This is a genomic window from Streptomyces sp. NPDC048297 (assembly GCF_043201585.1).
Lineage (GTDB): Bacteria > Actinomycetota > Actinomycetes > Streptomycetales > Streptomycetaceae > Streptomyces.
Genome location: NZ_JBICZA010000035.1, coordinates 53,867 through 99,422, shown reverse-complemented (window position 1 = coordinate 99,422; position 45,556 = coordinate 53,867). Strand labels below are relative to the sequence as shown.

46 protein-coding genes (1 of these 46 only partly in view) are annotated in these 45,556 nt (G+C 70.6%); 22 read left to right on the top strand and 24 right to left on the bottom strand.

Annotation, left to right across the window (positions count from 1 at the left end):
• Nucleotides 1-179 precede the first annotated feature (179 nt).
• The gene (locus tag ACGFYV_RS30900) at nucleotides 180-746 is read left to right on the top strand and encodes a GNAT family N-acetyltransferase (RefSeq protein ID WP_393881806.1); all 567 of its coding nucleotides are present in this window, start codon (nucleotides 180-182) and stop codon (nucleotides 744-746) included.
• On the opposite strand, the gene ACGFYV_RS30895 is transcribed toward ACGFYV_RS30900, so the two are convergent.
• From ACGFYV_RS30895 to ACGFYV_RS30865, 7 genes are all read right to left on the bottom strand, one after another.
• On the bottom strand, nucleotides 743-2,212 hold the full coding sequence (locus tag ACGFYV_RS30895; protein WP_393881812.1) for a type IV secretory system conjugative DNA transfer family protein: 1,470 nt from the start codon (nucleotides 2,210-2,212) through the stop codon (nucleotides 743-745). The genes ACGFYV_RS30900 and ACGFYV_RS30895 overlap by 4 nt on opposite strands.
• Nucleotides 2,213-2,327: 115 nt before the next feature.
• On the bottom strand, nucleotides 2,328-3,740 hold the full coding sequence (locus ACGFYV_RS30890; protein ID WP_393881805.1) for an ATP-binding protein: 1,413 nt from the start codon (nucleotides 3,738-3,740) through the stop codon (nucleotides 2,328-2,330).
• Nucleotides 3,741-3,754: 14 nt separating this feature from the next.
• Entirely contained in the window at nucleotides 3,755-5,314 is a 1,560-nt protein-coding gene (locus tag ACGFYV_RS30885) for an SCO6880 family protein (protein WP_393881804.1), read from the bottom strand.
• Nucleotides 5,311-6,651, bottom strand: coding sequence for a hypothetical protein (locus tag ACGFYV_RS30880; RefSeq protein WP_393881803.1), 1,341 nt, complete (start codon nucleotides 6,649-6,651; stop codon nucleotides 5,311-5,313). Before ACGFYV_RS30880 ends, ACGFYV_RS30885 begins: the two co-directional genes overlap by 4 nt.
• Nucleotides 6,641-7,459: a hypothetical protein gene (locus tag ACGFYV_RS30875; RefSeq protein WP_393881802.1), complete on the bottom strand. Its 819-nt coding sequence runs from the start codon at nucleotides 7,457-7,459 to the stop codon at nucleotides 6,641-6,643. The genes ACGFYV_RS30880 and ACGFYV_RS30875 overlap by 11 nt, the downstream gene beginning before the upstream one ends.
• 171 nt (nucleotides 7,460-7,630) lie before the next feature.
• Nucleotides 7,631-7,939 (bottom strand): hypothetical protein, encoded by a 309-nt coding sequence (locus ACGFYV_RS30870; RefSeq protein WP_014673544.1) that lies wholly within the window; start codon nucleotides 7,937-7,939, stop codon nucleotides 7,631-7,633.
• Between the two features lie 696 nt (nucleotides 7,940-8,635).
• A complete protein-coding gene (locus ACGFYV_RS30865; RefSeq protein WP_393881801.1) occupies nucleotides 8,636-9,277 on the bottom strand; it encodes a TetR/AcrR family transcriptional regulator in 642 nt (213 codons plus the stop codon).
• A gap of 62 nt (nucleotides 9,278-9,339) precedes the next feature.
• Between ACGFYV_RS30865 and ACGFYV_RS30860 the strand changes: the two genes are divergently transcribed.
• The 5 genes from ACGFYV_RS30860 (at nucleotide 9,340) to ACGFYV_RS30840 (ending at nucleotide 14,334) form a co-directional block, all read left to right on the top strand.
• Nucleotides 9,340-10,278 (top strand): oxidoreductase, encoded by a 939-nt coding sequence (locus ACGFYV_RS30860; protein WP_393881800.1) that lies wholly within the window; start codon nucleotides 9,340-9,342, stop codon nucleotides 10,276-10,278.
• Nucleotides 10,279-10,348: 70 nt separating this feature from the next.
• A complete protein-coding gene (locus tag ACGFYV_RS30855; RefSeq protein ID WP_393881799.1) occupies nucleotides 10,349-11,386 on the top strand; it encodes an SDR family oxidoreductase in 1,038 nt (345 codons plus the stop codon).
• Nucleotides 11,387-11,558: 172 nt separating this feature from the next.
• Nucleotides 11,559-12,329, top strand: a complete 771-nt coding sequence (locus ACGFYV_RS30850) for a trypsin-like peptidase domain-containing protein (protein ID WP_393881798.1) — start codon at nucleotides 11,559-11,561, stop codon at nucleotides 12,327-12,329.
• A 163-nt stretch (nucleotides 12,330-12,492) separates the two neighbouring features.
• Nucleotides 12,493-13,449: an NlpC/P60 family protein gene (locus tag ACGFYV_RS30845; RefSeq protein WP_393881811.1), complete on the top strand. Its 957-nt coding sequence runs from the start codon at nucleotides 12,493-12,495 to the stop codon at nucleotides 13,447-13,449.
• A gap of 177 nt (nucleotides 13,450-13,626) precedes the next feature.
• Complete coding sequence (locus ACGFYV_RS30840) at nucleotides 13,627-14,334, top strand: phosphatase PAP2 family protein (RefSeq protein WP_393881797.1); 708 nt, start codon at nucleotides 13,627-13,629, stop codon at nucleotides 14,332-14,334.
• Between the two features lie 327 nt (nucleotides 14,335-14,661).
• On the opposite strand, the gene ACGFYV_RS30835 is transcribed toward ACGFYV_RS30840, so the two are convergent.
• Nucleotides 14,662-16,092 carry an FAD-binding oxidoreductase gene (locus ACGFYV_RS30835; RefSeq protein WP_393881796.1) on the bottom strand — a complete coding sequence of 477 codons (1,431 nt, stop codon included), beginning with the start codon at nucleotides 16,090-16,092 and terminating at the stop codon, nucleotides 14,662-14,664.
• Between ACGFYV_RS30835 and ACGFYV_RS30830 the strand changes: the two genes are divergently transcribed.
• From ACGFYV_RS30830 to pstB, 5 genes are all read left to right on the top strand, one after another.
• A complete protein-coding gene (locus ACGFYV_RS30830; protein ID WP_393881795.1) occupies nucleotides 16,082-16,327 on the top strand; it encodes a hypothetical protein in 246 nt (81 codons plus the stop codon). The genes ACGFYV_RS30835 and ACGFYV_RS30830 overlap by 11 nt on opposite strands.
• Before the next feature lie 235 nt (nucleotides 16,328-16,562).
• Nucleotides 16,563-17,696, top strand: coding sequence for a phosphate ABC transporter substrate-binding protein PstS (gene pstS / locus ACGFYV_RS30825; protein WP_393881810.1), 1,134 nt, complete (start codon nucleotides 16,563-16,565; stop codon nucleotides 17,694-17,696).
• Between the two features lie 123 nt (nucleotides 17,697-17,819).
• Nucleotides 17,820-18,827 carry a phosphate ABC transporter permease subunit PstC gene (gene pstC, locus ACGFYV_RS30820; protein WP_393881794.1) on the top strand — a complete coding sequence of 336 codons (1,008 nt, stop codon included), beginning with the start codon at nucleotides 17,820-17,822 and terminating at the stop codon, nucleotides 18,825-18,827.
• On the top strand, nucleotides 18,824-19,885 hold the full coding sequence (gene pstA, locus ACGFYV_RS30815; RefSeq protein ID WP_393881793.1) for a phosphate ABC transporter permease PstA: 1,062 nt from the start codon (nucleotides 18,824-18,826) through the stop codon (nucleotides 19,883-19,885). Before pstC ends, pstA begins: the two co-directional genes overlap by 4 nt.
• Nucleotides 19,886-19,956: 71 nt before the next feature.
• Complete coding sequence (gene pstB, locus ACGFYV_RS30810; RefSeq protein ID WP_393881792.1) at nucleotides 19,957-20,733, top strand: phosphate ABC transporter ATP-binding protein PstB; 777 nt, start codon at nucleotides 19,957-19,959, stop codon at nucleotides 20,731-20,733.
• Between the two features lie 495 nt (nucleotides 20,734-21,228).
• On the opposite strand, the gene ACGFYV_RS30805 is transcribed toward pstB, so the two are convergent.
• Together ACGFYV_RS30805 and ACGFYV_RS30800 are read right to left on the bottom strand one after the other, a co-directional pair.
• Nucleotides 21,229-22,227, bottom strand: a complete 999-nt coding sequence (locus tag ACGFYV_RS30805; protein ID WP_393881791.1) for an anion permease — start codon at nucleotides 22,225-22,227, stop codon at nucleotides 21,229-21,231.
• A 7-nt stretch (nucleotides 22,228-22,234) separates the two neighbouring features.
• Nucleotides 22,235-22,855, bottom strand: coding sequence for a DUF47 domain-containing protein (locus tag ACGFYV_RS30800; RefSeq protein WP_393881790.1), 621 nt, complete (start codon nucleotides 22,853-22,855; stop codon nucleotides 22,235-22,237).
• 206 nt (nucleotides 22,856-23,061) lie between these two features.
• Here ACGFYV_RS30800 and ACGFYV_RS30795 point away from each other — a divergent pair, with 206 nt between their 5' ends.
• Nucleotides 23,062-23,370, top strand: a complete 309-nt coding sequence (locus ACGFYV_RS30795) for a metal-sensitive transcriptional regulator (RefSeq protein WP_365708750.1) — start codon at nucleotides 23,062-23,064, stop codon at nucleotides 23,368-23,370.
• 168 nt (nucleotides 23,371-23,538) lie between these two features.
• On the opposite strand, the gene ACGFYV_RS30790 is transcribed toward ACGFYV_RS30795, so the two are convergent.
• The 6 genes from ACGFYV_RS30790 to mshD form a co-directional block, all read right to left on the bottom strand.
• Nucleotides 23,539-23,706 (bottom strand): hypothetical protein, encoded by a 168-nt coding sequence (locus tag ACGFYV_RS30790; RefSeq protein WP_393881813.1) that lies wholly within the window; start codon nucleotides 23,704-23,706, stop codon nucleotides 23,539-23,541.
• A 101-nt stretch (nucleotides 23,707-23,807) separates the two neighbouring features.
• Nucleotides 23,808-24,764 (bottom strand): hypothetical protein, encoded by a 957-nt coding sequence (locus ACGFYV_RS30785; protein ID WP_393881789.1) that lies wholly within the window; start codon nucleotides 24,762-24,764, stop codon nucleotides 23,808-23,810.
• Nucleotides 24,765-25,169: 405 nt separating this feature from the next.
• Nucleotides 25,170-25,598, bottom strand: coding sequence for an NUDIX hydrolase (locus ACGFYV_RS30780; RefSeq protein ID WP_393881788.1), 429 nt, complete (start codon nucleotides 25,596-25,598; stop codon nucleotides 25,170-25,172).
• 19 nt (nucleotides 25,599-25,617) lie between these two features.
• Complete coding sequence (locus tag ACGFYV_RS30775) at nucleotides 25,618-26,757, bottom strand: CHAD domain-containing protein (RefSeq protein ID WP_393881787.1); 1,140 nt, start codon at nucleotides 26,755-26,757, stop codon at nucleotides 25,618-25,620.
• Nucleotides 26,738-29,092: an RNA degradosome polyphosphate kinase gene (locus tag ACGFYV_RS30770; protein ID WP_393881786.1), complete on the bottom strand. Its 2,355-nt coding sequence runs from the start codon at nucleotides 29,090-29,092 to the stop codon at nucleotides 26,738-26,740. The genes ACGFYV_RS30775 and ACGFYV_RS30770 overlap by 20 nt, the downstream gene beginning before the upstream one ends.
• A gap of 260 nt (nucleotides 29,093-29,352) precedes the next feature.
• Nucleotides 29,353-30,282 carry a mycothiol synthase gene (gene mshD / locus ACGFYV_RS30765; RefSeq protein ID WP_393881785.1) on the bottom strand — a complete coding sequence of 310 codons (930 nt, stop codon included), beginning with the start codon at nucleotides 30,280-30,282 and terminating at the stop codon, nucleotides 29,353-29,355.
• 267 nt (nucleotides 30,283-30,549) lie between these two features.
• Here mshD and ACGFYV_RS30760 point away from each other — a divergent pair, with 267 nt between their 5' ends.
• Complete coding sequence (locus ACGFYV_RS30760) at nucleotides 30,550-32,343, top strand: bifunctional metallophosphatase/5'-nucleotidase (RefSeq protein ID WP_393881784.1); 1,794 nt, start codon at nucleotides 30,550-30,552, stop codon at nucleotides 32,341-32,343.
• 145 nt (nucleotides 32,344-32,488) lie between these two features.
• Here ACGFYV_RS30760 and ACGFYV_RS30755 read toward each other — a convergent pair whose 3' ends face one another.
• The 6 genes from ACGFYV_RS30755 to ACGFYV_RS30730 all read right to left on the bottom strand — a co-directional run bounded on the left by ACGFYV_RS30755 (nucleotide 32,489) and on the right by ACGFYV_RS30730 (nucleotide 38,467).
• Nucleotides 32,489-33,934: a sensor histidine kinase gene (locus tag ACGFYV_RS30755; protein WP_393881783.1), complete on the bottom strand. Its 1,446-nt coding sequence runs from the start codon at nucleotides 33,932-33,934 to the stop codon at nucleotides 32,489-32,491.
• On the bottom strand, nucleotides 33,931-34,665 hold the full coding sequence (locus ACGFYV_RS30750) for a response regulator transcription factor (protein ID WP_393881782.1): 735 nt from the start codon (nucleotides 34,663-34,665) through the stop codon (nucleotides 33,931-33,933). Before ACGFYV_RS30750 ends, ACGFYV_RS30755 begins: the two co-directional genes overlap by 4 nt.
• Nucleotides 34,666-34,783: 118 nt before the next feature.
• Entirely contained in the window at nucleotides 34,784-35,017 is a 234-nt protein-coding gene (locus tag ACGFYV_RS30745; RefSeq protein WP_393881781.1) for a hypothetical protein, read from the bottom strand.
• 88 nt (nucleotides 35,018-35,105) lie between these two features.
• A complete protein-coding gene (locus tag ACGFYV_RS30740; protein WP_393881780.1) occupies nucleotides 35,106-36,080 on the bottom strand; it encodes a S1C family serine protease in 975 nt (324 codons plus the stop codon).
• Nucleotides 36,081-36,555: 475 nt separating this feature from the next.
• Complete coding sequence (locus ACGFYV_RS30735; protein ID WP_393881779.1) at nucleotides 36,556-37,581, bottom strand: LacI family DNA-binding transcriptional regulator; 1,026 nt, start codon at nucleotides 37,579-37,581, stop codon at nucleotides 36,556-36,558.
• A 106-nt stretch (nucleotides 37,582-37,687) separates the two neighbouring features.
• Nucleotides 37,688-38,467: a winged-helix domain-containing protein gene (locus ACGFYV_RS30730; protein WP_393881778.1), complete on the bottom strand. Its 780-nt coding sequence runs from the start codon at nucleotides 38,465-38,467 to the stop codon at nucleotides 37,688-37,690.
• A gap of 172 nt (nucleotides 38,468-38,639) precedes the next feature.
• Between ACGFYV_RS30730 and ACGFYV_RS30725 the strand changes: the two genes are divergently transcribed.
• The 3 genes from ACGFYV_RS30725 to ACGFYV_RS30715 all read left to right on the top strand — a co-directional run bounded on the left by ACGFYV_RS30725 (nucleotide 38,640) and on the right by ACGFYV_RS30715 (nucleotide 41,002).
• Nucleotides 38,640-39,500 (top strand): alpha/beta hydrolase, encoded by an 861-nt coding sequence (locus tag ACGFYV_RS30725; protein WP_393881777.1) that lies wholly within the window; start codon nucleotides 38,640-38,642, stop codon nucleotides 39,498-39,500.
• A gap of 61 nt (nucleotides 39,501-39,561) precedes the next feature.
• Nucleotides 39,562-39,816: a MoaD/ThiS family protein gene (locus ACGFYV_RS30720; protein WP_393881776.1), complete on the top strand. Its 255-nt coding sequence runs from the start codon at nucleotides 39,562-39,564 to the stop codon at nucleotides 39,814-39,816.
• A 4-nt stretch (nucleotides 39,817-39,820) separates the two neighbouring features.
• Entirely contained in the window at nucleotides 39,821-41,002 is a 1,182-nt protein-coding gene (locus ACGFYV_RS30715) for a hypothetical protein (RefSeq protein ID WP_393881775.1), read from the top strand.
• 290 nt (nucleotides 41,003-41,292) lie between these two features.
• On the opposite strand, the gene ACGFYV_RS30710 is transcribed toward ACGFYV_RS30715, so the two are convergent.
• On the bottom strand, nucleotides 41,293-41,499 hold the full coding sequence (locus ACGFYV_RS30710) for a DUF397 domain-containing protein (protein ID WP_393881774.1): 207 nt from the start codon (nucleotides 41,497-41,499) through the stop codon (nucleotides 41,293-41,295).
• The gene (locus ACGFYV_RS30705) at nucleotides 41,481-42,323 is read right to left on the bottom strand and encodes a helix-turn-helix domain-containing protein (protein ID WP_393881773.1); all 843 of its coding nucleotides are present in this window, start codon (nucleotides 42,321-42,323) and stop codon (nucleotides 41,481-41,483) included. Before ACGFYV_RS30705 ends, ACGFYV_RS30710 begins: the two co-directional genes overlap by 19 nt.
• 171 nt (nucleotides 42,324-42,494) lie before the next feature.
• Here ACGFYV_RS30705 and ACGFYV_RS30700 point away from each other — a divergent pair, with 171 nt between their 5' ends.
• From ACGFYV_RS30700 to ACGFYV_RS30675, 6 genes are all read left to right on the top strand, one after another.
• A complete protein-coding gene (locus tag ACGFYV_RS30700; protein ID WP_393881772.1) occupies nucleotides 42,495-42,896 on the top strand; it encodes a hypothetical protein in 402 nt (133 codons plus the stop codon).
• Nucleotides 42,893-43,201: a hypothetical protein gene (locus ACGFYV_RS30695; protein ID WP_393881771.1), complete on the top strand. Its 309-nt coding sequence runs from the start codon at nucleotides 42,893-42,895 to the stop codon at nucleotides 43,199-43,201. The genes ACGFYV_RS30700 and ACGFYV_RS30695 overlap by 4 nt, the downstream gene beginning before the upstream one ends.
• Nucleotides 43,202-43,340: 139 nt before the next feature.
• Entirely contained in the window at nucleotides 43,341-44,078 is a 738-nt protein-coding gene (locus ACGFYV_RS30690) for a DUF2993 domain-containing protein (RefSeq protein ID WP_393881770.1), read from the top strand.
• Between the two features lie 214 nt (nucleotides 44,079-44,292).
• Nucleotides 44,293-44,373, top strand: coding sequence for an Ms5788A family Cys-rich leader peptide (locus ACGFYV_RS30685; protein WP_350751515.1), 81 nt, complete (start codon nucleotides 44,293-44,295; stop codon nucleotides 44,371-44,373).
• A 166-nt stretch (nucleotides 44,374-44,539) separates the two neighbouring features.
• On the top strand, nucleotides 44,540-45,385 hold the full coding sequence (locus ACGFYV_RS30680) for a sulfurtransferase (RefSeq protein ID WP_393881769.1): 846 nt from the start codon (nucleotides 44,540-44,542) through the stop codon (nucleotides 45,383-45,385).
• 46 nt (nucleotides 45,386-45,431) lie between these two features.
• A protein-coding gene (locus ACGFYV_RS30675; protein ID WP_100569102.1) for a DUF1416 domain-containing protein crosses the window boundary here: on the top strand, nucleotides 45,432-45,556 show its 5' end (the start). It continues 163 nt past the right edge of the window; only the first 125 of its 288 coding nucleotides appear in the window; it begins with the start codon at nucleotides 45,432-45,434; the stop codon falls past the right edge of the window.

The window sequence follows — 45,556 nt, the reverse complement described above, 5'->3', positions numbered from 1 at the left end:
CCTGTGGGAGAGTAGGACGCCGCCGAACAATTTTTGGGGAAACCCCCGCATCTATGGATGCGGGGGTTTTCTGCGTTCAGGGCTCGTTTAGGGTCAGGGACCTTTAGGGTCAGGGTCTTTCGGGTTCGGGGCTCTATTTCGGATGAGCGACGTGGTGGGCAGGTACTACCGTGGCCCGCATGAACGCCTCGACCAGCGATGACTATGTGATCCGTGCGATACGCGCCGACGAGTGGATGGCCGCGAAGCGGTTGCGGCTCGACGCGCTGCGGGACCCGGTGGCGCACATCGCCTTCATGACGACGTACGAGGAGGCCGAGGCCATGCCGGACTCCTTCTTCCAGGAGCGTGCCCTGGCGTCCGGTGAAGGGGCCCCAGGGGCACGGCAGTTCATCGCCGAGGCGCCGGACGGGACCTGGGTCGGCTCCGCCACGGTGCTTCTTGAGAAGCCCGGCGCGGAGGACTGGGCGGGGTATCCGGTCGACCGGTTGCAGGGGCAGGTGGTCGGTGTGTTCGTGCGGCCGGAACACCGTGGACGTGGGCTGACCGAGGCGCTGCTCGGCGCCGGCGCGGCCTGGGCGTGGGAGCAGGAGGCCGAGCGGGTGCGGCTGTTCGTGCACGAGAACAACACCAGGGCGCAGGCGGCGTACCGCAAGGCCGGGTTCGTGCCCAGCGGGGTGGCCGTGAAGTTCGCCAAGTTCGAGGCGGAGATGGATCTGGAGTTCGTCCTGGAGCGCCGTTCCTAGACCGGAAGTTCCTGGTGTGGCCAGCGGGATCTGGCCTGTTCGCGGGAGCGGAGCAGGGCCAGGGTCGGCAGGCCCTGGCCGGTTCCTGCCGTCAGCAGGTCGGGGAGCTGGGGGATGGGGGCGACGGCCGCCACATCGTCCAGGATCAGGGTCAGTGGTGGGTCGAGCCGACCGGAGGATGACCGTTCGGCCATGCGCCGGCCGCGCTCGACCACGCTGGAGACGAGGGCCGTGAGCAGGGGCATCGCCCCTGGGCTGGTCCTGGGGTCCTCGATGGATTCGCCGACCACATAAAGCGTGCCCCCTTCCTGGACGAAGGAATCCAGGGAGAGCGCATCGTTTCGGTTGGGGGTGCAGGCCTCGCGGATGTTGACCGTGGACAGGGCCGACAGGGCCCGGCCGGTCAACTCCTGGGCGATGTCGCGGCGTTCGGGGTGTGCGGTGAGCGCGGCCTCGAGTTCGCCCGCGGCGCCGGGGGCGGCCTGGGGGTGGGTGCGCAGGGTGCGTACCGCGTCCTGGATCTGGTTGCCCTGGGACCAGCGGTGGACGTGGCGGACGGTGCGGCTGTCCAGGGCGGCGGCGTGGAGGTAGCTCCGCAGGAGCGTTATCGCCGTGTCGGCGACCGCTTGGTCGATCCTGGCCGTGGGCTGGACGGGGAAGAGGAGGGCGGTGGCCCGCTGGAGGGCCGTCTGCTTGTCCTCGCAGCCGGCGGTGGGGGACCAGTGGAGGCGGGCGGGGGTGTCGCAGAGGTGGGTGGGGTCGTAGAGGAGGGTGGGGCCCAGTTTGGCCCGAGCGTCCTTGGTCTCCGCCCAGAGAGCGGGGTTCGAGGTGAGGACGAGGGTGGGGCCGGGGGCGTCCTGGATGGCCTGGGTCGCGGTGTGCTGGCGGACTGAGGGTGCGGCGTAGTGCACCGCGTGGTGCACCGCGCCTGCGGCGGGGCTGGTTTCCCACCCGCCCGCCTGTTTGTCGTCGGCCGGAAGGTGCTCCAACGCCTCCTGCGGTGCCGTCTCCTCGATCGCCTCCGGCGTCTGCGGCCCCCTGCGAGGCGCGGGGACCTCGTGGCTCGGTGCTGGTGCTGGTGCTGGTGCTGGTGCTGGTGCCGGTGACGGGCTCGGTGCGGGAGCTGTCCGTACCTGTTCCCTGTGCCGCGCCCGGCCCGCCCGCCACCGTGTCACCACGCCGATGGTGAACACGGTGAGCACGAACAGGATCATCAGCTGGCCGATGAACAGGCCCCAGAACAGGCCCCAGCCGGAGAGCTGGTGGGCGGGGGTGTCGGGCCAGGCGCCGGCCAGGTCGTGGGGTTGGCCGATGAGGTGGCGCATGGCCGGTGGGGTGCGGGTGAAGGTGAGGGCGTCGGGCCAGGCGCCCTTGGCGAACCAGGCGGCCAGGCCCGTGGCCGTCCAGACCAGCACGGTCATGCCGATGAGGAAGGCGAGTAGGCCGATCAGCAGGCCGTCGGGGATGCCACCTTGGCTCTGCCGGCCGCTCTGCCGACCGCTCTCCCGGACGCTGTCACGGCGGTCGTCCCAGCGGCCGTCCCGGTCGTCCCGGTCGTCCCGTCTCACTCCGGCTTCCCCCCTACGCCACCGTCGACTCGGAGTCGCCCAGGTGCTGCTCGACGAAGGCCGCCGCCCGTTGCTCGGCCTCCAGCTCGGCCGCGCGCAGGGCGTCGTCGGCCGTCAGGTCGCTGGAGGACTCGGTCATCGCGCGGTCGGTGAAGACCAGCGGGCGTTCGGTCTCGGTGATCAGGTGTTTGACCACCTGGACGTTGCCGTTGACATCCCAGACGGCGATGCCGGGGGTGAGGGTGGGGATGATCTCGACGGCCCAGCGCGGCAGCCCGAGAACCCGGCCGGTGGCACGGGCCTCGTCCGCTTTCTGGGCGTAGATCGTCCTGGTCGACGCCATCTTCAGGATCGCGGCAGCCTCTTTCGCGGCTGCCCCGTCCACGACGTCGGACAGGTGGTGGACGACCGCCACGAAGGACAGGCCGAGCCGGCGGCCGAACTTCAGCAGCCGCTGGAACAGCTGGGCCACGAACGGGCTGTTGATGATGTGCCAGGCCTCTTCCACGAGGAAGATGCGCTTCTTGCGGTCGGGCCGGATCCAGGTGTGCTCCAGCCACACACCGACGATCGCCATGAGGATGGGCATGGCGATGGAGTTGCGGTCGATGTGGGAGAGGTCGAACACGATCAGCGGGGCGTCGAGGTCGATGCCGACCGTGGTCGGGCCGTCGAACATGCCGCGCAGGTCACCGTCGACCAGGCGGTCGATGACCAGGGCGACGTCGAGTCCCCACGCCCGTACGTCGTCTATGGCGACGTTCATCGCCTCGGCCGACTCCGGTTCGGGGTGCCGTAGTTGCTCGACGATGTCGCTCAGGACCGGCTGGCGGTCCACGATCGTCTCGTTGACGTAGGAGTGGGCGACCTTGAGGGCGAAGCCGGAGCGTTCGTCCAGGCCGTGGCCCATCGCGACCTCGATGATCGTGCGGAGCAGCGCGAGCTGGCCCGTGGTGGTGATCGAGGGGTCGAGCGGGTTGAGGCGGATGCCGTGGTTCAGGGCGGCCGTCGGGTCCAGCCGGATCGGAGTTATTCCCAACTCCTCCGCGATCAGGTTCCATTCGCCGACGCCGTCCTCGCCCTGGGCGTCCAGGACGACGACCTGGCGGTCCTTGAAGCGCAGTTGGCGCAGGACGTACGTCTTCTCCAGTGCCGACTTGCCGTTGCCGGACTCGCCGAGGACGAGCCAGTGCGGGGCCGGGAGTTGCTGGCCGTACAGCTGGAAGGGGTCGTAGATGTAGCCCTTCCCGGAGTACACCTCGCGGCCGATGATGACGCCGGAGTCGCCGAGTCCGGGCGCGGCGGTGGGCAGGTAGACCGCCTGGGCCTGGCCCGTGGAGGTGCGTACCGGAAGCCGGGTCGTCTCGACCTTCCCGAACAGGAAGGACGTGAAGGCGTCGGTGAGGACGGACAGCGGATCCCGCATCGGCGAATCAGCCCCTACCTTCGGATGCCGGTGGCGAAGGGAAGTGTGTTCACGAAGGCCCGGTGGTGCTCGCGGTCGCACCACTCCAGCTTCAGGTACGACTTGCCCGCGGAGGCTCTTATCGTGCGCTTGTCGCGGTTCAGGGCCTCCGGGGTGCGGGCGGAGACGGTGATGTAGCCGACCAGGTTGACGCCGGCGGCGCCGCTGGCGAGGTCCTCGCCGCGCTGGTCGAGGCGGGTGTGGGCGGCCACGTCCCGGGGGTCGACCGTGCGGTTCATCTTGGCGGCGCGGGAGGCCTCGGCCTCGTCGTTGGTCTTCTCGGTGAGCATGCGCTCGATGGCGATCTCGGTGGGTTCGAGGTCCATCGTCACGGCGACCGTGCGGATGACGTCCGGGGTGTGGACGAGCAGCGGGGCGAGGAAGTTGACGCCGACGGGGGTCATCGGCCACTCCTTCACCCAGGCCGTGGCGTGGCACCAGGGGGCGCGGGTGGCCGACTCGCGGGTCTTGGCCTGGAGGTAGTCGGGCTCCATGGCGTTCAGCTCGGCCGGCCAGGCGTTGCGCTTGGTCATCGCCTGGATGTGGTCGATCGGGTGGTCGGGGTCGTACATGGAGTGGACGAGGGAGGCGAGCCTGCCCTGCCCGAGGGGCTGGCGGAGCCGGATGTCGGCCTCCTGGAGGCGCGAGCAGATGTCCGTCAGTTCGCGGGCCATGACGACGGCGAGTCCCGCGTCCCGGTCGAGCCGGCGCCCGGCCTGGGGCCGTGCGGCACGGGCCATCGCCTGGGCCTCGGCGGCCAGTTCGCGGGTGTAGTGCATGCAGGCGACGAGGTAGGCGCGGTGCTGCTCGCTGCTGGTGGACACCATCGACTGGAGCTGGTCGTAGGACTGCTGCAGCCACGAGGGCGAGCGTTCGTCGCCGCGCTGGACGACGTCCTTGGCGTGGGCGTCGGGGTCGGCGGGCAGCGTGCGGGCGAGCATCTGGAGCCGGGTGACGAACCCGTCGCCGTTGGCGACGTGCTTGAGGAGCGTGCCGAACCGGTCGACCAGGGCCTCCTGGTCCTCGGAGTCGCGCAGGCCGACGCCCGGTCCCTCGATCTCGATCGCCGCCGTGACGGTCCTGCGGTCGGCGTGCAGCAGTACGGCGATCTCGTCCGGCCCGAAGGGCGCGGCGAGCCAGCTGATCCGGCCGATGCCCGGCGGCGGTCCGATCTCGACCTCGCGTCCGTCCAGCCGGGTGCCGGCCTCCATGGCGGAGGAACGGTAGACGGCGGCGCGCTTGACGGTGCGCTTGTAGGAGCGGTTGATCTCGAACCACTTGTAGAAGGTGCGGCGCTTGTACGGCACGTACACGGCGGCGAGCGCGAGCATCGGGAAGCCGGTCAGCAGCACGATCCGCAGGGGCAGGACCGGGACGAGGAGGCCGCACATCATGCCGAGGAACGCGCCGACGACGATCAGCGCGATCTCGCCGGACTCGCGGTTCCGGCCGATGATCGCGTTCGGCCGGGCGCGGCCGATGAGATACGTACGGCGGGGCGTGACCGGATGGGACAGGTGGGACTCGGTCGTCAACGCCCTTCACCTCCCGTGCGGTTGCTGTTGCGGGCGTTGCTTGCGTGCGGGGTGTTGACCGGGCTGGGGGAGCGCGGCGCCGGGGTGACGGAGGGGGCCGCCGCGCCGCCGCCCTGGGGGGTGCGGCTGCTGTGGGCGGCGACGCCGCCGGAGGCCGGGTTGGCGGGGCGCGGGGCGCTGCCGCCCTGGGCTCCCGCGGCGCCCGCGCCGTTGTTGTCGGCGCGGGCGCTGTGTGTCTTGATGCCCTGGGCGACCATCGTGGCCGGGGAGCTGATGACCGCGGCGGCCTTGGCCTCGGCGCCCTGCATGATGCGGTTGTTGCGGGAGCCGGCGATCTCGTCGCCGAAGCCGGGGACGAAGCGGTAGATCGCGCCGCTGGCGAAGATGGCGAGCAGGATGATGGAGAGGCCGGAGACGACGGCGGAGAAGGCGTCCGGGCCGTTGTCGCCGGAGAGGGCGCCGGCCAGGCCCAGCACGATGACGATCACCGGTTTCACCAGGATCACTGCGATCATGATTCCGGCCCAGCGGCGGACGTGACCCCACAGGTTCTTGTCCACCAGGCCCGCGTAGACGACGGTGCCGAGGAGGGCGCCGACGTAGAGCAGGGCGGCGCGGATGACCAGCTCCAGCCAGAGGATGCCGGCGGCGAGGATGCTGACCAGCGAGACGACGATCAGCATGATGGGGCCGCCGCCGATGTCGTTGCCCTTGCCGAGCGCGCCCGAGAACGTGCCGAAGAACGTGTCCGCCTGGTCGCCGGTCGCCTTCGCGAGGACGTCGGTCACGCCGTCGGTGGCCGATACGACGGTGTAGAGGATCAGTGGTGTGAAGGCGGAGGCGAGCACGGTGAGCCAGAGGAAGCCGACGGCTTCCGAGATGGCGGTCGTCAGCGGCACGCCGCGCACCGCGCGCTTGGCGACGGCGAGGAGCCACAGCAGGAGGGTCAGGATCGACGAGGCGGCGAACACGACGGCGTACTGCTGCAGGAACTTCTCGTTCGTGAAGTCGACGGTCGCCGTCTCCTTCACCGCGTCACTGAGCTTCCCGATCGTCCAGGAGGCGGCGTCGGCGCAGCCCTTGGCGAGGGAGGAGAGGGGGTCGAGGGTGTCGGTGAGGGGGTTGCTGGGCGTACCGGAGAGACCGTTCTTGGAGCCGCCGCTGTTGTCTTTTTCGCAGAACTGTTTGGCGGGGCCGCGGATGAGGTCACAAGGGTCGTTGCTCTTTGTAGGGGTCGGGGAAGGTGCGGCGAAGGCGTGAGTGGCCAGCAGCATCGTGACCGTCTGCACGGCGCCGAGAGCTGCTGTGACCTTGAGGACGCGGTGGTTAGCGCGCATACGTGAACCCTCCGTACTCCTCGACGGCCTTGGTCATGTCCTCCGAGGTGGAAGCCGTCTGGTCACGGCCTACGGGGACGGGCCCGTCCTTCTGCTGGAAGTCGGTGATCTTCCAGTCGTTGTCGACCCACTTCAGTTCGAACGTCGTGGTGTACCAGCTCTCGGTCACCGGGTTCTTCGACGCATCACCAGAGAGGCCGAACAGCGAGGTGTACCAGACCTCCACGGTGGTGGCGTCCGTCCCTGGCGAGGTGACTTTGGTGCCGACGGGAATGGTCCGGGAAACGAAGGTCTGGCCGCTCGGCGCGCTGCCGTTCTTGGTCAGACCGATGTTGGAGAGGAACGACTCGCTGGAGTAGGCGTGGTCCATGTCCGCCTGCTTGGCAGCAGCGACGTCCCTGGCATAGACCGCGTTGACGATCTGGTGCCGCCACGTGGTGTTGAACATCTCGGCCGACCCCAACGCCACCGCATAGTTCGCGGCAGCGCTCTGCGCGCCCTCCTCCGTGTGCGCGAACCCCGAAGGAATCGCCCCGTTCTTCGTCTCCACGGGACGTGTCCCGCTGGCCGCCGTCGAGGAGCTTTTCGGTTGGTGGCCCTTGTCGGCGGAGCCGTTCGTGGAGGAGTCTCCTCTGTTCGCGAAGGCGATTGCCGCGATGAGGAGGACGACGACGCCGACGACGGTGATGAGGCTTCGGGAGGAGGAGCGGCCGGTGCGGCGGGGTGCGCCGCCGTAGGGGTCGCCGCCGGGCAGGTGGGTCCGGGTCTGTCCGGTTTCGGTGTAGCCCTGCTCGTCTGCGGGATTCATGCCGCGTGCGCCCCCTCCACCTCGTAGACGTACGACGGTAGCCGTGCTGGTTCCCGCGCGGGCGCGGTGTGGTGACTCGACATCAGGGAAACGCAACCTCAGCCGGTGGGCACGACGGGTGGGTGGGGTGGAGGGGACGGGGGCAGGGCGTGCCCGGACAGGAGGCGAGGGCTAGACCGCCATGCCGTACACGATCGTGAACAGTGTGCCGAGGGATCCGATGATGAAGACCCCGGTGAGGCCGGCGATGATGAGGCCCTTGCCCTGCTCCGCGCTGAAGGTGTCGCGCAGTGCGGTCGCGCCGATGCGCTGTTTGGCCGCGCCCCAGACCGCGATGCCGAGACAGAGCAGGATGGCGACGGCCATCACCACCTCGATCATCACCTTGGCTTCGTTGCCCAGGCTGCCGAAGGGGCCCCAGTCCGGAGCGATCCCGCCGATGATGGTGTTGATGTCTCCCTTGTCGGCCGCAAAGAGCATGTAAGTCACCGCCCCTGGTGGGTAGTTCCGCATGGCCCCTGCGGTGTGCAGAGGTCAGCCCTCATTCTCGCCGACAACGTCGCCGTCGTATGTCGACTTGACGTCATTGACTGGCGGGTTTCGTACGAATCCGTGGCACGGTCACTCTGTGTATCACGGCAGGTCACGCCGGGCAACGAGGCCGGTGCGAAACCTGTCACGTGGTTCCGTCGTTGACCTCTCTTACGGCCTGGTACGGGTTCTGACGGCCGGTCGGGTGAGGCGTCGAGACGATGTTCTCACGGGGCTCTCACGGGCAGGAAAAACGGGCCGCGGCCGGCTGCCGTGGCCCGTCTTCCTTTCCGCGCCGCCTCGCGGGGACCCCACGTCCCCCTGCGGTGGCGGCTCCCCGTGACCCGACGGGGTGGTGTGGTGGTTGCCCTGTGGTGGGCGCCCTGTGGTGGTTGCCCTGTGATGGTTGCCCCCGCCCCCATGGTGCTCGTCGAATACGCGACGACCAGGGGGCTTTCGGAGTTCTGACTCCCGCGTTACCGAAGGGGGTTGCGGGATTGCCGCGCGATGGCGAGGCGATGGCGCCGCGCTGGGCGGAGCTTGACCGAAAAACACCGGGTTCGGACAGGCGGCCCCGGCAACGCGCCCCGGCGAGGTGCTCCCGACAGCACGCCCCGGCAACGCGTCCCGACAAGGCGCTGGGCCTCAGCGCGGTTTGAGGCCATGCAGGATCAGGTGGACGTGTTCGTCGAGGCCGGCCAGTGCCTCCCGCGCGTCCAGCGCGCAGCTGGTGATGAGGGCGGCGAGTCCGTGCAGGCTCGCGATGGCGACCATGGCGATGCGCTCGGGGTCGCCCTGGATGATCTCGCCCCGTTCCTGTGCCTCGGCGAACATCCGGGTGAGGCCGGTGAGGGACTGGTCGACGGCGGCGGTGAGCTGGGCGGAGCTGTCGGAGCTGTCGGAGCTGGCGGAGTTGTCGGAGTTGTCGGGGGAGTGCTTGCGCGCGAACATCAGCTCCAGCAGTTCCGGGTTCTCGACGGCGAAACCGAGGTAGGCGCGCGCGAGTGCGGTCATGCGTTCTTCGAAGGCCGGGTCCGCGAGGGCGGCGGCTGCGGCCAGGCCCTGGTTGAGGCGCTCGTAGCCGTCCAGGGCGAGGGCGTCCAGCAGTGCCTGCTTGTCCTTGAAGTGCCGGCCCGGGGCCGCGTGGCTCACGCCGATGTCCCGGGCCAGCTCGCGCAGCGACAGCGCGCCGGCCCCCTTCGTGCGCAGGGTGTGCTCGGCGCTCTTGAGGAGGGCGGCGCGCAGGTCTCCGTGGTGGTAGGGGCGGCTCGTGGGGATGCGCGGCATGGGTCCCATCGTAACGGGATGTTGTCGTTGACAGCATTGTTGTCGATGCCTACATTGAGGTCATGGCTGATACGAGCGGTGCGCGCCGTGCGCGCAAGTGGAACGCGACCGACCTTCCCGATCTGACCGGCCGTACGGCCGTGGTCACCGGCGCCAACAGCGGCCTCGGCCTCGTCACCGCCGGGGCGCTGGCGCGGGCCGGGGCGCATGTGGTGTTCGCCGTGCGGGACGTCGGGCGCGGCGATGCGGCGGCGGCACGGGCGGGCGGCAGCACGGAGGTGCGCCGCCTGGACCTGGCGGACCTGGACTCGGTGCGGGAGTTCGCCGCCTCCTGGGACCGCCCGCTGGACCTGCTGGTCAACAACGCGGGCGTGATGATGCTGCCCGAGCAGCGCACCGCGCAGGGCTTCGAGATGCAGTTCGGCACGAACCACCTCGGGCACTTCGCCCTCACCAACCTTCTGCTGCCGTACGTCACGGACCGGGTGGTGACGGTGTCCTCCGGTCTTCACCGCGGGGGTGACGGGGCGATCCACTTCGACGACGTGAACCTGCGCGGCCGTTACTCCCCGACCCGCGCCTACGCCCAGTCCAAGCTGGCCAACCTCCTGTTCACGCTGGAACTCCAGCGGCGCCTGACCGAGGCCGGCTCGCCCGTGCGCGCCCTCGCGGCCCACCCCGGCTACGCGGCCACCAACCTGCAGAGCCACCACGCGAACCCCCTCGCGCGGGCGTTCATGTCCGTCGGCAACAAGCTCCTCGCCCAGGAGGACAAGGCCGGCGCCCTTCCCACCCTCTACGCCGCCACCCAGGACCTCCCCGGCGCGGCCTACGTCGGCCCGGACGGTCTCGGCGAGATGCGCGGCGCCCCGACCCTGGTCGGCCGCAGCGCGGCGGCGAGCGACCCGGAGGCGGCCCGGCGCCTGTGGACGCTGTCGGAGGAGATGACCGGGGTGGAGTGGGGACTCGCGGCGGGGAACCGATCTGTGAATAACCCCTGACCTCCGCGCTCCCGCCGGATACGGTGACCCCTCGACGGACGGTGAAGGCGGACGGTGAGAGGGGGCGGGGATGAGCGGCGGCACCGACTTCGCGCAGCAACCCGGCCCTCCTGCCCACCCATACGCCGATACCCGGCCGTCCGTCGATGCTCTGCCGTACACCGATACCCGGCCGTACGCCGACGCCCTGCCGGGCATGCCCGCCCAGCCGGGCTCGTACGCCGACCGTCTCCGCGTCGCTCCCACGAAGGCGCCGGTGAGCTTCCGTCTCACCGGCCGTACGGCGCTGGTGACCTGCTCGGTGCGCGGGATCGGGCTGGAGATGGCGCGGGGGCTGGCCGGGGCCGGGGCGCGGGTCGTGCTCAACGGCCGTGATCAGGCGGCCCTCGACGCGGTGGCGGCGCGCCTGCGGGGCGAGGGGTACGACGTCCTCGCCGCCGCCTTCGACGTCACCGACCGGGAGGCCGCCGAGGCGGCGGTGAAGGCGCTCGGCACCGTCGACGTCCTGGTGAACAACGTGGGCGACGACGACCTGACCGGTGAGGGCGGGGCGACCCCGGACGAGCTGTCCGGGATGCTCGGCGTCCAATTGGCCGCGGCGTACGCCCTGAGCCAGAGCGTGGCCCGGGGGCTGGCCGCCCGGGGCACGCCGGGCCGGATCATCAACGTCTCCTCGGTCGTCGGCCGGCTGGGCCGCACCGGGGGCGGCGCCTACGCGACCGCGAGGGCGGGCCTTGACGGTCTGACCCGGGCCCTGGCCGCCGACCTCGGCCCGAGCGGTACGACGGTCAACTCGGTGGCGCCGGGCACCTTCGCGCCGTACACCGAAGCCGAAACCAGAGCCGAAGCAGAAGCCGCAGCCGGAACCAAAGCCGGAACCAAAGCCGGAACCAAAGCCGGAACCGAGGCCGAAACCGCCGCCGCCGCCGGAGGCGACGCCGTCGCGGACCCCGAGCGCGCGCACTGGCTCCGCACCCGTACCGCGCTGGGCCGCTGGGGCCGGCCGGGTGAGGTCGCCGGGGTCGTCGTGTTCCTGGCGAGCGGGGCGGCGTCGTTCATCACGGGGCAGACGATCGCGGTGGACGGCGGGATGACCACGACGTTCTGAGCGGTGGTGCGTCCGGACGGGCCGCGTGGAGAGGCGGCGGCACGGGCCGCACAGTAGCGTGGACCCGCTCCCGGCCGTACGGGCGAAGCCGGGGGACGACGGAGCGGTTCACAGGAAAAAATCAGTGAAGTCGGGACGGGTTTCTCACCTTTGTGCGACAGAGTGAGGACTGATGAAGCGCATCTCACGCATCTCGGTCACCTCGCGTCCCGCGTTGCTCTGCGCGGTGATCATGCTCGCCGTCACGTCGGCGTCCGTGGCCTCCGCCGATGACGGCCCCGGGCCCTTCGGTGTCACCGCCCCGGCCGCCAGGACCGCGCGGAGCGTGCGGGTCGGCGCGCTGTTCGGCGTGGACCGGGCGGGCCGGATGGCCGGCGGACACTTCTGCACCGCCTCGGTCGTGCACAGTCCGGGCCGCGACCTCGTCGTCACCGCCGCGCACTGTGTCGACGGCGTCGACGGCGATCTGGTGTTCGCACCGGGCTACCGGGACGGCAGGGCGCCGTACGGGGAGTGGAAGGTCGGGCAGCGGTTCCTGCCCGACGGGTGGGCGCGGGACCAGGACGAGGACAGCGACATCGCGTTCGCCGTCGTCGCCGCGCGGGGCGGCCGGCGGATCGAGGACGTCGTCGGGGCGCATCGCTTCGTCCCCGGGGTGGCCACCGGTGCCACCGCCGTCACCGTCATCGGCTACCCCGACAGCCGCGAGACCCCCATCAGCTGCACCAACAAGCCGTCCCTGCACAGCGCCACCCAACAGCGCATCGACTGCCCGGAGTTCACCAGCGGGACCAGCGGCAGCCCCTGGATCAACGGCGACGGCCAGGTGGTCGGCGTCCTCGGCGGCCACGAGCAGGGCGGCTCGACCGACGACGTGTCCTACAGCGTCGTGTTGGGGCGGGAAGCGGCCGAACTGTACCGGGTTGCGACGGCCGGTTCCTGACGCCGTGTGAGCCCGCCGGGGGGCTGGAGACGAGGATCACGGCGTCGGCACCGATGACATGCCGCCACTTCGTACCGAGATGGCATTGAACCGGGCCCGCATGGGGGAAAGTTGACCCGTGCGGAAAGTATGGGTGGCGGGTGGGGCGGCGGTCGGGCTCGGGATGGGGTTCGTCCTGCTGCTCGTCGTCGGCGTGTACGTCGTCGCCGGGAACCTCGTCAACGGCGTGACCTCGGGCGCCCGGGGCCTCGCCAAGGGGGCGGTGCCCGCGGTCTACAAGCCGTTGGTGCAGCAGTGGGGGAATCTGTGTCCGGCGCTGACCCCGGCGCTGCTCGCGGCCCAGCTGTACCAGGAAAGTGGCTGGAATCCGACCGTCGTCAGCCCGGCGGACGCGCGCGGTATCGCGCAGTTCATCCCCGGTACCTGGGCCACGCACGGCATCGACGGCAACGGTGACGGCAAGCGGGACATCTGGGATCCGCAGGACGCGATCCCGTCGGCGGCGTCGTACGACTGCGAACTGGCCAAGTACGTCAAGGACGTTCCCGGGAACGTCAGCGACAACATGCTCGCCGCCTACAACGCGGGCGCCTACCGGGTGATAAAGGCGGGCGGGGTTCCGGCCATCAGCGAGACGCAGAACTACGTGAAGCGGATCCGCTCCCTGGAGCAGAGCTTCGCCGCGCCGGTCAGCCGGCTCGACCCCACCCGACAGGCCGCCGGTGCCATCGAGTTCGCGCAGAAGAAGCTCGGCACTCCCTATCTGTGGGGCGGCAACGGCACCGCCGACCAGGGTGGGCGCTTCGACTGCTCGGGGCTGACCAAGGCGGCGTACGAGAGCGTGGGGATCCAGCTGCCCCGGGTGGCCAACGACCAGTACAACGCCGGCCCGCACCCCTCCCGTGACCAGCTGCTCCCCGGCGATCTCGTGTTCTTCTCCCACGACCTGACCGACTCCCGGGCCATCCACCACGTCGGGATCTACGTGGGCGGCGGCTACATGATCGACGCGCCGCGCACGGGTGCCGTGATCCGGTTCGACCCCGTGGACACCGGCGAGTACTTCGGGGCCACCCGGGTCACCGCGGATGGCGCGAAAGCGCTCCCCACCAAGGTGTGAACCGAGCGTGAACCTACCCCCTGAGCTGCGATGATTCGTCTCTCTTCGATAACGTCTGAGTGATCATTCAGTGGATTGTGGAACGTATGCATGAGTGCTGTGCGTTCCTGGACCACGGGGGGCAGGTGCGACGCACACGAGGTGCGTCCGGAACGACGACGAAGGGGCCGCAGCACGATGGCTGTACTCGCCGAATCCGGATCGAACCCCGACGTCGACCTGCTGTACGACATCAACGGCCTGGCCAAGGACGCGCCGCACTGGCTCGGCCGGGTCATGGAGTTCGTCGGTGAGTACGGTCTGCCGCTCGCCATGGTGCTGCTCGTGCTGTGGTGCTGGTGGACCGTGCGGCGCCGGGGCGGGCCGGACGCCGCGTCCTCGGTCGCCGCGCTGATCTGGGCGCCGCTCGCGGCCGGCCTCGCCGTCCTGGTGAACGTACCGATCCGCGGCTTCGTCGAACGCCCCCGCCCCTTCGTCGACCACCAGGGCCTCGCGGTCCTCGTCACCGGCAAGAACGACTTCTCCTTCGTCAGCGACCACGCCACGATCACCATGGCCCTCGGCGTCGGCCTCTTCGTCGCCGACCGCCGCTTCGGCATCGTGGGCATCGGCCTCGCCCTGCTGGAGGGCTTCTGCCGCGTCTACATGGGCGTCCACTACCCGACCGACGTCGTCGGCGGCTTCGCCCTCGGCACCGCGGTCGCCCTCCTCCTCTCCCCCCTGGCGAGCGCCCTCCTCACCCCGGTGCTGAAGGCGGTGGAACGCTCGCCGCGCGCGGGCCGGCTCGTACGCAGCCGCTCCGCGGCGTCGCCGGGACAACAGGACACGCTGGTCCCCGGCCCCCGCGCGCACATGGAACCCGACGAGAAGGACCTGGCCGCCTGACGGCAGCCGACGACGATCCGCAGCCCCCTACGAGCCCCTGCCGAGCGCCGCCCTCCCGAGCCCCCGCCGAGCGCCGCCCTCCCGAGCCCCTGCCGAGCGCCGCCCTGTCGAGTCCCTGCCGCGCGCCGCCCTGTCGAGTCCCTGCCGCGCGCCGCCCTGTCGAGTCCCTGCCGCGCGCCGCCCTGTCGAGTCCCTGCCGAGCGCCGCCCTGTCGAGTCCCTGCCGCGCGCCGCCCTGTCGAGTCCCTGCCGCGCGCCGCCCTGTCGAGTCCCTGCCGCGCGCCCTACGGGCGTCCCCCTGCAACCGCTGCCCGTAAGAGGTGTCCCCCTACAACCCCTGCCCGTAAGAGAAGAACCTCTCCGGGTCGTACGTCTTCTTCACCGTCGCCAGCCGCCCCGCCGCGTCCCCGTAATACGCCTTCCGCCAGTCCTTCAGCGTGGGATCCGTGTAGTTCTGATACGCCCCACCGGACGCGTACGGCCTCATCGCGTCGTGCGCCGACGTCAGCCAGGCTTGCGCCGGAGCGCCGGACGCCCCCGCCGGCCAGGACGCGATGTACTGCGCCAGCATCCGCGAGCGGCGGTGGACGAAGGCCGTCGCCGTGGGGGAGACCCGGTTGACCGCGCCGCCGAGCGCGGTGAGCGCGATGCTGCCGGCGCCGCCGCGGACCGCGCCGATCTGCCGGAGCAGGGTCTGGATGCCCGCCGCGGACAGGGAGCGGTCGAAGAAGTCGGAGCGGGCCGCGTAGGTCTCCCTGCCCAGCTGCCCCTGTGGGGAGCGGCCGGGGGTGGAGCCGGGCAGATGGCACTGGGCGTCGGTGGAGAAGGAGGAGCAGCCGGCGTAGATCTCCATCGCGTCCTCGTAGCCCCGGCGGTGCAGGGAGACGGAGCGGGCGTCGGCGCCGGCCCGGTGCGCGAGCTGGTCGACCGCGTTCTGGAGTTCGCCGTAGGTGCCGAGCGAGAAGCAGGACACGGAGATCCTCGGGGTGCCGCCCGGGGTGTTGTCGAGGTGGAGGGAGGACCAGATCTCGTCGGGCTGGGAGGGGCCCCACTCCTGCCAGGCCTTGATCAGCGCGGCGGCCCTGGACCAGGACCACGTCATGTACGCGGTCACGGCCTGCGGTGCGGGGTGGGTTTTGAACCGCAGCTCGGTGACGACGCCGAAGTTTCCGTTGCCGGCGCCGCGCAGGGCCCAGAAGAGGTCGGTGTGGGAGGTGGCGTTCGCGGTGACCTGGGTGCCGTCGGCGGTGATGACGGTCGCCTGGGTGAGGCTGTCGCAGGTCAGGCCGTAGGCGCGGGAGACGACGCCGTGGCCGCCGCCGAGGACCAGGCCGGAGACGCCGACGGTGGGGCAGGAGCCGGCGGGTATGGTCACGCCCTTCGCGGCGAGCGCCCGGTAGACGTCGATCAGCTTGGAGCCGGCGCCGACCACCGCCTGCCCGCCACCGGCCCGGATCCGGTTCAGCCTGGACACGTCGAGGATCAGCCGGCCGTCACCGGAGGAGTAGCCTGCGTAGGAGTGGCCGCCGTTGCGTATCGCCACCTTGATCCGGTGGGCGCGGGCGTACGCCAGGGTCGTACGGATGTCGTCCGTGTGGGCCGGGTAGGCGACCGCGGCGGGCTTCAGTCCGTCGAAGCGGGTGTTGTACAGCCGGCGGGCCGTCGTCCAGGCGGCGTCGCCGGGGCGGACCAGGGTGCCGTCCAGGTCACGGGCGAGGCCCGCCCAGTTCGAGGCGGCGGCCTGACTGGTGGTCTTCATCGGTGTACCGGAGGATGAAAGCGTCGTCGCAGACGACCCGGCGGGCGTTCCCGATCCCGAGCTGCACGCGGTCAACGCGGTCGCGGCCAGTGCGGCCACGCCGCCCGACATGAACGTTCGCCGTTCCATATTCGTCGCCCTTCCTCGGCTTTCGTGGAACGAGACGACGCCGCGCGCACAGGAGTTCCACCGACAGGAGAGCGATCGTCGAACACGTTTCTACGAGTACCGGTAAGTGTCCGCGATGCCCCGCGGCCGGGATCTGGGCGTGCCCTTCCCGTGAGCGTTCCGTGACCTCACCGGGTTGACGGCAGGGGTTCACCCTTCGTTCATTTTCGGCCATCGACGGCTTCATCTGTCCTGCCTAATTTCGGCCGTACCGGTGCTGAGTGCGGCCTTTGAATGCGCTCTGTGCCCAGACGACCTCGCACGCCGCCGACAGCGGCGGCTCCTGGAAGGAACTCCTGAAAGTGATGCTTCAGCGCAAGAACCGGCTGCGCGCCCTCTCTCTCGGTGCTGTCGCCGTCACCGGCGCCCTTGCCCTGACGGCGTGCGGCTCCGACGACAACGGTGGCGGCAGCAAGGCGTCGGGCAACCCGTCGTCCGCCACCCAGGCGAGCTCCATCAAGTGCGACGACGCCAAGGGCCAGCTGCTCGCTGACGGCTCCTCCGCGCAGAAGAACGCCATCGACGCCTGGGTCAAGGAGTTCTCCCAGGCCTGTGGCGTGCAGATCAACTACAAGGGTGGCGGCTCCGGCGCCGGTGTCACCGCCTTCACGCAGGGCCAGGTCGCCTTCGCGGGCTCCGACTCGGCTCTGAAGCCGGAAGAGGTCGCGGCCTCCAAGAAGATCTGCTCCGGCGGCCAGGGCATCGACCTCCCGATGGTCGGCGGCCCGATCGCCCTCGGCTACAACGTCCCGGGTGTCGACAACCTGGTCCTGGACGCGCCGACCCTCGCCAAGATCTTCGACAGCAAGATCAGCAAGTGGAACGACCCGGCGATCGCCAAGCTGAACCCGGGCGTGAAGCTCCCCGACCTGAAGATCCAGGCGTTCCACCGCTCGGACGAGTCCGGCACCACGGACAACTTCACCAAGTACCTGATCGCCACCACGCCGGACAACTGGAAGTACTCCGGCGGCAAGGCCTGGCAGGCCAAGGGCGGCCAGTCCGCTCCGCAGTCCGCGGGTGTGGCCCAGCAGGTCAAGCAGACCGCCGGTGCCATCGGTTACTTCGAGCTGTCCTACGTCAAGGACGGCATCAAGGCCGTCTCCATCAACACGGGTGCCAGCAAGCCGGTCGTGCCCAGCACCGACAGCGCCACCGCCGACATCGCGGCCGCCAAGGTCATCGGCACCGGCAAGGACCTCGCGCTCCAGCTGGACTACAAGACCAAGGCCGAGGGCGCGTACCCGATCACCCTGGTCACGTACGAGATCGTCTGCGACAAGGGCAACAAGGCGGACACCCTGCCCGCCACGAAGGCTTTCCTGCGCTACATCGCCAGCGAGGACGGTCAGAAGGTGCTCTCGGGCATCGACTACGCCCCCGTCCCCGCCGAGATCATCGCCAAGGTCCGCACCACCATCGAGGGCCTGAGCTGACCTGATCCGTGAAGTGCGGTCCGGTCCGAGGGCTTCCCGAGGACCGGGCCGCACCGTCCGGTGCACCGCCGCCAGGAATCGCCGCCCCCCGTGGGCGCGCGGTTCAGCAGACCGGAGAACCCGATGGACATATCGACACAGAAAACCGACACCCCACCTCCCACCCCCCAGCATTCCGCGGCCGTCGCCAAGAACGCGGCCCGCGGTGCCACCCGAGCCGGTGACCGGATCTTCCTCGGTTTCTCCCGCGGTTCGGGCATTCTGCTGTTGGTGATCATGGCCGCCATCGCGGCCTTCCTCACCTACCGTGCCATCCTCGCCATCAGCAAGGACCACGGGAACTTCCTCACCACCTTCGAGTGGAACACCAACCTCACGCCGCCGGTCTTCGGCATCGCGGTGCTGGCCTTCGGCACGATCGTCTCCTCGGTCATCGCCATGCTGCTCGCGGTCCCCGTCGCGGTCGCCATCGCGCTGTTCATCACGCACTACGCGCCGCGCCGCATGGCCGGCCCCGTCGCGTACGTGATCGACCTGCTGGCCGCCGTGCCGTCCATCGTGTACGGCCTGTGGGGCGCGCTCGTGCTCGTGCCGCACATGAACGGCCTCTTCGGCTGGCTCAACAGCTACTTCGGCTGGACCGGCCTGTTCTCCTGGGACGAGGGCGCGCCGCGCTCGATGCTCACCGTCGGCATCCTGCTCGCGATCATGATCCTGCCGATCATCACCAACGTGAGCCGCGAGGTCTTCCGCCAGGTTCCGCAGATGCACGAGGAGGCGGCCCTGGCTCTCGGCGCCACGCGCTGGGAGGTCATCCGCATGTCGGTGCTGCCCTTCGGCCGCTCCGGCGTGATCTCCGCGTCGATGCTCGGCCTCGGCCGTGCGCTCGGTGAGACGATGGCCGTCGCCACCGTGCTCTCCCCGTCCTTCGACATCCAGGCCAGCCTGCTCAACCCGGGCGGCGGCACCTTCGCACAGAACATCGCCAGCAAGTTCAGCGAGGCGACGGAGTTCGGCCGGGACGCGCTGATCGCGTCCGGTCTGATCCTGTTCGTCATCACCCTGCTGGTCAACGGCGCGGCCCGGCTGATCATCGCCCGCCGTGCGGAGTACTCGGGGGCCAACGCATGAGCACCGCAGCCGTGACCGACAAGCGCGCCGGCAGCCTGCAGGGTGCCAGCCTGCCCAAGTGGTCGCCGTGGGCGATCGCCCTGGGCTCCCTCGTCCTGGGCGTCGGCATCTCGCTGGCCGCGGGCCTCGACAGCAAGGTCCAGTGGGGCCTGATCGCCGCGATCCTGTACGTCCTCGGGACGTACGCCATCGCCGCGCGCGTCGAGGGTCACCGCCAGGCCAGGGACCGGCTCGCCACCAGCTTCGTCTGGGTCGCCTTCCTGGTCGCCGTCGTCCCGCTGGTCTCCCTGATCTGGGTGACCGTCGCACGCGGTGTGAAGGTCCTGGACCTCTACTTCCTGACCCACTCGATGGGCATCGTCGCCGACACCGAGCCCGGCGGTGGCATCTACCACGCCATCATCGGCAGCCTTGAGCAGGTCGGCCTCGCCACCGTGATCGGTGCCCCGATCGGCGTGCTCACCGCGATCTACCTCGTGGAGTACGGGCGGGGCAAGCTCGCCAAGGCGGTCACCTTCTTCGTCGACGTCATGACGGGCATCCCGTCGATCGTCGCGGGTCTGTTCATCCTCAGCCTGATGCTCATCTTCAAGCTGCAGCCGTTCGGCTTCGCCGGCTCGATGGCCCTGGCCATCCTGATGATGCCGGTCGTCGTCCGCTCCACCGAGGAGATGCTCAAGCTCGTCCCGAACGAGCTGCGGGAGGCGTCCCTGGCGCTCGGTGTGCCGAAGTGGCGCACCATCCTGAAGGTGGTCCTGCCGACCTCGATCGGCGGCATCACCACCGGCATCATGCTGGCGGTCGCCCGTATCGCGGGTGAGACCGCGCCGGTCCTGCTGCTGGTCTTCGGCAACCCGTTCATCAACAACAACCCCTTCGAGGGTGCGCAGTCGTCGCTGCCGCTGTACATCTACCAGCAGTTCGCGAACAGCGCGGGTTCCGGAGCGGCGTACGACAGGGCCTGGGCGGCCTCGCTCACGCTGATCGCGTTCGTGATGATCCTCAACCTGGTGGCCCGCGGCATCGCCCGCTGGAAGGCCCCGAAGACCGGTCGCTGAAGCAACACATCGCGGCTACCGCCGCGCGGGGCCAGACGGCGACCCCCAGACTTGGAAGTAGTGAAGCAGACATGGCCAAGCGAATCGACGTAAGCGGACTCACCGCGTACTACGGCTCCCACAAGGCGATCGAGGACATCTCGATGTCCATCGAGCCGCGCTCGGTGACGGCGTTCATCGGCCCCTCCGGCTGCGGCAAGTCGACGTTCCTGCGCACGCTGAACCGTATGCACGAGGTCACCCCCGGCGGCCGTGTCGACGGCAAGGTGCTGCTGGACGACGAGGACCTCTACGGCGCGGGCGTCGACCCGGTGATGGTGCGGCGCGAGGTGGGCATGGTCTTCCAGCGCCCGAACCCGTTCCCGACGATGTCGATCTACGACAACGTGGCGGCGGGCCTGCGCCTGAACGGCAGCTACAAGAAGAGCGAGCTGAACGACATCGTCGAGCGGTCGCTCAAGGGCGCGAACCTCTGGAACGAGGTCAAGGACCGGCTGAACAAGCCGGGCTCGGGCCTGTCCGGTGGTCAGCAGCAGCGTCTGTGCATCGCGCGGGCGATCGCGGTGGAGCCGCGCGTCCTGCTCATGGACGAGCCCTGCTCCGCGCTGGACCCGATCTCCACGCTCGCGATCGAGGACCTGATCGGTGAGCTGAAGGAGCGGTTCACGATCGTCATCGTGACGCACAACATGCAGCAGGCGGCGCGTGTGTCCGACCGTACGGCGTTCTTCAACCTCTCCGCCGTCGGCCAGCCCGGCCGGCTGATCGAGATCGACGACACCGAGCGGATCTTCTCCAACCCCTCGGTGCAGGCGACTGAGGACTACATCTCCGGCCGCTTCGGCTGAGCCGGCCCACAGAACCCCTCGCGGTGCTGCATGGCGGTGCCACCGCGAGGAAACAGAAGGGCCCGCCCCTGCTCCCAGGGGCGGGCCCCGCTGTATTCCGGCCCCGGCCTCCGGCCACCCCACCTTCCCCACCCGCCCACTCGTGCGAGTCTCGTCCTCGATTGCGGGTGGCCCCTTCGCCGCGAACCCGCCGCCGGCGGCTGCGGGAGGGTCACACCCCAGGGGCCCGAGCAACTGCGCACCCAGCCACGGCGAACCCGCAGCCGACGAACGTGCGGACCTGCTGTGTAAGGGGCCTCGCCCTCAAGCGCGGATCAGTCCCACTCCCCAGGGGCGCGGGGAACTGCGCGACCAGCCACCACACACCCGCGGACGACAACCGGGCTGACCTGCCGTGTGAGGACCTCGCCCTCAAGCGGGCGGCAAGTGCACCCCCCCAGGGGCGCGGGGAACTGCGCGACCAGCCGCAGCGAACCCGCAGACGAAGAACCCGCCCTAGAGAATCGTCACCTTGAGCAGGCCGAAGGTCAGCGCAGCGACCAACGCCGCCGCCGGCATCGTGATGAACCAGCCGAGAACGATGTTCTTGGCCACACCCCAGCGCACCGCATTGACCCGCTTGGTCGCGCCGACACCCATGATCGCCGAGGTGATGACATGGGTCGTGGAGATCGGTGCCTTGAAGAGGAACGCCGTGGTGAACATGATCGACGCCCCGGTCGTCTCCGCCGCGAACCCCTGCGGCGGATCAAGTTCGATGATCTTGCGCCCCAACGTGCGCATGATGCGCCAGCCACCCGCATACGTGCCCAGAGACAACATCACCGCACAGACGATCTTCACCCACACCGGAATCGGGTCGCCGTACGTCTCATGGCCGGAAATCACCAGTGCCATCACCACGACACCCATGGTTTTCTGAGCGTCCTGGAGACCGTGACCGAGGGCCATACCGGCCGCCGAGACGGTCTGCGCGATACGGAAGCCCCGCTTGGCCTTGTGCGGGTTGGCCCCGCGGAAGATCCACATGATCGCCGTCATGACCAGGTAACCGACGACCAGACCCACGATCGGTGACAGGAACATCGGAAGGATGATCTTGTCGATCACGCCGTTCCACAGCACGCCCGTGCCGCCCGCCAGCGCCGCGCCGACCAGACCGCCGAACAGGGCGTGCGAGGACGACGAGGGCAGGCCGAAGTACCAGGTGACCAGGTTCCAGACGATCGCACCGAGGAGGGCCGCGAAGAGGATGCCCATCCCCGCGGACCCCTTAGGGGTCTCGATCAGCCCCTCGCTGACCGTCTTGGCCACCCCGGAGCCCAGAAAGGCACCGGCGAGGTTCATCACGGCCGCCATCGCCAACGCCGCCCGCGGCGTCAGCGCACGGGTCGACACCGAGGTCGCGATCGCGTTCGCGGAGTCGTGGAAGCCGTTGGTGTACGTGAAGAAGAGCGCGACCGCGACGGTCACGATGAGAGCGAAGGTGTCCATCGACGCCTCAGGACTCCTTGACGGCGATGGTCTCCACCGTGTTCGCCACGTGCTCGAACGCGTCCGCGGCCTCTTCCAGGACGTCCACGATCTGCTTGAGCTTGAGCACCTCGATCGCGTCGTACTTGCCGTTGAAGAGGTGGGCCAGCAGCTTGCGGTGGATCTGGTCGGCCTGGTTCTCCAGCCGGTTGACCTCGATCCAGTACTCGGTGAGGTGGTCCAGGGTGCGCAGGTGCGGCATGGCCTCGGCCGTCAGCTCGGCCGCCCGCGCCAGTACCTCGATCTGCTGCTCGACGCCCTTCGGCAGTTCCTCGACGTTGTAGAGGACGACGAGGTCGACGGCCTCCTCCATGAAGTCCATGATGTCGTCGAGGGACGACGCGAGGGCGTAGATGTCCTCGCGGTCGAACGGCGTGATGAACGAGGAGTTCAGCTGGTGGAAGATCGCGTGCGTGGCGTCGTCACCCGCGTGTTCGGCTGCCCGCATACGCTCCGCGATCTCGGCTCGGGCGGAGGAGTCCGCCCCGAGCAGTTCCATCAGGAGTTTCGAGCCCGTGACGATGTTGTCCGCGGATGCGGCGAACATGTCATAGAAGCTCGTCTCCCTGGGGGTCAGACGAAAGCGCACGTGGGGTCCTCGGGGTGCTTCGGTTTCGGTCAGGCTGATGCTAGGCGCATCATCCGGCCACGGCTATCGGGCCGCATCCCAGTGTCGCCCATGAGACAACGTGATCAGCACGGGGGCGGGCCAAGGGCCCCATACCCAGCAAAATTCGGTATCATATACCCACCAGGGGTATGTATTCAGGGCTTGTCCCGAGATGGAGGCCAGCGATGACGACGACGACCGAGGCCGGCGCCACGCACGGCTACCACAAGCAGAAGGACGAGCACCTCAAGCGGCTGCGCCGGATCGAGGGGCAGATCCGCGGTCTGCAGCGCATGGTCGAGGAGGACACGTACTGCATCGACATACTCACGCAGGTCTCCGCCTCCACCAAGGCCCTGCAGTCCTTCGCCCTCCAGTTGCTGGAGGAGCACCTGCGGCACTGTGTGGCGGACGCGGCCCTCAAGGGCGGCGACGAGATCGACGCGAAGGTGGACGAGGCGACGAAGGCGATCGGCCGGCTGCTCCGCAGCTGACCCGCCCCGTGCCCTGAAGTCTCTCCGGACCCCCGGGACCCTCCGGACCCCCGGGACCCTCCGGACCCCCGGGACCCTCCGGACCCCCGGGACCCTCCGGACCCCCGGGACCCTCCGGCCCTCCGGACCCCCGGGACCCTCCGGCCCCTCCAGATCCGCGCGCCGGGCTCAGACCTCGGCGGACCGCCGCTCCTCGGCGACCCGCAGCACCTCGTCGATGCTCTCCAGGCTGAGCCGGTCCTCGGCGGCGGAGGCGGCGATGATCAGCTCTCCGCACAGCTCGATCTCGGCGAGGGCCACGTGGTCCTGTACCGCGGTACCGCCGAGCGGAGCCACGCGCGTCACCTCTTCTCTGCCGTCACCGACTTCCTAGAGTAGGGAGCCCCCTACACGCCGCGCATGGCACGGACGGGCTAGTTCGGGGAGGGCGTCCCGGACTAGTGCGCCCCCTCGCCCCCACCCGTACCGCCGCCGTCGCCGCCACCCGTACCGCCGCCCCCGCCCTCGCCCCCGCCGTCTCCCCCGCCCTCGCCCCCGCCGTCGTCCTCCGCGATCCGCCCCGCGTAGATGTCCCGCGGGCTCGGCAGCCGTACGTCGACGGGGGCGCCGAAGTCGTACAGCAGGGTGGTCGAGGCGACCGCGACGGCGGCGGACTGGCGGCCGTTGACGAAGCTGAAGTGCTGTCTGAGCTTGCGGATCCGGCCCTCGTCGTCCAGGTACGCGTCGAACGGCACCTCGGCCGTGGCGAACCCTTTCGCCGCCGCGGCGAGCGGTGCCCGGTTGCCGGCCGAGGCGCTGTGTGCCGCGCGGCCCAGGTCGGCCGTGCCCCGGTAGTGCCGCACCGCGGTTCCCGCGACCTCCGTGCGGCCCACGTACGTCGCCCTGCGCGTCCCGCGCAGTACCTCGGCGGCGGCGTACGGGTCCGTCGCGCCGCCGGTGACGAGGTTGCCGTCGGACACGCTCGCGGTCTCCACCCGCACCCACTTGTCGGCGGGCACCCCGGCGCCCCGGTTCTTCATGAACAGGGCGCCTGGGGCGAGCAGTTCGGTGATGGGCCGGTGCTCGGAGGTGCCCGCCGGGTCCTCCGGGAGCACGACGGTCAGCCGGCCGAGCCGGCGCCGGTAGTCGTAGACGCCCTTGCCGCGGATGGTGACGCGGGTGCCGCCGGTGGCCATCTCCATGGACGTGCTGGCCTTGGAGCTGCCGGCGGCGCGCAGGGTGTCGGCGGCCCGCCGCAGCGCGGCGACCGGGTCGGCGCCCGCGCCGTTCACGCCCTCCGCGGCGGCGCCGCTGCCGGAACACCCCGTGGTCCCCACCCCGAGCCCGGCCGTGAGTCCCATGATCCCCACCGCGACGACGGTTCTGCCCGCGCGCGTGTGCTGCCGCCGATCCATGGCCTGCCTTACCCCCAGCCGGTCCGTCCGTCGGGCCCCCTGTCGTTCCGGTTAACGACGGGTAGGGGGTGCCGTCACGCGCGGCGGGAGGCGGGCCGGGAAGCGGGGAAGGCCGTACGACACCTTTCGCCGCGGTTCGGTACTGTTGACGGTGTGGCAGAGCAGTGCGGGCCGAAGCAGGCCCGGCAAGGGCAGCAACATCTCACGACGACGACCGAGCAGGGACGTTTCTGCGTAGCCCGCTGCACCTGCGGCTGGCGCGGCCCGGCCCGCCGAGCCCGCAGCCAAGCCAGAACCGACGCCTCCGGCCACACAGCCGTGCCGTGACCCCCCTCAGCCGCCGCACGTTCGGCAGCCCAGCAACCGAAAAAGGCCGTCCGCTCGAAGGTGTCCGCGCCGGCGTTGTCAGCGTTCCCAGTCCTGGTCGACGCCGATGGCCATGAGGGTGGGAGGGATCAGGTCGCGGTCGCGTTCGTAGGTGAGGCGTTCGCGGGCGCGGGACGGTGGCAGCCAGAGAAGTTCGCTCACTTCGCTGTTGGGTGTGAAGGTGCCGCCGGTCGACTCGGCCGCCCAGTACCTGACTTCCTTGTCCCGGCCGGAGTTGTCGACGTAGCGGGCGGTGGGCAGGCTCGTGCCGAGGCGGCAGGTGTGGCCCGTCTCTTCGCGTACTTCGCGCAGGGCCGTCGTGCGGGCCGTCTCCCCCTTCTTGCTCTTCCCCTTGGGCCAGGACCAGTCGGACCATCGGGGCCTGTAGACCAGGCACAGTTCGACGGTTCCGGTGGCGGAGCGGCGCCACAGGACGCAACCCGCCGCCTGGACCTTGGTGTCGTTCACTCCGCCTCCTCGGCAGGGGTCAGGGGGTGCCGGCCGCTGTCGACTGCCAGGCCTGCTGGAAGGCGAAGCGGGCCGCCTCCACCTCGTGGCGCTGGTCGGCGTGGAGCACGCCGAGGGCGTAGGCCGTGGCCGGTGCGATGCGGGGGGTGCGGGCGGCGGCGGCTGCCGCGGCGGCGGCTTCGGAGGCGTCCCGGTGCCGGTCCAGGGCCTGGCCGGCGGTGAGCAGGTGTACGTCGACGGGGGAGGTGCCGCCGTGCAGCACCTCCTGGGCGTACCGGTGCAGGCGCAGCAGCAGGCGGACCTGGTGCCAGGGGCCGTCCTGGGGGTGCGGGGAGGGGTCCGGGGACAGGCCGTGGACCAGGGCCTCCGCGTTGTAGGGGTGGCCGGCGACGACCAGGGGGAGCGCGGCGACGGCGTCGGTGAGCCGCTCCTCGGCCGCGAACGCCAGGGGCCGCAGGTCGGTGGCGGGGGCGGTGAGGGTGAGCGGGACCTCGCTGGCGAGGACGGCGACCTTGTCGGCGACCGCGTGGAAGCGGGAGGAGCCGAGGGCCTGGAGCGCCGTGGAGTGGGCCCGGGTCCGGGCGAGGGTGAGCTGACGTTCCAGCAGCGCGCCCGCCTTCGCCGCGCCGACGGTGAGGCTGCCGCGCTCCGGGGCGCTCACGGGGTGGCCGGGTCCGCCGCTGTGCGGTGCGCCCGCGGTGACCCTGGCCGCGCCCGCGGCCACCGGCTGCGCGGGCAGTGCCGTGGAGCCGGACAGCCGGTACAGCGCCACGAGCAGCCGTTCCAGGCGGGCCCCGTAGGAGTGCTCAAGTCCCAACGTGCCGGAGACCCAGGCCAGTTCGGGCCGCATCTCGTCGGACCAGTCGGGGTCCAGGATGCCCCGGAAGGTGTGCAGGCTGGCGCTGATCCGGCGGGCCGAGCGGCGCAGGGCGCGGGCCGCGTCGGCGGACTCCTGCGCGCCGGCCGCCGCTCCCGCCGCCGCCCCTCCGCTCCCGGTCTCCCGGTGCAGGCGCAGGGCGCGCAGGAACTCCGTGGCCTGGGCGCGCAGGTACACCGCGAGGGCGTCCCCGGTGGGTGTGCCTCCCTGCTCGACGGTCGTCGAGGGCCTGGGGGACGCCCCGGACGTCGGGTCCGTCGGGTCAAGGTGTTGCTGTGCCACGCCGGCGCCTCCGGGCGTCTATGAGCATCTCCTGGACGTTGCGCAGGGGTTGTCCGTCGGCGTCGGTCGCGTGCCGCGTCCATTCGCCGTCGGGACCGAGGTGCCAGGAGGCGGTGGTGTCGGACATTCCGGTGTCGAGCAGCCGGTTCAGGGCCGCCCGGTGGCCGGGGTCGGTGACCCGGACCAGGGCCTCGATCCGGCGGTCGAGGTTGCGGTGCATCATGTCGGCGCTGCCGATCCACACCTCGGGTTCGCCGCCGTTGCCGAAGGCGAACACGCGGGAGTGTTCGAGGAAGCGGCCGAGTATGGAGCGGACCCGGATGTTCTCGGACATGCCCGCGACGCCGGGCCGGATCGCGCAGATGCCGCGCACCCAGATGTCGATGGGGACGCCCGCCTGGGAGGCCCGGTAGAGCGCGTCGATGATCGCCTCGTCGACCATCGAGTTGACCTTGATGCGGACGAACGCGGGGCGGCCCGCGTGATGGTGCTGGACCTCCTTGTTGATCCGGGCTATCAGGCCGTCGCGCAGCGACTTGGGGGCGACCAGCAGCCGGCGGTAGGTCTCGCGGCGGGAGTAGCCGGACAGGCGGTTGAAGAGGTCCGAGAGGTCGGCGCCGACCTGCGGGTCGGCGGTGAGCAGGCCGAGGTCCTCGTAGAGGCGGGCCGTCTTCGGGTGGTAGTTGCCGGTGCCGACGTGGCTGTAGCGGCGCAGGGTGTCGCCCTCCTGGCGGACCACCAGGGACAGCTTGCAGTGCGTCTTGAGGCCGACGAGGCCGTAGACGACGTGGCAGCCGGCCTCCTCCAGCTTCTTCGCCCACTTGATGTTGGCGTGCTCGTCGAAGCGGGCCTTGATCTCGACCAGGACGAGGACCTGCTTGCCGGCCTCGGCGGCGTCGATGAGCGCGTTGACGATCGGGGAGTCGCCGGAGGTCCGGTACAGGGTCTGCTTGATCGCGAGGACGTCCGGGTCGTCGGCGGCCTGCTCGATGAACGCCTGCACGGACGTCGAGAAGGAGTCGTACGGGTGGTGCAGGAGCACGTCGCGCTGGCGCAGGGCGCCGAAGATGTCCGGGGCCGACGCCGACTCGACCTCGGCCAGGTCGCGGTGGGTGCCCGCGATGAACTTCGGGTACTTCAGCTCGGGCCGGTCCAGGCCGTGGATGCGGAAGAGGCCGGTGAGGTCCAGGGGGCCGGGCAGCGGGTAGACCTCGGCCTCGGAGATCTTCAGCTCGCGCACCAGCAGGTCGAGCACCTCGCGGTCGATGGACTCCTCGACCTCCAGGCGCACGGGCGGGCCGAAGCGGCGCCGCATGAGTTCCTTCTCCAGGGCCTGGAGGAGGTTCTCGGCGTCGTCCTCCTCGACCTCCAGGTCCTCGTTGCGGGTGAGCCGGAAGGCGTGGTGCTCCAGCACCTCCATGCCCGGGAACAGCTCTTCCAGGTGCGCGGCGATGACGTCCTCCAGCGGGACGTACCGGCCGGGCGTGGCCTCCAGGAAGCGGGACAGCAGGGGCGGCACCTTCACGCGGGCGAAGTGCTTGTGGCCGCTGACCGGGTTGCGTACGACGACGGCCAGGTTCAGGGACAGGCCGGAGATGTACGGGAACGGGTGGGCGGGGTCGACCGCCAGCGGGGTGAGGACCGGGAAGATCTGGTGCCGGAAGAGCGTGAAGAGGCGGGCCTGCTCCTTCTCGGTCAGCTCGCTCCAGCGGACGAGGTGTATGCCCTCCTCCCCGAGTGCGGGGGCGACGTCCTCGTGGTAGCAGGCGGCGTGCCGGGCCATGAGTTCGCGGGAGCGGGCCCAGATCATCTCCAGCACCTCGCGGGGCTGGAGGCCGGAGGCCGAGCGGGTGGCGACGCCGGTCGCGATACGGCGCTTCAGACCGGCCACCCGGACCATGAAGAACTCGTCCAGGTTGCTGGCGAAGATCGCCAGGAAGTTGGCGCGCTCCAGCAGGGGGGTGTTCGGGTCCTCCGCCAGTTCGAGGACCCGCTCGTTGAACGCGAGCCAGCTGCGCTCCCTGTCGAGGAAGCGCCCGTGCGGCAGCGGTGCGCCCTCGCCCGGAGTCTCCTCGTACGCGTCGAGATCCGCGTCGAGGTCGGGTTCCAGGTCGGAGACGGTCGCCGCCACGGTGTGGGGGCGGTGGGCCGCGATGGAGCCCACGGGGGGCTGGGTGTGCTGGACCGATGCCTGGGCTTCTTGCTGACTCATGAACCCATTCTTCCGCGCGGAGGGCGTGACGGGCGCGTCGGAACGAGCGGGCGGGAGCGTCAGGGCCCCGTTCTCCGCGGGCCCCTCGGGGGGCGGTGAAGGCTCTGGCACGGCGGGCGTCATTGGCCGAGCGTCGCAAGCCCGGCTGAATCAATGGTTACGGAGACATGACGTGCGGGATAGCGCAGGGCGGCTCCCGGGGGGCCTTGACCGGAAAATTCCCTGCCCGGCGGCGCCGGGGGGCGGCGTACGGAGAGTGCGCCGCCCCTTACGCACACATGAACGGACATATGCGGGCGTACGCGGACATGCGCGAACGGGTGCATACGTATGCGAGCCCATGCTGGCGCATGCACTTTTACAGAATGATGTGTACGGATATGTCAGGTCTCGGTGCGGTACATCAGGTCGGTCTCGTGCACCGTGAATCCCAGCCGCTCGTACACCGACACCGCCGCCTTGTTGTCCGCGTCGACGTACAGCATCGCCGTCGGCAGCGCCTGCCCGGCCAGGTGGCGCAGCCCGATCGTGGTCAGGGCCTTGCCGAGGCCGCCGCCCTGCTCGCCGGGCCGTACCCCGAGCACGTACACCTCGCCGATCCCCTCCTCGGCGTGCACCTTCGTCCAGTGGAAGCCCACCAGCTCCCCGCCGCGCTCGGCGAGGAAGAACCCGGCCGGGTCGAACCACGGCTGGGCCTTGCGGTCGTCCAGGTCGCGCTGGGTCAGCGAGCCCTGTTCGGGGTGGTGGGCGAAGGCGGCGGCGTTGACGAAGAGCCAGGCCGCGTCGTCCTTGCCGGACACGAAGGTGCGTACCGTCACGCCCGGCGGCAGCACCGGGTCGACCAGGTCCAGGTCGGTCAACGACCGCCGCATCTGGCGCAGTTCACGGAACAGGGTCAGCCCCAGCACCTGGGCGAGGTGCCGGGCCGCGGGGTGTCCGCCGTGCGCCCAGACCCGCAGCCGCTTGCCGGAGGCGGCGAGCAGTGCCGCGCCCAGCGCCCGCCCGTGTCCGTGCCCGCGGTGCGAGGGGTGGACGACCAGTTCGGCGGCCGGCGCCTCCACCGGGTCGGTGTCCTCCAGCTGGGCGTAGCCGACGAGTTCGTCCCCGACGTGCAGCAGCAGATGGGAGACGCCCTCGCGGGTTCCCCCGCGCAGCTGGAGCCGTCCCTGTTCGGACACCGGTTGCTGCCCGTCGACCCGGGCCGCCTCGGCGAGCAGCTCCAGGACGGCCTCGGCGCGGTCCGGGGCGAGTTCGGAGTGCGTGTCGATGGAGCGGGAGGGGAACGGCCGCAGGGTGTCGTCGTCGCTGCTCATGCGTACGAGGGTACGGGGCGGTGCGGGCGAAGTGCCGACATCTCAGCGGGCGAAGGGACCGGTCAGGGACCGGTCAGGGACCAGCCAGGGACCGCAGGGGAGCGGTAAGGCGGCGGCAAGCGGCCGGCAAGGGAGCGGCAACGGTTCGGCAAGGGAGGGGCAAAGGGAAACCAGGATGTAACCATGAAACTCCTGTCGCGCTACGCGCGTTGACCCTAGGCTGCGGCGGAACGGTAAGCCATCCCAGCCGACCTACAGGGGGGTCCCATGCCCGTTGCGCCCCGACGCACCGGACGCCGTACCCGAGCCGTACTCGGGGCAGCCGCCGCGCTCGCCACCGCCGCCGCACTGGCCGCCGCGCTGCCCGCGCAGGCCCACACCGGCCACGCGGGGCACGGGCGTCCGGACCGCTACCAGGACGTCCAGCTGCTCTCCTTCAACGACCTGCACGGCAACCTCGAACCGCCGTCCGGCTCCTCCGGCCGGATCGGTGAACTCCAGCCGGACGGTACGACGAAGACGATCGACGCGGGCGGTGTCGAGTACCTCGCCACCCACCTGCGCACGGCTCGCGAGGGCCACCCGTACTCGGTCACCGCGGCCGGCGGCGACATGGTCGGCGCCTCCCCGCTGCTGTCGGGCCTGTTCCACGACGAGCCCACCATCGAGGCGCTCAACAAGCTGAAGCTGGACGTCACCTCGGTCGGCAACCACGAGTTCGACGAGGGCGCGAAGGAACTGGCCCGGCTGCAGAACGGCGGCTGCCATCCCACCGGCGGCTGCTACGGCGGCCAGAAGTTCAAGGGCGCGAACTTCCCGTACCTGGCGGCGAACGTCCAGGACGAGAAGACCGGCAAGCCGCTCCTGAAGCCGTACTGGGTCTGGAAGAAGAAGGACGTCAAGATCGGCTTCATCGGCGTCACCCTGGAGGGCACGCCGGACATCGTCTCCGCCGCCGGCATCAAGGGCCTCGCCTTCAAGGACGAGGTCGAGACGATCAACAAGTACGCCAAGGAGCTCCAGCGCCAGGGCGTCCAGTCGATCGTGGCGCTCCTCCACGAGGGCGGCTACCCGCAGAGCGGCGCCTACAACGGGGACTGCGACTCCGCGGGTCCGGGCAGCGGCATCTCCGGCCCGATCGTCGACATCGCGAAGAACGTCACGCCCGCCGTCGACGCCCTGGTCACCGGTCACACCCACATGGCGTACGTGTGCACGATCCCGGACCCGGCGGGCCGCCCGCGCATGGTCACCTCGGCCGCGTCCTTCGGCCGCCTGTACACGGACACCACGCTGACGTACGACCGCCGCACCGGCGACATCGCGCGTACGGCCGTGAAGTCCGCGAACCGCGTGGTCACCCGGGACGTCCCCAAGGCCGCGGACATGACGGAGCTGATCTCCCGCTGGAACACCCTGGCCGCCCCCATCGGCAACCAGGCCATCGGCTACATCTCCGGCGACATGGAGAACACCGGCACCGAGTCCCCGATGGGCGACCTGATCGCCGACGCGCAGCTCGCGCACGGCCGTGAGCTGGACCCGAAGACCAGCCTCGCGCTGATGAACCCGGGCGGTGTGCGGACCGGGCTGACCTACGCGGCCAAGGGCGCGGAGGGCGACGGGGTCGTCACCTACGCCGAGGGCTTCACGGTCCAGCCGTTCGCCAACACCGTGAACCTCCAGGACTTCACCGGTGCCCAGCTGGTCCAGGTGCTCAAGGAGCAGGTGAGCGGGCCCAACGGAGCCGCCCCGCGGATCCTCCTGCCTTCGGCCGGCCTCACCTACACGCTGGACCTCACCAGGTCGGGCGCGGACCGGATCGTCACCGACTCGATCCGTCTGAACGGCAGCCCCCTCGACCTCACGGCCACCTACCGTGTCGCCACCAACAGCTTCCTGGCGGGCGGCGGCGACGGCTTCCCGACGTTGGGGCAGGGCACGAACGACCTGGTGGGCGGCGACGACCTGGCCGCGCTGCAGACGTACATGACGGCCAACTCCTCGCCGACGGCGCCGCTGGCGCCCCTGCCGGCGAACCGGATCACCGTCGTGCAGTAAGCAGTAAGCAGTAAGCAGTAAGCAGTAAGCAGTAAGCAGCCAGCAGTAAGCAGCCAGCAGGCGGCAGAACACGGGCGGGCGCCCCTGAGCACTCCTCAGGGGCGCCCGCCCGTGTCTCGCGCGCCCGACCCCCGGCCGACCCCGTCTACCCCGCCTCCGGCGGCGGCGTAGGCGCGCCCGGCAGTCGTACCGTCGCCACCGTGCCGCCGCCCGCCGCGCGGGTCAGGGTCACCTCGCCGCCCGCCTGCTGGACCGTGCGGGCCACGATGGACAGGCCGAGGCCCGAGCCGGGCAGGGCGCGGGCGCTGGGGGAGCGCCAGAAGCGGTCGAAGACGTAGGGGAGTTCGTCGGCGGGGATGCCGGGCCCGTGGTCGCGGACGGCCAGCGCGCCGTCGGCCAGCCGCACGTCGACCGTGCCGCCCTCGGGGCTGAACTTCACCGCGTTGTCCAGGATGTTGACGATCGCCCGCTCCAGGGCGGCGGGCTCCGCCCGGACGTACCAGGGCTTCAGGTCCGCCGTGATCGTCAGCTCCGGGCCGCGCAGCCGGGCCCGGCGCAGGGCCTCCTCGACGGTGTCCTGGAAGGACACCACCTGGACCCGCTCCCCGCGCTGCCCCTCGGAACGGGACAGCTCCTGCAGATCGCCGATGAGCGCCGCCAGCTCCGTCATCTGCGCCTTCACCGAGTCGAGCAGGGCCTTGCGGTCCTCCGGCGGCAGCGGACGTCCCGTCTCCTCGCTGCGGGTGAGGAGTTCGATGTTCGTGCGCAGCGAGGTGAGCGGGGTGCGCAGTTCGTGGCCGGCGTCCGCGATCAGCTGCTGCTGGAGGTCGCGGGAGCTGGCCAGGGCGGTCGTCATGGAGTTGAACGAGCGGGACAGGCGGGCCACCTCGTCCTCGCTGTCGTCCGCCACGGGGATGCGGACGGTCAGGTCCTCGGTGCGGGCGACGTGCTCCACCGCCTCGGTGAGCTTGTCGACCGGGCGCAGCCCCGCGCGGGCCACGGCGAGGCCGGCCGCGCCCGCCCCCACGACACCGATGCCGGAGACGAGGAGCAGGACGAGGGCGAGGTCGTTCAGGGTCCGCTCGGTGTCCTCAAGGGACAGCGACACCATGACCGCGACCTCGGGGTACGGCTCGACCGTGATCCCGCCGCCCACCGGGACGGCCACGGTGGCCACCCGGACGTCGTGGCCCTGGGTGTCGGTGCCGTTGTGGAAGGTACGCGTGCGCAGCGTGGGATTCTGCGCCATCGCCTGGTCCGTGTCCGTCACCTTCACGACGCCCTGGGAGTACGGCGCCACGCACGCCTTGCCGCTGGCGGTGACGACCTGGAGGTACAGGAAGGCGGGACGGTCGTCCTCGGGGCTCGGGGTGTGCGGGCAGGTGACCAGCAGCGTGGTGACCTGGTCGCTGTCCAGTTGCCGGCCCATGCCGGCCAGCCGGTCGTCGACCTCGCCGTACAGCTTCCCCTGCACGAGGAACCAGCAGGTGACGGAGACGGCGGCCACGGCGAAGGCGACCGCCGCGGCCACCAGCATGGCCAGCCGCGCCCGGATCGGCAGTGCCCGGTACCGGCGGGTCAGCTGGTTCACTCCGCGCCGTCCTGCCGCAGGACGTACCCGACGCCGCGGACCGTGTGCACGAGGCGTGGCTCGCCCCCGCTCTCGGTCTTGCGGCGCAGGTACATGACGTAGACGTCGAGCGAGTTGGACGACGGCTCGAAGTCGAAGCCCCACACGGCCTTGAGGATCTGCTCGCGGGTGAGGACCTGGCGCGGGTGCGCCATGAACATCTCCAGGAGCGTGAACTCCGTACGGGTCAGTTCCACCGGCCGCCCGCCCCGGGTGACCTCCCGTGTCGCGAGGTCCATGCGCAGGTCGCCGAAGGTCAGCGCCTCGTCCTCCTGGGCCTCGGTGGACACGGCCGCCGCGTACGAGCTGCGCCGCAGCAGGGCCCGGATGCGGGCGAACAGCTCGTCCAGCTCGAAGGGCTTGACCAGGTAGTCGTCCGCGCCCGCGTCCAGCCCGGTGACCCGGTCGCCGACCGTGTCGCGGGCGGTCAGCATCAGTATCGGTGTGGTGTCCCCGGAGCCGCGGATGCGGCGGGCCGCCGTCAGACCGTCCATGCGGGGCATCTGGATGTCCAGGACGACCAGGTCGGGCGCGTAGGCCGTGGCCTTCTCCAGGGCGTCCGCGCCGTCGACCGCGACCTGTGTGTCGTAGCCCTCGAAGGCGAGGCTGCGCTGGAGCGCCTCGCGTACGGCGGGCTCGTCGTCCACGATCAGGATGCGCTGGGTGTCACGGTCGCCTTCGGCGGGGCTCATCGCTGGCGGTGTCCTCGGGGATGCGGTGGGGGTGTGGTGGGGTGCGGGTGGGGCGGTGGGACGCTTCTCAGCGTCGCACGTTTCGGGGCCGGCGAGTGCGAACACCGGGGCGGACGCCTCAGACTCCGACGGTGGCCAGCCGGTTGAGCGCGGTGAGCCGGTTCAGGGGCACCTTGCGGCGGTTCGGCCGGGTGGCCGTGCGGCGCAGGCCCATCAGCTGGGGAGGCGGGGTCGTCAGCTCGGGGGCGCGGAGGACCGGGGCCGGGGCGTGCAGCTCGTAGGCCACTTCCAGGGCCAGGGTGATGCCGGCCGGGCGGATCGCGGAGTCCTGGTGCACAACCTTCTTGATCATGACGTTCTCCCTGCTGTTCGGTGATTCCCTGCTGCTCGGTGGTTTCCCCGAAGTCTGTGGGTCCCCGTTGGTCCGGGGGTCCCCGTTCTCAGCTCGTGGAGCCCGCTCGCAGCTTGGCGAGGTCGGACGTGACGGTGTTGACGGGGATCGCGAAGCCGAGGCCGACGCTGCCCGCGTCCGAGGACGAGGATGCCTGCGAACTCGACGAGTACATCGCGGAGTTGATGCCTATGACCCGCCCGTTCGCGTCGATCAGGGCGCCCCCGGAGTTACCGGGGTTGAGCGAGGCGTCGGTCTGGATCGCCTTGTACGTCGTGGTGGACGAGCCGGTGTCGCCGTTGAACTGGCGCCCGCCGAACTGGAACGGCCACTGTCCGACGCCGCCCTGGTCCTGCTGCTGGTTCTCGTCCGTGGAGACGGTCACGTCCCGGGCGAGCGCGGAGACGATGCCGCTGGTGACGGTGCCGGTCAGCCCCTCGGGGGAGCCGATCGCGACGACCGAGTCGCCGACCTGGACGCCGGAGGAGTCGCCGAGCGAGGCGGGCTTCAGGCCCGAGGCGCCGCTCAGCTTGATCAGCGCGAGGTCCTTGGAGCTGTCGGTGCCGACGACCTGGGCGGTGTAGCTGTGCCCGTCGCTGGTGCGCACCTTGACCGAGTCGGCGCCCGCGACGACGTGGTTGTTGGTGACGATCTCGCCGCCGCTCGTGATGATCACGCCGGAGCCGGTGGAGGTGCCGTCCGGGAGGGTCGCGTTGATCTCGACCACGCTCGGGCTGACCGCGGCGGCGATCGCGGCCACGTCGCCCTTCTTGCTCGACGGCACCGCGGGGGCGCCGGTCGAGGCGGCGGCGGCGACCGTGCTCTCGCCGGTCAGCTCCTGGAAGGCGAAGGCGGTGCCCCCGCCGACCGCCGCCGCGACGATCGCGACCGCCGCGAGGAGTGCGAGGGGACCCCGGTCGCGCCGGTGCTTCGGCGCGGTGGCCACCGGCGGGTACGGCGGAGGGGGCGGCCACTCGGGATTGGCGTGCTCGTACTCGCCGCTGCGGTGCATGCTCTCGGTCATGACGAGAGCCTCCCCCGCCACCATGAGAGCTTCCTGAGTCCCGTCTGAGAAGCCCGGCAGAACCTCGTTTGCCCGATATAAAGACCCCTCTGGCGGCCCCGGGTACCTCTCTCATCCGCCCTTCATCATCCCAGGCGAGCCCCCCAAAACAGCCGGCCGAGCCAGTCTCAGCGCGCGCCGCCGACGGGGTCGGCTCGTGCGGCAGGCGGGGCCAGGCCGTGCGGCCGGCAGCCTCAGCTCTGCCGCCGGCAAGGCCGGGCCGTGGCGCCGGCGGGATCGGCTCGTGCGGCCGGGAGGGGCGGGCCGTGTGAGTGGCGGGGTCGGCTCGTGCGACCGGCAGGGTCGCTCGTGCCGCCGGCAGACTCAGCCCGCGCATCCGACTGGGTCAGGCCGTGCGGCCGGCAGGCTCGCCCGCGCAGCTAGCAAGGTCAGCCCGTGCGAGCCGACGGAGTCAGTTCGTGCCAAGCCGACGGAGTCAGCCCGTGCAGCCGCAGCTTGGGCGGATTACCAGGCGGGAGGGGAAGGTTTTCAGGCGTTCGCGGCGGGAGCCGGCTACGCGCAGGCTGTCGTCCAGGACCAGGTCGACGGCGGCGCGGGCCATCGCCGAGCGGTCGGAGGCGACCGTGGTCAGCGGCGGGTCGGCGAACGCCGCTTCCTTGATGTCGTCGAACCCGGCCACCGCCAGCTCGCCCGGTACGTCGATGCGCAGCTCGCGGGCGGCCCGCAGCACGCCGATCGCCTGGTCGTCGGTGGAGCAGAAGATCGCCGGCGGCCGGTGCGGTCCCGCCAGGAGTTCCAGGGCGACCTGGTAGGCGTCGTAGCGGTTGTACGGCGCCTCGAACAGGCGGCCCTCGGTGGACAGGCCGGCCTCAGCCATGGCCCGCTTCCAGCCCTCGACGTGGTCGGAGACCGGGTCGCCGACGGCCGGCGTGTCCGCCGTACCGCCCATGCAGGCCACGTACTCGTACCCGTGCTCCAGCAGGTGGCGCACGGCGAGCTGGGCGCCGCCCAGGTCGTCGGTGACGACGGCGACGTCGTCGATGGCCTCCGGGCGCTCGTGCAGCAGCACCACCCGGGCGTCCCAGGCGTCGATCTCGGCGGCGGCCAGGTCGTTCAGGGCGTGGGAGACGAGGATGAGACCGGAGACCCGCATGCCGAGGAACGCGCGCAGATAGTGGACCTCGCGTTCACTGATGTAATCGGTGTTGCCGACCAGGACCATTTTCCCGCGCTCGGAGGCGGCCTGCTCGACCGCGTGCGCCATCTCCCCGAAGAAGGGCTGGCGGGCGTCGGGGATGATCAGGCCTATGAGGTCGGTGCGCCGCGAGGCCATCGCCTGGGCGACTCGGTCCGGCCGGTACCCCAGTTCCTTGATCGCCGCGAGGACACGCTCGCGCGTGGCCGGTGCGACCGGCCGGGGTCCGTTGTTGATGACATAACTCACGACGGCGGTGGAGGTCCCAGCGCGCCGTGCCACGTCATCCCTAGTCACCTTGGCCACGCGCGGAGTCTACGCGGATGGATCCGCCGTGGGCAGGGCGTATCGAGGCCCGGATTGCGGTGGCAACGCCCGGACCGGACGCCGGCCGGACGCCGATCGGTCGCGGCTACGCGTCCGCGCGGACCTCGGTGGTGTCCAACACGGCGGTTGCGCCCGCATCTTCCGCCTTTGACCGGCCCGCCTTGGCCTTGGCGTCGTCCCCTGACCGGTCACCCTTCTCAGGCGTAACGAATCGATAACCCACGTTCCGGACGGTCCCGATCAGCGACTCGTTCTCCGGGCCGAGCTTCGCGCGCAGCCGCCGCACGTGCACGTCCACGGTCCGGGTGCCGCCGAAGTAGTCGTACCCCCACACCTCCTGCAGCAGCTGGGCGCGCGTGAAGACGCGGCCCGGGTGCTGGGCGAGGTACTTGAGCAGCTCGAACTCCTTGAAGGTCAGGTCCAGGACCCGGCCCTTGAGCTTGGCGGAGTACGTCGCCTCGTCCACGGAGAGGTCGCCGTTGCGGATCTCCATGGGGGAGTCGTCGTTGACGATCTGCTGGCGTCCCATGGCGAGCCGGAGCCGGGCCTCGACCTCCGCGGGGCCGGCCGTGTCGAGCAGGACGTCGTCGATGCCCCAGTCGGCGCTGACGGCGGCCAGGCCGCCCTCGGTGACCACGAGCATGAGGGGACAGCCGGGGCCGGTCGAGCGCAGCAGCTGGCACAGGCTGCGCACCTGCGGCAGGTCACGCCGGCCGTCGACGAGGATGACGTCCGCGCCCGGGGTGTCGACGAGGGCGGGCCCCTCCGCCGGGGCGATCCGCACGTTGTGCAGCAGAAGGCCGAGCGCGGGCAGCACCTCCGCCGACGGCTGGAGGGCGTTGGTCAGGAGCAGCAGCGAACTCATACGTCTGGTTCCTCCTCGGTCCCTGCGAGCCCTGGGTCGTGCGGAACTGCTCTGCGCTCCCCGGGTGCCCCGTACACCGGAGGTTTCCCCGCTGTGTACACCAGGCTCACGAAAGCACAAAAGGACCCGGGGGCTTCGCTGCCCGAGTCCTCTGCCCAGCAGAATAGCCCACATGAGCAATCGCCCGGCAGGTCATGTGGCACGTTCCACCGTCCGTCCGGCCTCCGAGAGGGGCGGACGTGCAGCTATGCGGACGTTTCTGCACACCGCCGACGGTATTCCGGTCGATTCCGTATACAACCCGGGCGCCGTCGTATACGAAACAGCGCCGGACACCTCCCGGACGCCCGCAGGCGATCTGGTGTTCGTGATCGCCCACGGCTTCACCGGGGATGTGGATCGGCCACATGTTCGAAGGGTGGCGGATGTGCTGGCCCGTTACGGCGCCGCCGTCACCTTCTCCTTCCGCGGCCACGGCGCCTCCGGCGGCCGTTCCACGGTCGGCGACAGGGAGGTGCTGGACCTGACCGCCGCCGTGGAGTGGGCGCGCGGCCTCGGGCACGCGCGCGTCGTCACCGTCGGCTTCTCCATGGGCGGCTCGGTGGTGCTGCGGCACGCGGCCCTGCACCCGGGCGCGGTCGACGCCGTCGTCTCGGTCAGCTCCCCGGCCCGCTGGTACTACCGGGGCACCGCCCCCATGCGCCGCCTGCACTGGCTGGTCACCCGCCCCGAGGGCCGCCTCGTCGGCCGCTACGGCTTCCGCACCCGGATCCACCACCGCGACTGGGACCCCGTACCGCTCTCCCCGGTCGAGGCCGTCCCGCGCATCGCGCCGACCCCGCTCCTCGTGGTCCACGGCGACAGCGACGCCTACTTCCCGCTCGACCATCCCCGGATGCTCGCCGACGCCGCCGGTGAGCACGGCGAACTCTGGCTGGAGCGCGGGATGGGCCACGCCGAGCACGCGGCGGACGAGGCGCTGCTGGACCGGATCGGCGCCTGGGCGGTCGAACGGGCGGGCCAGCTAGCCTGACACCATCCAGCTTCGCTGTTCTCGTTTCACGTTTCACGTCCGCCGTCGATTGAGGAACCAGATGCCCAAGGTCACGGTCCGCTACTGGGCCGCCGCCAAGGCCGCGGCCCAGGTCGCCGAGGAGCCGTACGACGCGGCCACGCTCGCCGACGCGCTCGCCGCCGTGCGCGAGCGGCACCCCGGTGAACTGACGCGTGTCCTGCGCCGGTGTTCCTTCCTGATCGACGGCGATCCCGTCGGGACCCGCGCGCATGAGACGGTACGGCTGGCCGAGGGCGGCACGGTCGAGGTGCTCCCGCCGTTCGCAGGAGGGTGAGGCGTTGAGCGACCAGCCGTACGAGGGTTACGACCCCTATCAGCAGCAGCATCAGCAACACCAGCAGCAGGCACACCAGCAGCAGCAGCCGCATCAGCAGCAGGAGTGGTCCGGGCACGGGCAGGCCGGTTACGGGCAGCACGCCGGGCCGTACCCGCACACGGGGTACGAGGCGCAGCCGACCACCCAGCAGTGGCAGGGCCAGACGTGGGAGTCGCAGACCCACACGTCGATGCCGACGGCCGGGCCCCAGCCGTACCACCAGCCCCAGCCGCACCCGCAGCCGTACCACCAGCCGCAACCGCAGCCCGCGCCTGTGCCCGCCGCCGTGCCCGTCGCGGAACCCGGTCCCGCTCGCGGTCCCGAGCCCGATCCCGAGCCCGAGGGCACGGCCGCGTACGGCCCCGCCACCCTCGCCGGGAACTCCCGCGTCACCGACGCCCAGCGGGCGCGCCTTGAGGGGCGCTCGCCGATCATCGAGCCCGGGATGCAGCCGGCGCTGCTCACCGCGCTGCTCGGTCTGCTGCTGGCCGGGGCCGCCGCCGTCGGCACCTACGCCCTGCTCGTCCCGCTGGTGCTGCTCCAGGCCGTCACGGCGGCGGGCTGGTTCCGGCTGAACGGCATGTGGCCGGCCCGGCAGGGCATCGCGCTCGCCTTCCTGGGCGCGCTGGCCGCCGACGCGGCCGTCCTCGGCGCCGGACGCGAGCACGCGCCGGGCGCGATCCTCGGCACGCTCGGCGTCTGGGTCCTGCTCTGCCTGGTCCTCCAGCTGCGCTCGCACGCGGACCCGGACGAGCGCATGTACGGCCTGATGGCGTCGGTCACCTCGGCGGCCCTCGCGATCGTGGCCACGGGTTACCTGGGCGCCGACGCGCACGCGGTCTCGGTCGGCGCGGCGGCGGTGGCGGTCGCGGTCGTGGCCCGCGCGCTGCCCCTGCCGACCCCGGCCTCCGTCACCGTGGCCGTGCTCGCGGCGGCGGGCGCGGGCATCGCCGTGGGCGGCATGACCGGCATGGGCACGAAGGGCGCGCTGCTCGGCGCGGCGGCGGCGGTCTGCGCGCTGATCGGGCACCGGGTAGCCGCGTACGACTACCCGTCCCGCTTCGTCCACTTCACCGCCGGCGTCGCCCTGCCGCTCGCGGCGGCCGCCCCGGTGGTGTGGGTCCTCGGCCGCGCGTTCGGCTAGCCCACGGTCCCGGCGGTGTCGTTGCCACGGTGGGCTTCCGCCCGGCCGTGCCCGTCCCGCCGGTCTCCGCGGCGGCGGGCCTTGGCGCGCCTTGGCGACTGGAACTCATTTGGCGTCCTCCCCCTCGTGAACGAGGGGGATTCCCTCCCTGGCGTCCGCTCGTGCGGCTCGCCGTCATCTCCGTGGAGTTGCGGGGGGCCGGTCGACCCCCAGATGTTCGCAAGGCCACGGGACGGCCGGTGCAGCTCACGCGCACAGTCTTTGCCCCACCCTGAACACGCCAGGGTTAGCTATACAACACCTTCACATTTGACCCCTTCCACGAAGGCTTCCCAGCTCCGGGCAGGGAAAACGAGGGCTCCACGGGAGGGGTCTTTGCTGTCGCGGACAGGTACGAGGGGGAGGGGGCCGCGACCGACTTCGACGCACTCGCCGCCGCTTGTGTTGCTGTAACTGCTCTTGCGCCACGAAACGTTGCTCAAGTCGATGACTCGCACGGTTCTTCCTCCAACACCCGCAGGATGAATTTCCGCGACTCGGCTGGTGGCAGCGCCAGGTCACGCATCGCATCGTACCTACGCTGCAGAAGCTCAACCGAGGCGTTTTCTTCGATGAGTTCGCCGCGCAGGTCGTTTTCGGAGTAGGCGACCGTACGGCCGTCCGTCTGCCGCAGAAACATCACGGCGGTGTTCATCAAGCCGTGGGGGCCTGCGCTGAAGGGCAGCACCTGGAGTGTGATGTTCGGGCGCTCGGAGATCTCGACCAGGTAGGCCAACTGCTCCCGCCAGGCGCCGACGTTCCGCAAGGACGTGCGCAGTACCGCCTCGGAGAGGATGACGCGGAAGGGCGGTGGATCGTCCCCCTCCAGCAACTGCCGCCGACCCAGCCGTGCTTCGACCTGCTGGTCCAGTTCGGCACCGTTGAGCCAGCCCACCGCGAGTGTCTCGCGGGCGTACCCGGCCGTCTGGACGAGCCCCGGCGGCGCGCTCACGGCGTAGTGCCACAGGCTCATCGCCTCCGACTCAAGAATCATGTAGCGCCGGTACTGCTCCTTGAACTGGGTCGGGTCGGCGACTGCCAGTTCCCACAGGGTCACCAGTAACCCGGGGGTGCCGTAGTACTGGTCCAGTGCCTGCACGATCTCCGGGCCGCCCAGCGTCCGCCCGCTCTCCATCTTGCTGAACTGGGACGCGTCCCAGCCCACCTCCTTGGCGAGGTCCCGCAGGCTCAGGCCGCGTTCGGTCCGCAGGCGCCGCAGCTCCTCGGTGAACCGCTCCCTGGGGTCCTGGCTCCGTCCCGTGATCACCAGCCTCTGTGGCATCGCCGCTCCTGTTGAATTTGTTGAATTTGGCAGGCCCAGCGTTGAATTTGGGCCGCTCAACAGCCTTTTCGCGTCCGCGCTGCGTCATGCTCGTAGCAACGCAGCCCGAACACGCAGCGTAGTCCTTGGTTTGCGCTGCGTTCATGCGTTCACGGAAAGGAACTGGGTGAGATGACGTCGAAGTTGGAGCCCGGCGAGGGCGGGTCGCTCTTCTACGACCCCGCCACCGGCAAGGTGGGGGAGTACCGGGACAAGGCGGGCCCGTACGTGATGCTGCGGCCGGTCGGCGGCGGGCGGGAGTGGGAGGCCGACCCCGAGGCGCTGCGGCCGGCGACGGACCGGGAGCGGCTCGGCGCGAGCGTGCGGGCGGCGAACCGGCGGACGCTGACGCAGCCTGTGCCGCCGTCGCCGCTGGACGACGTCAGCCGCCCGCCGCGTCCTGTGCCGGGCTGCGATGCCTGCGGGGAACTGGCGGAGCTGCGGGAGAGGGCGATCGGGGTGCACGACCGCAGTGCCGAGACCGATGCCAACGTCCTGCTGCGGCAGCACCAGCGGCGGGAGCACCAGGCGTGACGGGCGGACGGGGCGGACCGGGGCTGCCGTACGAGGAGTGCAAGCGGCAGCGCAACGCCCCCCGGCCGCGGTCCGCCCCGCTCGACCCCGGCTACGCGATCCCGCCGTTCCACCCCGGCCTGCCGCCGCGCGGGCCTGTCAGGGTCAGCGGTGGTGCCACGGGTCCGGCCCGGGTGCCGCGTGCCCGGCGGCGCCGTCTGGTGCGAGCGGTCGACGGGGCCGTGGTGAGCGCTCTGCTCACCGGCTTCTGCGTGGCCGGACTGGTCACCGCGATCCTCGTCACGGCGATAGGCGGCCGGGGCTGATCCTCCCGGCCGGACCCGGTGGCCCCTTCCTTCTCACACCCTCCTGTCACAGGTGATCCACAATCCCGTTCGGCCGGGACGCGTGGGGTTACCGTGGCGTCAAGCGACCATCCACGCCGACCCGGGGGACACTCACACCATGCGCGCCCTGCGAATAATCCTGATCATCGTCGTGATTCTGGGTGGGCTCTTCGTGATCGCCGACCGGGTCGCCGTGCACCTCGCCGAGGACAAGGTCGCGGACAAGCTCAGGACGACGGAGAACCTCACCACGACGCCGGGCGTGGACATCAAGGGCTTCCCGTTCCTCACCCAGCTCGCCGGCGGTTCGCTGGACGACGTGGAGATCGGCATCACGGGCTACGAGGCGGCGACCGGCAACGGGGGCAAGACCATCCGCATCGACGAGCTGAAGGCCGACATGAAGGGTGTCTCCTTCTCCGGCGACTACAGCTCGGCCACCGCCGACACCGCCACCGGCACCGCGACGATCTCGTACGCGGAGCTGCTGAAGACCGCCAAGTCGGAGCCGACCGAGGTCGCCCCCGGCATCATGGCCCGGGTCGTCGGTCTCTCCGACGGCGGCAACGGCAAGATCAAGGTCGCGGTGGAGGGCACCGTCTCGTCCCTCGGCGTCAAGCAGACCGTGTCCGTCCTCAGCTCGGTGTCCGTCGTGAACGACAAGGTGCAGGTGCACGCCGACAGCCTGCCCAAGCTGGGCGCCGGCGCGATCGCCGAGGGCCGTGTCCGCCAGATCACCGACTTCCAGCAGGCCATCGACCAGCTGCCCGGCGGCATAAAGATCGACAAGGTGCAGGCCGCCCAGGACGGCGTCGTGATCAGCGTGAAGGGTTCGGACGTCAAGCTGGCCGGGTAGAGCCGGACAGGTGGAAACGGGGCGTGAGGCCCGCGGTGTTCGTCCGACAGGCGAGACGCCCCGTCCGCACCGCAGATGCGACCCTCACCACGAGCGCCCGGAAGCCTTGCGACACGGCCCCGGGCGCTCTTCTCATCCCGCTATACGGACGATCGCGTCTCAGAATCCGACACGCCGGTGACATGCCCGCCCGGACGTCCCTACGATCGAGCCCATGAAGCGACAGGCGGATCTCACAAAGCGGCGGGCAGTGGACCTGTGCCGCGTTGCCGCCATGCTCTGTCGCCCCTTCTGAGCGTAAGTCCCCGACTTCGCGTTTCCCCCGCCCTGCTGGAAGGGCACCCGTGCGTCTCCGGACGAAACCGGAGCCACACCCGCACGCACGCACCGCATCCGTACGCACACAATCCGTACGCACGCACTCGCGCACCCCGCCGCACCTGCCCCGGAGGAGAAAGAGCATGAGCCGCAGCGACGTCCTCGTAGACGCCGACTGGGTCGAGGCCCACCTGGACGACCCGAACCTCGCGCTCGTCGAGGTGGACGAGGACACGTCCGCCTACGAGAAGAACCACATCAAGAACGCGATCCGCATCGACTGGACCAAGGACCTCCAGGACCCGGTCCGTCGTGACTTCGTCGACCAGGAGGGCTTCGAGAAGCTCCTGTCGAAGAAGGGCATCGCCAATGACACGCTGGTGGTCCTCTACGGCGGCAACAACAACTGGTTCGCGTCGTACGCGTACTGGTACTTCAAGCTGTACGGCCACGAGAACGTCAAGCTCCTCGACGGCGGCCGCAAGAAGTGGGAGCTGGACGCCCGCGAGCTGGTCGACGGCTCCGACGTGCCCGAGCGTGCCGCGACCGACTACAAGGCCAAGGCGCAGGACACCTCGATCCGTGCCTTCCGCGACGAGGTCGTCGCCGCGATCGGCGCGCAGAACCTGGTCGACGTCCGCTCGCCCGACGAGTTCTCCGGCAAGCTGCTCGCCCCGGCCCACCTCCCGCAGGAGCAGTCGCAGCGCCCGGGTCACGTCCCGAGCGCCCGCAACATCCCGTGGTCCAAGAACGCCAAGGACGACGGCACCTTCAAGTCGGACGAGGAGCTGAAGGCCCTCTACGCCGACGAGCAGGTGGACCTCGCCAAGGACACGATCGCCTACTGCCGTATCGGTGAGCGCTCGGCCCTGACCTGGTTCGTGCTGCACGAGCTGCTGGGCGTGGAGAACGTCAAGAACTACGACGGTTCCTGGACCGAGTACGGCTCCCTCGTCGGCGTGCCGATCGAGCTCGGCGCCAACAAGTAATCCCACCGACCGACCTTCTGGTCAGACCCCCCTTACGGAGAAAGACATGTGTGGAGCGAAGGCCGGCGGCCCCGACGCCTCGACGATCAAGCCCGGTGAGACCACCATCCAGGGCCAGGTGACCCGCGACGGCGAGCCGGTGACCGGCTACGTCCGTCTGCTGGACTCGAC

Coding starts and splice junctions, on each gene's coding strand:
- ACGFYV_RS30860 (WP_393881800.1), top strand. CDS start 9,340: ATGGCTGATACGAGCGGTGCGCGCCGTGCGCGCAAGTGGAACGCGACC.
- ACGFYV_RS30850 (WP_393881798.1), top strand. CDS start 11,559: ATGAAGCGCATCTCACGCATCTCGGTCACCTCGCGTCCCGCGTTGCTC.
- ACGFYV_RS30805 (WP_393881791.1), bottom strand. CDS start 22,227: ATGGACACCTTCGCTCTCATCGTGACCGTCGCGGTCGCGCTCTTCTTC.
- ACGFYV_RS30705 (WP_393881773.1), bottom strand. CDS start 42,323: ATGCCACAGAGGCTGGTGATCACGGGACGGAGCCAGGACCCCAGGGAG.
- ACGFYV_RS30725 (WP_393881777.1), top strand. CDS start 38,640: ATGAGCAATCGCCCGGCAGGTCATGTGGCACGTTCCACCGTCCGTCCG.
- pstA (WP_393881793.1), top strand. CDS start 18,824: ATGAGCACCGCAGCCGTGACCGACAAGCGCGCCGGCAGCCTGCAGGGT.
- ACGFYV_RS30795 (WP_365708750.1), top strand. CDS start 23,062: ATGACGACGACGACCGAGGCCGGCGCCACGCACGGCTACCACAAGCAG.
- ACGFYV_RS30855 (WP_393881799.1), top strand. CDS start 10,349: ATGAGCGGCGGCACCGACTTCGCGCAGCAACCCGGCCCTCCTGCCCAC.
- mshD (WP_393881785.1), bottom strand. CDS start 30,282: ATGAGCAGCGACGACGACACCCTGCGGCCGTTCCCCTCCCGCTCCATC.
- ACGFYV_RS30845 (WP_393881811.1), top strand. CDS start 12,493: ATGGGGTTCGTCCTGCTGCTCGTCGTCGGCGTGTACGTCGTCGCCGGG.
- ACGFYV_RS30745 (WP_393881781.1), bottom strand. CDS start 35,017: ATGATCAAGAAGGTTGTGCACCAGGACTCCGCGATCCGCCCGGCCGGC.
- ACGFYV_RS30870 (WP_014673544.1), bottom strand. CDS start 7,939: ATGCTCTTTGCGGCCGACAAGGGAGACATCAACACCATCATCGGCGGG.
- ACGFYV_RS30785 (WP_393881789.1), bottom strand. CDS start 24,764: ATGGATCGGCGGCAGCACACGCGCGCGGGCAGAACCGTCGTCGCGGTG.
- ACGFYV_RS30720 (WP_393881776.1), top strand. CDS start 39,562: ATGCCCAAGGTCACGGTCCGCTACTGGGCCGCCGCCAAGGCCGCGGCC.
- ACGFYV_RS30760 (WP_393881784.1), top strand. CDS start 30,550: ATGCCCGTTGCGCCCCGACGCACCGGACGCCGTACCCGAGCCGTACTC.
- ACGFYV_RS30700 (WP_393881772.1), top strand. CDS start 42,495: ATGACGTCGAAGTTGGAGCCCGGCGAGGGCGGGTCGCTCTTCTACGAC.
- ACGFYV_RS30865 (WP_393881801.1), bottom strand. CDS start 9,277: ATGCCGCGCATCCCCACGAGCCGCCCCTACCACCACGGAGACCTGCGC.
- ACGFYV_RS30875 (WP_393881802.1), bottom strand. CDS start 7,459: ATGAATCCCGCAGACGAGCAGGGCTACACCGAAACCGGACAGACCCGG.
- ACGFYV_RS30730 (WP_393881778.1), bottom strand. CDS start 38,467: ATGAGTTCGCTGCTGCTCCTGACCAACGCCCTCCAGCCGTCGGCGGAG.
- ACGFYV_RS30750 (WP_393881782.1), bottom strand. CDS start 34,665: ATGAGCCCCGCCGAAGGCGACCGTGACACCCAGCGCATCCTGATCGTG.
- ACGFYV_RS30840 (WP_393881797.1), top strand. CDS start 13,627: ATGGCTGTACTCGCCGAATCCGGATCGAACCCCGACGTCGACCTGCTG.
- ACGFYV_RS30770 (WP_393881786.1), bottom strand. CDS start 29,092: ATGACGCCCGCCGTGCCAGAGCCTTCACCGCCCCCCGAGGGGCCCGCG.
- ACGFYV_RS30680 (WP_393881769.1), top strand. CDS start 44,540: ATGAGCCGCAGCGACGTCCTCGTAGACGCCGACTGGGTCGAGGCCCAC.
- ACGFYV_RS30890 (WP_393881805.1), bottom strand. CDS start 3,740: ATGCGGGATCCGCTGTCCGTCCTCACCGACGCCTTCACGTCCTTCCTG.
- ACGFYV_RS30690 (WP_393881770.1), top strand. CDS start 43,341: ATGCGCGCCCTGCGAATAATCCTGATCATCGTCGTGATTCTGGGTGGG.
- ACGFYV_RS30880 (WP_393881803.1), bottom strand. CDS start 6,651: ATGCGCGCTAACCACCGCGTCCTCAAGGTCACAGCAGCTCTCGGCGCC.
- ACGFYV_RS30740 (WP_393881780.1), bottom strand. CDS start 36,080: ATGACCGAGAGCATGCACCGCAGCGGCGAGTACGAGCACGCCAATCCC.
- pstB (WP_393881792.1), top strand. CDS start 19,957: ATGGCCAAGCGAATCGACGTAAGCGGACTCACCGCGTACTACGGCTCC.
- ACGFYV_RS30900 (WP_393881806.1), top strand. CDS start 180: ATGAACGCCTCGACCAGCGATGACTATGTGATCCGTGCGATACGCGCC.
- pstC (WP_393881794.1), top strand. CDS start 17,820: ATGGACATATCGACACAGAAAACCGACACCCCACCTCCCACCCCCCAG.
- ACGFYV_RS30835 (WP_393881796.1), bottom strand. CDS start 16,092: ATGAAGACCACCAGTCAGGCCGCCGCCTCGAACTGGGCGGGCCTCGCC.
- ACGFYV_RS30685 (WP_350751515.1), top strand. CDS start 44,293: ATGAAGCGACAGGCGGATCTCACAAAGCGGCGGGCAGTGGACCTGTGC.